This is a genomic window from Cellulomonas olei (assembly GCF_039548315.1).
Taxonomy (GTDB): domain Bacteria; phylum Actinomycetota; class Actinomycetes; order Actinomycetales; family Cellulomonadaceae; genus Cellulomonas.
Genome location: NZ_JBCLVN010000035.1, coordinates 1 through 41,834, shown reverse-complemented (window position 1 = coordinate 41,834; position 41,834 = coordinate 1). Strand labels below are relative to the sequence as shown.

At 76.5% G+C, this 41,834-nt stretch carries 49 protein-coding genes and 1 tRNA gene; 37 read left to right on the top strand and 13 right to left on the bottom strand.

Going from position 1 to position 41,834, the window contains the following annotated elements; all coding sequences use genetic code 11:
* Positions 1-507: 507 nt before the first annotated feature.
* The 3 genes from AAHH18_RS11890 (at position 508) to AAHH18_RS11880 (ending at position 2,005) form a co-directional block, all read left to right on the top strand.
* Positions 508-639: a hypothetical protein gene (locus AAHH18_RS11890; protein ID WP_283318514.1), complete on the top strand. Its 132-nt coding sequence runs from the start codon at positions 508-510 to the stop codon at positions 637-639.
* A gap of 85 nt (positions 640-724) precedes the next feature.
* Positions 725-1,324 carry a recombination mediator RecR gene (gene recR, locus AAHH18_RS11885; RefSeq protein ID WP_283318513.1) on the top strand — a complete coding sequence of 200 codons (600 nt, stop codon included), beginning with the start codon at positions 725-727 and terminating at the stop codon, positions 1,322-1,324.
* Between the two features lie 114 nt (positions 1,325-1,438).
* Positions 1,439-2,005, top strand: a complete 567-nt coding sequence (locus tag AAHH18_RS11880; RefSeq protein ID WP_283321914.1) for a DUF5063 domain-containing protein — start codon at positions 1,439-1,441, stop codon at positions 2,003-2,005.
* 65 nt (positions 2,006-2,070) lie between these two features.
* Here the strand turns inward: AAHH18_RS11880 and AAHH18_RS11875 are convergent, their stop codons facing one another.
* Positions 2,071-2,496 (bottom strand): organic hydroperoxide resistance protein, encoded by a 426-nt coding sequence (locus AAHH18_RS11875; RefSeq protein WP_343301774.1) that lies wholly within the window; start codon positions 2,494-2,496, stop codon positions 2,071-2,073.
* 133 nt (positions 2,497-2,629) lie between these two features.
* Between AAHH18_RS11875 and AAHH18_RS11870 the strand changes: the two genes are divergently transcribed.
* The 10 genes from AAHH18_RS11870 to AAHH18_RS11825 all read left to right on the top strand — a co-directional run bounded on the left by AAHH18_RS11870 (position 2,630) and on the right by AAHH18_RS11825 (position 11,865).
* Positions 2,630-3,247 carry a TetR/AcrR family transcriptional regulator gene (locus AAHH18_RS11870; RefSeq protein ID WP_343301773.1) on the top strand — a complete coding sequence of 206 codons (618 nt, stop codon included), beginning with the start codon at positions 2,630-2,632 and terminating at the stop codon, positions 3,245-3,247.
* Entirely contained in the window at positions 3,244-4,023 is a 780-nt protein-coding gene (locus AAHH18_RS11865; RefSeq protein ID WP_283318511.1) for a TSUP family transporter, read from the top strand. The genes AAHH18_RS11870 and AAHH18_RS11865 overlap by 4 nt, the downstream gene beginning before the upstream one ends.
* A gap of 126 nt (positions 4,024-4,149) precedes the next feature.
* Positions 4,150-5,424 carry an aspartate kinase gene (locus AAHH18_RS11860; RefSeq protein ID WP_283318510.1) on the top strand — a complete coding sequence of 425 codons (1,275 nt, stop codon included), beginning with the start codon at positions 4,150-4,152 and terminating at the stop codon, positions 5,422-5,424.
* A complete protein-coding gene (locus tag AAHH18_RS11855; protein WP_343301772.1) occupies positions 5,421-6,491 on the top strand; it encodes an aspartate-semialdehyde dehydrogenase in 1,071 nt (356 codons plus the stop codon). Before AAHH18_RS11860 ends, AAHH18_RS11855 begins: the two co-directional genes overlap by 4 nt.
* 150 nt (positions 6,492-6,641) lie before the next feature.
* Entirely contained in the window at positions 6,642-7,019 is a 378-nt protein-coding gene (locus AAHH18_RS11850) for a GntR family transcriptional regulator (RefSeq protein WP_283318508.1), read from the top strand.
* Positions 7,016-7,924, top strand: coding sequence for an ABC transporter ATP-binding protein (locus AAHH18_RS11845; RefSeq protein ID WP_343301771.1), 909 nt, complete (start codon positions 7,016-7,018; stop codon positions 7,922-7,924). Before AAHH18_RS11850 ends, AAHH18_RS11845 begins: the two co-directional genes overlap by 4 nt.
* On the top strand, positions 7,921-8,724 hold the full coding sequence (locus AAHH18_RS11840; protein ID WP_343301770.1) for a hypothetical protein: 804 nt from the start codon (positions 7,921-7,923) through the stop codon (positions 8,722-8,724). Before AAHH18_RS11845 ends, AAHH18_RS11840 begins: the two co-directional genes overlap by 4 nt.
* 83 nt (positions 8,725-8,807) lie before the next feature.
* Positions 8,808-9,755 (top strand): ABC transporter ATP-binding protein, encoded by a 948-nt coding sequence (locus AAHH18_RS11835; RefSeq protein WP_283318505.1) that lies wholly within the window; start codon positions 8,808-8,810, stop codon positions 9,753-9,755.
* A gap of 1 nt (position 9,756) precedes the next feature.
* Positions 9,757-10,527, top strand: coding sequence for an ABC transporter permease (locus AAHH18_RS11830; RefSeq protein ID WP_283318504.1), 771 nt, complete (start codon positions 9,757-9,759; stop codon positions 10,525-10,527).
* Between the two features lie 84 nt (positions 10,528-10,611).
* On the top strand, positions 10,612-11,865 hold the full coding sequence (locus tag AAHH18_RS11825) for a GGDEF domain-containing protein (RefSeq protein ID WP_343301769.1): 1,254 nt from the start codon (positions 10,612-10,614) through the stop codon (positions 11,863-11,865).
* A gap of 74 nt (positions 11,866-11,939) precedes the next feature.
* On the opposite strand, the gene AAHH18_RS11820 is transcribed toward AAHH18_RS11825, so the two are convergent.
* From AAHH18_RS11820 to AAHH18_RS11810, 3 genes are all read right to left on the bottom strand, one after another.
* A tRNA-Pro gene (locus AAHH18_RS11820) sits at positions 11,940-12,013 on the bottom strand.
* Positions 12,014-12,102: 89 nt separating this feature from the next.
* Positions 12,103-13,080, bottom strand: a complete 978-nt coding sequence (locus tag AAHH18_RS11815) for a metallophosphoesterase (protein WP_343301768.1) — start codon at positions 13,078-13,080, stop codon at positions 12,103-12,105.
* Complete coding sequence (locus AAHH18_RS11810; RefSeq protein ID WP_343301767.1) at positions 13,077-15,536, bottom strand: penicillin-binding protein; 2,460 nt, start codon at positions 15,534-15,536, stop codon at positions 13,077-13,079. The genes AAHH18_RS11815 and AAHH18_RS11810 overlap by 4 nt, the downstream gene beginning before the upstream one ends.
* 251 nt (positions 15,537-15,787) lie before the next feature.
* Here AAHH18_RS11810 and AAHH18_RS11805 point away from each other — a divergent pair, with 251 nt between their 5' ends.
* From AAHH18_RS11805 to AAHH18_RS11795, 3 genes are all read left to right on the top strand, one after another.
* Positions 15,788-16,096: a WhiB family transcriptional regulator gene (locus AAHH18_RS11805; protein WP_283321815.1), complete on the top strand. Its 309-nt coding sequence runs from the start codon at positions 15,788-15,790 to the stop codon at positions 16,094-16,096.
* Positions 16,097-16,180: 84 nt separating this feature from the next.
* On the top strand, positions 16,181-16,342 hold the full coding sequence (locus AAHH18_RS11800) for a DUF4177 domain-containing protein (protein WP_146837291.1): 162 nt from the start codon (positions 16,181-16,183) through the stop codon (positions 16,340-16,342).
* Complete coding sequence (locus tag AAHH18_RS11795; RefSeq protein WP_343301766.1) at positions 16,339-16,821, top strand: RidA family protein; 483 nt, start codon at positions 16,339-16,341, stop codon at positions 16,819-16,821. The genes AAHH18_RS11800 and AAHH18_RS11795 overlap by 4 nt, the downstream gene beginning before the upstream one ends.
* A 79-nt stretch (positions 16,822-16,900) precedes the next feature.
* Here AAHH18_RS11795 and AAHH18_RS11790 read toward each other — a convergent pair whose 3' ends face one another.
* On the bottom strand, positions 16,901-17,578 hold the full coding sequence (locus tag AAHH18_RS11790; protein ID WP_283321813.1) for a Crp/Fnr family transcriptional regulator: 678 nt from the start codon (positions 17,576-17,578) through the stop codon (positions 16,901-16,903).
* A gap of 51 nt (positions 17,579-17,629) precedes the next feature.
* Positions 17,630-18,049: a hypothetical protein gene (locus tag AAHH18_RS11785; protein ID WP_343301765.1), complete on the bottom strand. Its 420-nt coding sequence runs from the start codon at positions 18,047-18,049 to the stop codon at positions 17,630-17,632.
* A gap of 154 nt (positions 18,050-18,203) precedes the next feature.
* Between AAHH18_RS11785 and nth the strand changes: the two genes are divergently transcribed.
* On the top strand, positions 18,204-18,977 hold the full coding sequence (gene nth / locus AAHH18_RS11780; protein ID WP_343301764.1) for an endonuclease III: 774 nt from the start codon (positions 18,204-18,206) through the stop codon (positions 18,975-18,977).
* 19 nt (positions 18,978-18,996) lie between these two features.
* Here nth and AAHH18_RS11775 read toward each other — a convergent pair whose 3' ends face one another.
* The 3 genes from AAHH18_RS11775 to AAHH18_RS11765 form a co-directional block, all read right to left on the bottom strand.
* Entirely contained in the window at positions 18,997-19,920 is a 924-nt protein-coding gene (locus AAHH18_RS11775) for an alpha/beta fold hydrolase (protein ID WP_283321810.1), read from the bottom strand.
* 11 nt (positions 19,921-19,931) lie between these two features.
* Positions 19,932-21,224 (bottom strand): Na+/H+ antiporter NhaA, encoded by a 1,293-nt coding sequence (nhaA, locus tag AAHH18_RS11770; protein WP_283321809.1) that lies wholly within the window; start codon positions 21,222-21,224, stop codon positions 19,932-19,934.
* 91 nt (positions 21,225-21,315) lie between these two features.
* Positions 21,316-22,047 carry a winged helix-turn-helix transcriptional regulator gene (locus tag AAHH18_RS11765; RefSeq protein ID WP_343301763.1) on the bottom strand — a complete coding sequence of 244 codons (732 nt, stop codon included), beginning with the start codon at positions 22,045-22,047 and terminating at the stop codon, positions 21,316-21,318.
* A 206-nt stretch (positions 22,048-22,253) separates the two neighbouring features.
* On the opposite strand from AAHH18_RS11765, the gene AAHH18_RS11760 reads away from it, so the two are divergent.
* The 9 genes from AAHH18_RS11760 to dtd all read left to right on the top strand — a co-directional run bounded on the left by AAHH18_RS11760 (position 22,254) and on the right by dtd (position 29,013).
* Positions 22,254-22,991: a hypothetical protein gene (locus AAHH18_RS11760; protein ID WP_343301762.1), complete on the top strand. Its 738-nt coding sequence runs from the start codon at positions 22,254-22,256 to the stop codon at positions 22,989-22,991.
* A gap of 1 nt (position 22,992) precedes the next feature.
* Entirely contained in the window at positions 22,993-23,439 is a 447-nt protein-coding gene (locus tag AAHH18_RS11755) for a thioredoxin family protein (RefSeq protein ID WP_343301761.1), read from the top strand.
* Positions 23,440-23,469: 30 nt separating this feature from the next.
* A complete protein-coding gene (locus tag AAHH18_RS11750) occupies positions 23,470-23,937 on the top strand; it encodes a DUF4395 domain-containing protein (protein ID WP_343301760.1) in 468 nt (155 codons plus the stop codon).
* 166 nt (positions 23,938-24,103) lie between these two features.
* Positions 24,104-24,682 carry a heme-binding beta-barrel domain-containing protein gene (locus tag AAHH18_RS11745; RefSeq protein ID WP_343301759.1) on the top strand — a complete coding sequence of 193 codons (579 nt, stop codon included), beginning with the start codon at positions 24,104-24,106 and terminating at the stop codon, positions 24,680-24,682.
* Between the two features lies 1 nt (position 24,683).
* Positions 24,684-25,910: a CAF17-like 4Fe-4S cluster assembly/insertion protein YgfZ gene (ygfZ, locus tag AAHH18_RS11740; RefSeq protein ID WP_459349125.1), complete on the top strand. Its 1,227-nt coding sequence runs from the start codon at positions 24,684-24,686 to the stop codon at positions 25,908-25,910.
* Between the two features lie 79 nt (positions 25,911-25,989).
* Positions 25,990-27,027, top strand: a complete 1,038-nt coding sequence (locus AAHH18_RS11735) for an FUSC family protein (RefSeq protein WP_343301758.1) — start codon at positions 25,990-25,992, stop codon at positions 27,025-27,027.
* A 38-nt stretch (positions 27,028-27,065) separates the two neighbouring features.
* Entirely contained in the window at positions 27,066-27,404 is a 339-nt protein-coding gene (locus tag AAHH18_RS11730; protein WP_343301757.1) for a DUF2516 family protein, read from the top strand.
* Positions 27,405-27,475: 71 nt separating this feature from the next.
* Positions 27,476-28,573, top strand: a complete 1,098-nt coding sequence (locus AAHH18_RS11725; RefSeq protein WP_343301775.1) for an asparaginase — start codon at positions 27,476-27,478, stop codon at positions 28,571-28,573.
* On the top strand, positions 28,570-29,013 hold the full coding sequence (dtd, locus tag AAHH18_RS11720; RefSeq protein WP_343301756.1) for a D-aminoacyl-tRNA deacylase: 444 nt from the start codon (positions 28,570-28,572) through the stop codon (positions 29,011-29,013). Before AAHH18_RS11725 ends, dtd begins: the two co-directional genes overlap by 4 nt.
* Positions 29,014-29,034: 21 nt before the next feature.
* Here the strand turns inward: dtd and AAHH18_RS11715 are convergent, their stop codons facing one another.
* Complete coding sequence (locus tag AAHH18_RS11715; protein ID WP_283321801.1) at positions 29,035-29,511, bottom strand: GNAT family N-acetyltransferase; 477 nt, start codon at positions 29,509-29,511, stop codon at positions 29,035-29,037.
* 77 nt (positions 29,512-29,588) lie between these two features.
* Positions 29,589-29,771 carry a hypothetical protein gene (locus AAHH18_RS11710; RefSeq protein WP_343301755.1) on the bottom strand — a complete coding sequence of 61 codons (183 nt, stop codon included), beginning with the start codon at positions 29,769-29,771 and terminating at the stop codon, positions 29,589-29,591.
* A 65-nt stretch (positions 29,772-29,836) separates the two neighbouring features.
* On the opposite strand from AAHH18_RS11710, the gene AAHH18_RS11705 reads away from it, so the two are divergent.
* Positions 29,837-30,361 (top strand): O-acetyl-ADP-ribose deacetylase, encoded by a 525-nt coding sequence (locus tag AAHH18_RS11705; protein WP_343301754.1) that lies wholly within the window; start codon positions 29,837-29,839, stop codon positions 30,359-30,361.
* 65 nt (positions 30,362-30,426) lie between these two features.
* Here the strand turns inward: AAHH18_RS11705 and AAHH18_RS11700 are convergent, their stop codons facing one another.
* Positions 30,427-31,569 (bottom strand): pyridoxal phosphate-dependent aminotransferase, encoded by a 1,143-nt coding sequence (locus AAHH18_RS11700; RefSeq protein WP_343301753.1) that lies wholly within the window; start codon positions 31,567-31,569, stop codon positions 30,427-30,429.
* Positions 31,570-31,643: 74 nt separating this feature from the next.
* Here AAHH18_RS11700 and AAHH18_RS11695 point away from each other — a divergent pair, with 74 nt between their 5' ends.
* From AAHH18_RS11695 to AAHH18_RS11655, 9 genes are all read left to right on the top strand, one after another.
* The gene (locus tag AAHH18_RS11695; protein WP_343301752.1) at positions 31,644-32,744 is read left to right on the top strand and encodes a hypothetical protein; all 1,101 of its coding nucleotides are present in this window, start codon (positions 31,644-31,646) and stop codon (positions 32,742-32,744) included.
* Between the two features lie 64 nt (positions 32,745-32,808).
* Positions 32,809-33,165, top strand: coding sequence for a TraR/DksA family transcriptional regulator (locus tag AAHH18_RS11690; RefSeq protein WP_343301751.1), 357 nt, complete (start codon positions 32,809-32,811; stop codon positions 33,163-33,165).
* 292 nt (positions 33,166-33,457) lie between these two features.
* Complete coding sequence (locus AAHH18_RS11685) at positions 33,458-34,303, top strand: SDR family NAD(P)-dependent oxidoreductase (protein WP_343301750.1); 846 nt, start codon at positions 33,458-33,460, stop codon at positions 34,301-34,303.
* 10 nt (positions 34,304-34,313) lie between these two features.
* Positions 34,314-34,985 (top strand): TetR/AcrR family transcriptional regulator, encoded by a 672-nt coding sequence (locus AAHH18_RS11680; RefSeq protein WP_343301749.1) that lies wholly within the window; start codon positions 34,314-34,316, stop codon positions 34,983-34,985.
* Positions 34,975-35,748: a hypothetical protein gene (locus tag AAHH18_RS11675; protein WP_283321793.1), complete on the top strand. Its 774-nt coding sequence runs from the start codon at positions 34,975-34,977 to the stop codon at positions 35,746-35,748. The genes AAHH18_RS11680 and AAHH18_RS11675 overlap by 11 nt, the downstream gene beginning before the upstream one ends.
* Positions 35,749-35,755: 7 nt before the next feature.
* Positions 35,756-37,033 carry an aminotransferase class III-fold pyridoxal phosphate-dependent enzyme gene (locus AAHH18_RS11670; RefSeq protein WP_283321792.1) on the top strand — a complete coding sequence of 426 codons (1,278 nt, stop codon included), beginning with the start codon at positions 35,756-35,758 and terminating at the stop codon, positions 37,031-37,033.
* Positions 37,034-37,140: 107 nt separating this feature from the next.
* Positions 37,141-38,520: an MFS transporter gene (locus AAHH18_RS11665; protein ID WP_343301748.1), complete on the top strand. Its 1,380-nt coding sequence runs from the start codon at positions 37,141-37,143 to the stop codon at positions 38,518-38,520.
* A gap of 113 nt (positions 38,521-38,633) precedes the next feature.
* Positions 38,634-39,131: a VOC family protein gene (locus AAHH18_RS11660; RefSeq protein ID WP_343301747.1), complete on the top strand. Its 498-nt coding sequence runs from the start codon at positions 38,634-38,636 to the stop codon at positions 39,129-39,131.
* Complete coding sequence (locus tag AAHH18_RS11655; protein WP_283321789.1) at positions 39,128-39,601, top strand: acyl-CoA thioesterase; 474 nt, start codon at positions 39,128-39,130, stop codon at positions 39,599-39,601. The genes AAHH18_RS11660 and AAHH18_RS11655 overlap by 4 nt, the downstream gene beginning before the upstream one ends.
* 43 nt (positions 39,602-39,644) lie before the next feature.
* Here AAHH18_RS11655 and AAHH18_RS11650 read toward each other — a convergent pair whose 3' ends face one another.
* Positions 39,645-40,511, bottom strand: a complete 867-nt coding sequence (locus AAHH18_RS11650; protein ID WP_343301746.1) for a Cof-type HAD-IIB family hydrolase — start codon at positions 40,509-40,511, stop codon at positions 39,645-39,647.
* 177 nt (positions 40,512-40,688) lie between these two features.
* On the opposite strand from AAHH18_RS11650, the gene AAHH18_RS11645 reads away from it, so the two are divergent.
* On the top strand, positions 40,689-41,834 hold a 1,146-nt coding region (locus AAHH18_RS11645; protein ID WP_343301745.1), incomplete at its 3' end, for a methyl-accepting chemotaxis protein.

Here is a 41,834-nt window from a genome sequence, read left to right as displayed (position 1 = left end):
GCGCCCGAGCCCGGCGCGCGTGCGCCGCACGACGGGCCGGCCCCCGACGTGAGTGCGGACGGTGCGGCCGACGACGACCCCGACGGGGCCACCCGGCCCGCGCCGGACGGCCGGCGCGCGGCCGGGGAGCCGGGCGCGGCCACGCGTCCGTCCGCCGGGCCGTCGGCACCGCCCGCCGTGGGGGACCCCGGGGACGATCGCCCGGCGGGAGCCCCCGCCCCGTCCACGTCCGGCGGTGCGGCCCGGCCCGCCACCGGTACCGGCGGTGCGGGTCGCCCCGGAGCGCCCGGGGACGACGCGACGCCGCGGCCCGGGACCGCCCGCGACCGGGCACCCTCCGCCCCGCCGCCGTGGGACACCGACCCGGACGACCCCGGTGCTGCCGAGCCGCCGCCCGAGGACGACTGGGCCCCCGCCCCGCCGAGCGGTGCCGACCGTGTGCGGGCGGCGGCGCGCGCCGCGGCCGCGGGCGGCGGCGCGGGTGGTGCGGCACCGGGTGCTCCCCGCGTGACGTGGGCGGACGACGAGCCGTCGATGGACGACCCCGACATCGGGTCCTCCGGGCTGTCGGGCGTGCCGCTGCTGGCCCAGATGCTCGGCGCCACCGTGGTCGAGGAGCCGGAGGACCGCCCGTTCTGATCCGGACGACCACCCGCGCCGGGCGGGTGCGCCCGGCCGGAGCGGCGCGGGGGCCGGTGTGGGTGCCGGGCCGTAGGCTGTGCGCGTGTACGAGGGCGCGGTCCAGGACCTGATCGACGAGCTCGGGCGACTGCCCGGGGTCGGGCCGAAGAGCGCCCAGCGCATCGCGTTCCACATCCTCGCGGCCGACCCCACGGACGTGCGCCGTCTGGTCGACGCCCTGACGGAGGTCAAGGCCCGCGTCCGGTTCTGCGTGCAGTGCGGCAACGTGGCGGAGGAGGACCTCTGCCGCATCTGCCGCGACCCGCGGCGTTCCGCGGCGGTGCTGTGCGTCGTCGAGGAGCCGAAGGACGTCGTGGCGATCGAGCGCACGCGCGAGTTCCGCGGGCGGTACCACGTGCTCGGCGGGGCCATCAACCCGATCGCGGGCGTCGGCCCGGACGACCTGCGGATCAAGGACCTCATGACCCGCCTGGCCGACGGGACGGTCACCGAGGTGATCCTGGCCACCGACCCGAACGTCGAGGGCGAGGCCACGGCCACGTACCTGGCGCGCCTCCTGGTGCCGATGGGCCTGACGATCAGCCGGCTGGCCTCGGGCCTGCCGGTGGGCGGCGACCTCGAGTACGCCGACGAGGTGACGCTGGGCCGGGCGTTCGAGGGGCGCCGGCGCATCAGCGCCTGACCTGGGTGCCTGCCATCGCGCGGGCCGGCCGTTGGGCGTGTCGCCCGCAGGAGGGGCACGATGGCCCGCGTGACCCGATCTGACGACGCACCCGTCACCGCGGACGCCGCCCCGGTGCCCGACGGCGAGGCCGCGGACCTGCGCGCCGTCGCCGAGTCGGTCGCGCGGGAGTCCCGGGCCTTCCTCTCGACGGTCACGGAGGTCGGTGCCGGCGCGAACCCGGACGCCGCGATCCCGCTGCTGCTGCTCGCGGTGTCGGACGTGCTGGGTGTCGGCGCGCGGCTCGGGGCGATCGTCGACGTGGTGCCGAGCGAGCGCTACGAGCCGGACGTCGGCCCGGACCCGGACGTCGACCCGCTGCGGTCGGCGCTGGCGAACGTCCTGGACGGCGTGGACGAGTACGCCGAGGTGGTCGACCCGGTGCTCGGCACGGAGGTCGGCGCGGCGACGCTGTCGGGCGACCTCGTGGCGATCGCCGGTGCGCTGGTCCAGGGCCTGCGGCACTACGACCGCGGGCACGTGCTCGAGGCGCTGTGGTGGTGGCAGTTCTCGTACCTGTCCACGTGGGGCGAGCGCGCGTCGAGCGTGCTGCGCACCCTGCAGACGCTGCTCGCCCACCTGCGGCTGGACGTCGAGGACGACGTCGCCGCCGAGGCGGAGTACGACGCCCTGCAGCGCTGAGACCGCCCCGGGCACCCCGCGCGCGGTGCCGACCCCGCGCCGCGCGAGGCGGCGCGGGGACCGGGTCAGCCGACGGTGGTCTCGAGCGTGACCTCGATGTTGCCGCGGGTCGCGTTGGAGTAGGGGCACACCTGGTGCGCCTGCGCGACGAGCCGCTCGGCGGTCTCCTGGTCGACGCCGCCCAGCTCGACGTGCAGCGCCGCCTCGAGCGTGTAGCCGCCGGAGCCGTTGGGCAGGATGCCGACCTCGGCGACGACGGCGGAGTCCTGGATCGGCGTCCTGGCCGCGGCCGCCACACCCTTGAGGGCGGAGTGGAAGCACGCCGCCCACCCGGCCGCGAAGAGCTGCTCGGGGTTCGTGCCGCCGCCGGGGCCGCCCATGGCCGGCGGCACGGAGAGCGTCAGGTCCAGCACGGCGTCGTCGGAGGCGACCCGGCCCCCGGCGCGGCCCTCGCCGGTCGACGTGGCGATGGCGGTGTAGACGGCGCTCATGCGGTGCTCCTCGTGCTCGATGCATGTAGACGAACTAGTACGTCTACAGTGAACCACGCCCCGCGCCGCCATGCCAGACTGGATCGGCGCGAGGGGCCACGCCCGCGCCGCACCGACCCGAGGGGAGACCGCCGTGCCGACGTCCGCGCCGACGCCCGCCCCCGCCCGGCCCGCGTCGCCCGTGGCCGCCCGCATCCTCGACGCCGCCTCCCGGCGCTTCGCGGCGGACGGCATCCGCACCGTCAGCGCCGACCGGGTCATCGCCGAGGCCGGGGTCTCGAAGGTCACGTTCTACCGGCACTTCCCCACCAAGGACGCCCTCGTCGTGGCGTACCTGACGTCGGTCGCCGACGCCGAGCGCGCCGCGGTGGACGGCTACCGGGCCGCGCACCCCGCGGACCCCCGCACGGTGCTCGACGCCTACGCGGACGTGCTCGGGGGTGCGGCGTGCCTCCCGGGGTTCCGGGGCTGCCCGTTCATCAACGCCGCGGCCGAGTACGCCGACCCGTCGCACCCGGTGCGCGCGGTGGTCGCCGAGCACCGGCGCTGGATGGTCGCGACGGCCGCGGAGCTGCTCACGGAGCTGGGCGTCCCCGACGCGACGGCCGCTGCCGAGGAGCTCGTCATGCTCCGTGACGGCGCGATGGTCGCGGGCTACGTCGGCGGTCCCGAGGCCGGCGCGACGGTCGCGGAGCACCTGCGTCGCGCCGCCGCCGCGATCGTGGCCGCGCACCGCGCGACCGCCTCGTGACGGTCTCCGGGCTGGAGCTCACCCTCGGCACCGTCCTGCTGCTCGTCCTGGCCGGCTTCGCCGCGGGCTGGGTCGACGCCGTGGTCGGCGGGGGCGGTCTGGTGCAGCTGCCGGCGCTGCTGCTCGTGCCCGGCATCAGCCCGGTGCAGGCGCTCGCCACGAACAAGCTCGCCGGCATCCTCGGGACGTCCGTCAGCGCGGCGACCTACTACCGCCGGGTGCAGCCCGGCCTGGCGACGGCGGGCCCGATGGCGCTCGCGGCGCTGACCGGCGCCGCCGGCGGGGCGGGGCTCGCGTCGCTGCTCCCCGAGGACGTGTTCGTGCCCGTGATCCTCGTGGCGCTGGTGGCGGTCGCCGCGTACACGGTCGCCCGGCCGCAGGTCGGGCGGGCCACCGCCCTGCGCTGGCAGGGGCGCACGCACCTGCTCGTGGCGCTCGGCCTGGGGGCCGGCATCGGGTTCTACGACGGCCTGCTCGGACCGGGCACGGGGTCGTTCCTGGTCATCGCCCTGGTCGGCGTGCTCGGGTACGCGTTCCTCGAGGCGTCCGCGCAGGCGAAGATCGTGAACGCCGCCACCAACCTCGGGGCGCTCGTCGTCTTCGCCGCGCAGGGGGCCCCGCTGTGGCGGCTCGGGCTGCTGGTCGGCGCGGCCAACGTCCTGGGGTCGTACCTCGGCGCGCGCACCGCGGTCGCCCGGGGCAGCGGGTTCGTGCGGGTGGTGTTCCTGGTGGTCGTGGCGGTGCTGATCGTGCGGCTGGCCGCCTCGCTGCTGTAGCCGCGACCGCGCGGTCCCGCGATGCGGGCGGCCCGGGGGGACGGGCGCCGGCGCGTCCTAGACTGCGCCCGACCCCTGCCGGTCGCCCCCCGCGGCCGGACCCCGCCACCCGGAAAGTCCCCACTCGTGGCCCTCATCGTGCAGAAGTACGGCGGTTCGTCGGTCGCCGACGCCGACAGCATCAAGCGCGTCGCGAAGCGGATCGCGGAGGCCAAGCGCGCGGGCGACGACGTGGTGGTGGTCGTGTCCGCGATGGGCGACACGACGGACGAGCTCATCGACCTCGCGCAGCAGATGACCCCGCTGCCGCCGTCGCGCGAGATGGACATCCTGCTGACCGCCGGCGAGCGGATCTCCATGTCGCTGCTCGCGATGGCGATCAGCAGCCTGGGCGTGGAGGCGCAGTCGTTCACCGGCCAGCAGGCGGGCGTCATCACCGACGAGGTGCACGGCAAGGCGCGGATCATCGACGTCTCGCCGAGCCGCATCGCCGCCGCCCTGGACTCCGGCGCCGTGGCGATCGTCGCGGGCTTCCAGGGCGTCACCCAGCACACCAACGACGTCACGACGCTCGGCCGCGGCGGCTCCGACACCACCGCGGTGGCGCTCGCGGCCGCCCTGCACGCCGACGTCTGCGAGATCTACACCGACGTGGACGGCGTGTTCACCGCGGACCCGCGCATCGTGCCGTCGGCCCGCAAGATCGACCGGATCAGCTACGACGAGATGCTCGAGATGGCGGCCAGCGGCGCGAAGGTGCTGATGCTGCGCTGCGTCGAGTACGCCCGCCGCTACGCGGTGCCCGTGCACGTGCGGTCGTCGTTCTCCACGCACACGGGCACGCTCGTCACCGACGCGCCGAACGAAGAAGGAGCACCGATGGAGCAGCCGATCATCGCCGGCGTCGCGCACGACCGCAGCGAGGCCAAGATCACGATCGTCGACGTCCCGGACGTGCCCGGCAAGGCCGCGCGCATCTTCGAGGTCGTCGCGGCCGCGGGCGTGAACCTCGACATGATCGTGCAGAACGTCTCGGCCGCGGCGACCGGCCGCACGGACATCTCCTTCACGCTGCCGGCCAGCGACGGCGCCGCCGCGACCACGGCGCTCACCGAGCACCAGCCGGACATCGGCTTCACCTCGCTGCAGTACGACGACACCATCGGCAAGCTGTCGCTGATCGGTGCCGGCATGAAGTCCCACCCGGGGGTGTCCGCGCGGCTGTTCGCGGCGCTGTCGGAGGCGGGGATCAACATCGAGATGATCTCGACGTCGGAGATCCGGATCTCGGTGGTGACGCGCTCCGACCAGCTCGACGACGCGGTGCGCGCCGTGCACACCGCGTTCGACCTGGACAGCGCCGACGAGCAGGCCGTGGTGTACGGAGGGACGGGACGATGAGCGAGCAGGTGGGCGCCGGGCTGCGGGTCGGCGTCGTCGGGGCGACCGGTCAGGTCGGCGCCGTCATGCGGCGGCTGCTGGACGAGCGCGACTTCCCGGTGGCGGAGATCCGCTACTTCGCGTCCGCGCGCTCGGCCGGGTCGACGCTGCCGTGGCGCGGGCGCGACGTCGTCGTGGAGGACGCCGCGACGGCGGACCCGAGCGGGCTCGACGTCGCGCTGTTCTCCGCGGGCGGCGCCACCTCGAAGGCCCAGGCGCCGCGGTTCGCGGCGGCGGGCGTCACGGTGGTCGACAACTCGTCGGCCTGGCGCATGGACCCCGACGTGCCGCTGGTCGTCTCCGAGGTGAACCCCGGTGCGCTCGACGACATCCCGAAGGGCATCGTCGCGAACCCGAACTGCACCACGATGGCGGCCATGCCGGTGCTGCGGGTGCTGCACGAGGAGGCCGGGCTCCGCCGGCTGATCGTGTCGACGTACCAGGCGGTGTCCGGCAGCGGGCTCGCCGGCGCGCGGGAGCTGGACGGCCAGGTGCGCGCGGCGGTCGGGCAGGACACGCTCGCCCTCGTGCACGACGGGTCGGCCGTGACGTTCCCGGAGCCGGTGACGTACGTCGCCCCGATCGCGTTCAACGTCATCCCGCTCGCGGGGTCGATCGTCGACGACGGCCTGCTGGAGACCGACGAGGAGCAGAAGCTCCGCAACGAGTCCCGCAAGATCCTGGGCATCCCGGACCTGCTGGTGTCCGGGACCTGCGTGCGGGTGCCGGTGTACACGGGCCACTCGCTGTCCGTGAACGCGGAGTTCGAGCGGCCGATCACGCCGCAGCGCGCGTACGAGCTGCTCGCCGGCGCGCCGGGGGTGCAGCTCGCGGACGTCCCGACGCCGCAGGCCGCCGCGGGCGCGGACCCGTCCCTGGTGGGGCGGATCCGGCAGGACCCGGGCGCGCCGGACGGTCGGGGCCTCGCGCTGTTCATCTCGAACGACAACCTCCGCAAGGGCGCGGCCCTCAACGCCGTGCAGGTCGCGGAGCTGCTGGCCGCGCGCCTGGGCGCCGCCCGGGCCTGACGCCTCCCCGAGCCCGCCCGGCGGGCGTGACGGCCGCACCGTCACGCCCGCCGCGGCGGGCTCCGTGCTGCCCGGGCTTGTGCGGGAGCGAGGTGCTGTGGTTCATTAGTGGAGTAATGAACCGCAGGACCGGCGAGGAGGTGGGTGCGCGTGTTCGACGGGCGTGACCCCATCTACGTGCAGATCGCCGACCAGATCCGCCAGGACGTCCTGCGGGGCGACCTCCAGCCCGAGGAGCAGGTGATGAGCACGACGCAGTACGCCACCACCTTCCGCATCAACCCGGCCACGGCGGCCAAGGCGTTCGCGCAGCTCGTCGACGACGGGATCCTGTACAAGCGCCGCGGCGTCGGCATGTTCGTGGCGCCCGGTGCGCCCGACCGGCTGCGCGCCGAGGGGCGGGAGTCGTTCTTCGCGGAGGTCGTCGACCCGGTCGCGGAGAGGGCCCGCGCGCTCGGCATCCCGCTCGAGGACGTCGTGGCCCGGCTGCGGGACCGCGCGGCCCTCGAGGACGGGGCGGCGTCGTGACCGCCCTCGACGTCGAGGTCCAGGACCTCACCGTGCGCTACGGGCGGACCGTCGCCCTCGACGGCGTGACGCTCAGCGTCCCCGCCGGCTCCGTCACCGGGCTGCTCGGTCGCAACGGGTCCGGCAAGACGACGCTCGCGTCCGTGGTCGCGGCGTTCCGGCGGCCGACGGCCGGGCGGGTGCTCGTCGGGGGCCGCGAGCCCTGGGAGGACGAGGACGTCGTGCCGCGCATCCTGCTGGTCCGCGAGTCCGGCGACGTGCTCGACTCCGAGACGCTGCGCACCAACCTGCGCTACACGGCGGACAGCCGCCCCGCGTTCAGCCGGGAGGTCGCCGAGCGCCTCATGGACCGGTTCGCGCTCGACCCCGGCGCCAAGCCGCAGAAGCTGTCCCGCGGCCAGAGGTCCGCGTTCGGGATCGTCCTGGCCGTCGCGGCGCGCGCCGACCTGACGATCCTCGACGAGGTGCACCTGGGGCTCGACGCCCCGGCCCGGTACGCCTTCTACGACGCGCTGCTGGAGGACTACGTCGAGCACCCGCGCACCGTCCTGCTGTCGAGCCACCTCATCGCGGAGGTCGAGCGCCTGCTGGAGCACGTCGTCGTGATCGACCACGGGCGGGTGCTGCTCGCGCAGGAGGCCGACGCGCTCACCGCGCGCGGGGTCTCCGTCACCGGGCCCGTCCGGGAGGTCGAGCGCTTCGTCGTCGGGCGCACCGTGCTCGGGCGCCAGCAGCTCGGCGGGACCGCGCAGGCCACCGTGCTCGCGTCGCCGTCGGACGCCGAGCGGGCGGACGCCCGCGCCGCGGGGCTCGAGCTGGGCCCGGTGCCCCTGCAGGACCTCTTCGTCCACCTGACCGCGGAGGGCGCCGGCGAGGCCGTCCAGGAGCTGGGGAGGGTCCGATGACCACCGCGCACGCACCGTCACCCGCGCCCGGCGCCGCCCGCGGCAGGCCGCTGTGGCCGGCCGGCACCGGCCGCCGGCGCGGTCCCGCGCTCCGCACCGCGCGGAACCTGCTGCGCTGGTTCGCGCCCATCGCCGGCATCTACGCCGCGATCGTCGTCGTGGTGGTCGTCGCGGTGCCGCTGGTGGTCGCCTCCGTCGGCCACGTCGAGATGTCCGTGGTCTGGTTCGCCCGCCAGAGCGGCATCTGGTTCCCCTTCTCGGTGCTCATCGGCGTGGCGGCGGCGTACCCGCCCGTGCACGTCGCGAACGGGATGACGCGCCGCAGCTACGTGCGCGGCGCCCTGGGAGCGGTGGTCGTGATCGCCGCCGTGCTCTCGGCCGGCATGACGGCCGCGCTGCTCGCCGAGCGCACCTGGTACCGGGCGATGGGGTGGGACTGGGGACTGGTCGACGGCTGGTTCGCGCCGTCCGAGGGCCTGGTCGCCGTCTTCATCAGCTACCTGGCGACCTACCTCGTGGCCCACCTCTCCGGGCTGCTGGTCGGCACCGTCTACGCGGTCGGCGGCGGGTGGTGGGGCACCCTGACGCTCCCGCTCACCGTCGGCCCGGTCCTGCTCGTCGCGACGCTCGTGGGCGACGGCGGGGACTGGCGGCCGTTCGCGGACGTCGTCGGCGGGGAGCCGGGCACCGGCACCCCACCGCTCGCGGTCCTGGCCGTGGCGACCGTCCTGGCCGTGGCGCTCGCGGCCGCCTTCTCCGTCCTGACCCGCCGTCGCGCGATCGCACCCCGCAGGGGCTGACCCGCGCACCGCGCGCGGCGGCCCGGGAGCGGCCGCGCACCCCCGCACCTCCCGCACGTCCGAGCCGAGGAGGAACGACCCGCATGACCCGCACCGAACCCGTGATCCACGCGGAGCACCTGCACAAGCGCTACGGCAGCACCGTGGCCGTCGCCGACGTCGGCCTCACCGTCCAGCAGGGGGAGATCGTCGGCATCCTGGGGCGCAACGGCGCCGGCAAGACCACGACCGTCGAGATCATCGGCGGCCTGCGCGACCGGGACGGCGGCGACGTCCGGGTCCTCGGGCTCGACCCGGGCGGGCCGGCGCGCGACCGGGCGGCCCTGCGCGAGCGCGTCGGCCTGCAGCTCCAGGAGTCGGCCCTGCCGGCCCGCCTGACCGTGCGGGAGGCGGTCGAGGAGTACGCCTGCTTCTACGACGACCCGGCCGACCCGGAGACGCTGCTGCGCGACCTCGACCTGCTCGACAAGGCCGGCACCCGGTTCGCCGCGCTGTCCGGCGGGCAGAAGCAGCGCCTGTCGATCGCGCTCGCGCTGGTCGGCAACCCGGAGATCGCGGTCCTCGACGAGCTGACCACGGGACTGGACCCGCAGGCGCGCCGGGACACGTGGTCCGTGGTGGAGCGCGTGCGGGAGCGCGGCGTGACGATCCTGCTGGTCACGCACATCATGGAGGAGGCCGAGCGGCTGTGCGACCGGGTGGTCCTGGTCGACTCCGGCCGGGTGGTCGCCGAGGGGTCGCCCGCCGAGGTCGCGGCCCGTGTCGGCGCCGACCAGTCGCTGGTGTTCCGCCCGTCGTCGGCGCCCGACCTCGCCGTGCTGCGCGCGCTGCCCGCGGTGTCCGGCGTGGAGGAGCGCCCGGGCGGCACCGTCGAGGTCCGCGGCACCGGCAACGTGGTCCAGGACGTCATGGTCGCCCTCGCGGCCGACGGCATCCGCCCGGACGACCTGCGCGTCGGCCGGGCCACCCTCGAGGATGCGTTCGTCCGGCTCACCGGCGCGGACGCCCGGCCCGCCGTCCAGGAGGTCTGACATGTCCGCGACCAGCCCCCGGGTGCTCGCCCGGGTGACGTCCGTCGAGGCACGCCTGGCGCTGCGCGACCCCGCCACCGTGTTCTTCGCCCTGCTCTTCCCGGCCGTGCTGCTGACGGTGCTCGGGCTCGCGACGCCGTGGGGGTCCGCGCCGTACGACCCGTCCGACCCGCTGCTCGCCACCATCTCGGGGATCACCGGCTACACGCCGATCGTGCTCACCCTGGCGGTGGGCACCGTCGCCCTCTCGTCCTACCCGACGGTCATCGCCACGTACCGGGGGCAGGGCGTGCTGCGCAGGCTGTCGACCACGCCGCTGCCGCCGTCGCGGCTCCTGGTCGCGCAGATCGTCGTGAACGTCGCGGCGCTGCTCCTCGCGGCCGTCCTCACGCTGACCGTCGGCATGCTGGTCGTCGACGTGACCGCGCCCGAGCGGCCGGGCGTGGTGCTGGCGGCGTTCCTGCTCACCGCCGCGTCGACCTTCGGGCTGGGCTCGCTGGTCGCGGCGCGGGCGCCCACCGCCGGCGCCGCGAACGGCATCGGCATGACGCTGTACTTCGTCTCGCTGTTCTTCGCGGGCGTGTGGCTGCCGCTGCCGATCATGCCGGAGGCGATCCAGCGGATCGCCGTCTGGACGCCGCTCGGCGCCGGGTCGCAGGCGATGCTGGCCGGGTGGGTGGGTGACGGCGTCCCGGTGCGGGAGCTGCTCGTGATGGCCGGGTGGACCGTCGTGCTGGTGCCGGTCGCCGCGCGCGTGTTCCGCTGGCGCTGAGCGGACCGCAGCATCTCGCGCAGATCTTGTGGACGGGTCAACCACTTCCTGAAGGTGGCGCCCGGGTCGGCCGATGGGTCACCTGTGACCCCCTCCGCGACCGACGACCTCCGCGAGCGCCCCGACGCGCCCGTGGTCGTCCGTCTGCTCGCCCACGTGCCGGCGCCGTTCCGCGTCGGCGGCAACGCGGCCACCGCCGGGCGGGTCATGCTGCTGTTCGCCGGCGCGGTCGTGGTGCTCGGCGCGGCGTTCCTCGGCGTCGACCAGCACGAGCTCGCCGTCCTCGCCTCCACGTCCGCCGCCATGCTGCTGCTGGTCCTCGCGAGCCTGCGCCTGCCGTGGCGCCGCGGCTCCCGCGCGACGCTCGCGTTCCCCGCCGCGCTGCTCCTCGCGCTGGGCGGGCTGGGCCTGACCACCTCCGGGGTCGCGGAGGCGTTCGTCGGCCTCGTCCCGCTCTGCTTCGTCTACGTCGGGCTGTTCCACCGCGGCCGGGACGCGCTCGCGCTGCTGCCCGTGGCGTGGTGCGCGTACGCCGTGATGGTGACGGAGCTCGGAGGCCACGTCCTGGTGCGGCTCGCCGTCTACGGGGTCACCTGGTGGGCGATCGCGCAGGTGCTGGCGCTCACCATCGCCTACCAGCGCGCCATCCTCCGCAGGCTGCGCGCCGACGCCCGCACGGACGCGCTCACGTCGCTCGGCAACCGCCGGGGGCTCGACGACCGGCTGGCGGCCGCGCGCCCGGGCGACTGCGTCGTCATCTGCGACCTCGACCACTTCAAGGACGTCAACGACACGCAGGGCCACGTGATGGGGGACCACGTGCTCGAGCGCTTCGGTCACGCGGTCGACCAGCACCTGCGCCGCCGCGACTACGCCGCCCGGTACGGCGGTGAGGAGTTCGTGCTGGTCCTGCCGCGCACCGAGCCCGTCCAGGCCGTCAACATGCTCCGCGCGCTGCGCGCCGAGTGGGCGGAGGAGGGCACCGGCGTCACGTTCTCCGCCGGCATCGCGCGCGTCACCGCGGCGACCCCGCCGGGCAGCGCCCTGGCGGCCGCGGACATCGCGCTGTACCGGGCGAAGCAGGCGGGACGCGACCGCTTCCGCATCGCGACGGCCGCACTCGGGGCGCCACAGACCGCGCCGGGGTCGTCCGGTGCGGAGGTGCCCGGCGCGGAGGTGCCCGGTGCGGAGGTGCCCGGTGCCGAGGTGCCCGGTGCGGAGGTGCCCGGTGCCGAGGTGCCCGGTGCGGAGGTGCCCGGTCGGGAGCGGCCGGCCGGGACCGACGTCGGCCACCCGGGCGTCGAGCCCGGCAGGCAGGAGACCCGGTCGGGCTGCTGAGCGGGTCGACGGACCACGAAGGCCCGGACCGTCCGGTCCGGGCCTTCGTCGATGTCCTGCCGCGACATCACCGGTCGGGGTGGCGGGATTCGAACCCACGACCTCCTCGTCCCGAACGAGGCGCGCTACCAAGCTGCGCCACACCCCGGTGAAGCCCGCCCAGCATAGCCGAGGTCCGGGGGTGGTCGTTAACCGGGACGGGCAGGCCGTCGCGGGGTGTGACCGACGTCGCGTCGGTCAGGCGGGGACCAGCGTCAGGAGGGTCGCCTCCGGGCGGCACGCGAAGCGCACCGGCGCGTACGGGGAGGTGCCGAGGCCGCCGCTGACGTGCAGCCACGTGGAGTCGGCGCCGCCGCGCTCGTCGGGACGCGGGCCGGGCCAGCCGTGCAGGCCCTTGGCGCGGCCGCGGTCCAGGTCGCAGTTGGTGACGAGGGCGCCGTAGCCGGGCACCGCGAGCTGGCCGCCGTGCGTGTGGCCGGCCAGCACCAGGTCGGCGTCGTCGGCCAGCATGGCGTCCAGGACGCGCCGGTACGGGGCGTGCGTGACGCCGAGGTGCAGGTCGACGTCGCCGCCCCCCGCGCGGGTCACGCCGGCGTCGTCCCGCACGGGGGCCGGGCGGACGTCGTCCGGGCCGCCGGCCGCGGGGAACCGGTCGCGGTCCAGGTGGGCGTCGTCGGTGCCGACCAGCGAGATCCGGCGGCCGGCGGTCTCCACCACGCCGCGGCGGTTCGTGAGGTCGACCCAGCCCGCGGACGACAGGCGGCGTCCGAGCTCGCGCCACGGCAGCTCGACCGGCGGCTCCCGGCGGGTCGTCCGGGCGTCGGGCAGCAGGTACCGCGCGGGGTTCTTGGGCGTCGGCGCGACGAAGTCGTTCGAGCCCCAGACGAACGCCCCGGGGGTGCCGAGGTGCGGCTCGAGCGCCTCCAGGAGGGTGGGCATCGCGTCGAGGTGCGCCCAGTTGTCGCCGGTGTCCACCACCAGGTCGGGGCGCAGCGACGCGAGGTCGCGCACCCAGTCGACCTTGCGGCGCTGCCCGGGCGTCAGGTGCAGGTCCGACAGGTGCAGGACCCGCAGCGGGTCCTGCCCGGCGGGCAGCACCGGGACGGTGACCTCACGCAGGGTGTACCAGCGGACCTCGACGAGAGACGCCCAGGCCAGCGCGCCGGCACCCGCGAGCGCGAGTCCGCCGAGGGTCCGGGCGGCGGGGTGCGTCACGGGTTGTTCGGCCCGGGCTGGCCCGTGTTGTCGCCGCCACCGCCACCGCCGCCACCGCCGCGACCGCCGCGGCCTCCGCCCTCGCCGTTCTGCTGCCCGTCCTCCTGCTCGTCGGGAGCCTGGGGGGCGGGACCGCTCGAGACGGTCAGGGTGATGGCCGATCCGAGCGTGGCCTCCCCGGCCGGGTCCTGGCTGATGACCGAGCCCGCCGGGACGCTGTCGGAGTTGGCGGGCGTCCCGATCGTGACCGCGAACCCGGCGCCCTCGAGCGTGCTCGTCGCGGTCGCCTGGTCCTGGCCGACGACGGACGGGACGGGCACCGGCCGCCCGTACACGTACTCACTGGTCGGCTCGCCGAAACCGGGGTTCGGGTCGCCGTCGAGCAGAGCGGTGTCCATGAACCGCTTCCACGTCGGGCCGGCGATCGTCGCGCCGTACATGTAGTTGACCCACTGGCCGCCGACGGTGATGTGCTGCATCGGGGTGAAGCGGTCCGGGTAGCCGACCCACACGGCCGTCGACAGGCGCGGGGTGTAGCCGACGAACCAGGTGTACTCGTTCTCCGACGTCGTGCCGGTCTTGCCGGACGCGGTGTACTGCGGCGTCCCGATCGTCCTGCCCGTGCCGTTCCAGACCTGGCTGAGACCGAAGTTCATGGCGTTCGCGAGCTCGGGGCTGAGCGCGGGCGTGCAGTTCGCGGACGGGATGTCCAACTCCTCGCCGCTCGCGTTCTTGACGCTGGTGATCGCGATCGGCTGGCAGTAGGTGCCGCCGGAGGCGAACGTCGCGTACGCCGCGGCGAGCGCGAGCGGCGTCGTCGACTGCGAGCCGAGCACGTTGGCGGGGAACGGGTCGAACGTGCCGGTGCCGGACTTGCCGCCGGCCTTGACGACGCCGAGCTGCGCGGCCCCGTCCATGATGTTGCAGAGGTCGAGCTGCATGGCCATCGACAGGTAGGCCAGGTTGACCGAGCCCTTGGTCGCGTCGGCGACCGTCATGACGCCTCGGCCGCCCTCGGCGTTGCCGGGCGTCCAGGTCTTGTTGATGCCCGGCTGCCCGCACGCGGTGAACTGGTTCTCGTTGAGCGGGCGGACCGAGCCGTTCACGCGCTCGTTGAGGCTGTGGCCCTGCTTCAGCCACTCCAGCAGGGTGAACGGCTTGAACGTCGAGCCGGGGGCGAAGCCGGTCGAGCCGCCGTAGTCGTACGAGGTGTTGTAGTTGACCGACGTGTCGCGCCCGGTGGCGTCCGCGGAGTTGTTGAAGTTCCGGTTCTCGGCCATGGCCTTGATCTGGCCGGTGCCCGGCTGCACGACGGAGATCGCGGAGCCGATGCCGGTCGGGTCGTCCACCGGCACGCCGGCCTTCACCTCGGCGTCGGCGGAGGTCTGCAGCCGCGGGTCGAGCGTGGTCGTGATGGTCAGGCCGCCGCGCAGCAGCAGCTCCCGGCGCTCCTCGGGCGTCTCGCCGAAGGCCGGGTCGTTCTCGATGACGCGGGTCACGTAGTCGCAGAAGAACCCGGAGCCGGCGACGACGCTGCCGGCGGACATGCACCCGCTGCGGGGCTCGCTCACGTGGAGGGTGTCGGCGATCGGCGTCTTCACGCCCTCGTCGTACTCCTTCTTCGTGATGTAGTCCTGGTCCCTCATCAGGCCGAGCACCACGTTGCGGCGGCCCTGGGCGTCCTCCGGGTAGTCCACCGGGTCGAAGGCGCTGGGGCTCTTGGTGATGCCGGCGATCGTCGCGGCCTCGAGGTACGTCAGGTCCTTCGCGGACTTGCTGAAGTACCGCTGTGCGGCGGACTCCACGCCGTAGGTCGCGACGCCGAACTGCGCGATGTTGAGGTAGTTCTCGAGGATCTCGTCCTTGGTCATCCGCTTCTCGAGGGCGATGGCCAGCTTCGCCTCGCGGAGCTTGCGCGAGTACCCCTCGGTGCCCTCGGCCTCGCGGGCGGCGGCCGCGGCGGCGAGGTCGTTCTCGCGGACCGCGGTCTCGATGAGGACGTTCTTCACGTACTGCTGGGTCAGCGTCGAGGCGCCCTCGCGCGAGTCCCCGAGCAGGTTGCGGGCCGCGGCGCGCATCATGCCGGCCGGGTCGATGCCGCCGTGCAGGTAGAACCGCTTGTCCTCCGTGGCGATGACGGCCTGCTGCATGGCCTCCGACACGTCCTCCAGCGGGACCACGACGCGGTTCTCGGAGTAGAAGGTCGCCAGCACGGTGCCGTCGGCGGCGAGCATCGTGGACTTCTCCGACAGCGGGCCCGGCTCTAGCTCGCTCGGCAGGTCCTCGAACGCCTCGATGCTGAGGTCGGTCGCGGTGTCGGCGACCGCCACGGTGGGCAGCACCAGTCCGGCGGTCAGGAGCCCGCCGACGCCCGCCGTCAGCACGAAGGCGAGCAGCAGCGCGAGCGCCTGCACGACGGTGACCTGCCGCCCGCGCGGCGAGGGGGAGGGAGCCATGCCTGCCAGGGTACGGGAGGAGGCGGCGCGTGATCGTGCGGTCCACAGGGCGCACGGGGACCTGCACGGTACCTGCACACGGCCCGCCGCGTGCGGGAACGCGGGTGGTTCCACCGAACGGTGGATGCCCCGGGACGACACGACCGGGTACGGTCGCCGTGCAGGGGGGACTGCCGCAGCGTCCGTCGTCGCACCTCGGTGCGGGCGGACGCCCCGGCGCGTCCCGGTGTCACAGGGACGAGGGAGTGCCGATGTCGATCGCGGGGCCGGACGGCCACTGGACGGCGCGGGCGGCGTGCGGGTCGGGCAAGGTGCCCCCGGACGAGCTGTTCGTCGAGGGTGCGGCGCAGCGCGACGCGCGCTCCGTGTGCACGGCCTGCGTCGTGCGCCTGGAGTGCCTGGCCGACGCGCTCGACTCGCGGGCGGACTTCGGGGTGTGGGGCGGCATGACCGAGCGCGAGCGCCGGGCGCTGCGCCGCCGGCGCCCGGAGGTGGAGTGCTGGCGCGACGAGCTCGTCGGCGAGGCCGACGTGAGCCGGGCGCAGGCCCTGGCCACCTGACGGCCCCGGCCGTCCGACGCCCGCCGGCCCGCCGTCCCCCGCGACGCCGGCCGACCCACCGGGCTCCCGGGCTAGGGTGGCGTCATGGCCACCACCACGTGGGAGTACGCGACCGTCCCGCTCATCGTGCACGCGACCAAGGCGATCCTCGACCAGTGGGGTCAGGACGGCTGGGAGCTCGTCCAGGTCCTCCAGTCCGAGACCGGTCTGGTCGCCTACCTCAAGCGCCCGACGGGCGAGAAGTGACCGGGCGGGTCCTCGAGCGCCTCGCGGCGCTCGGCATCGAGCTGCCCGAGGTCGCCGCGCCCGTCGCCGCCTACGTCCCGGCCGTCCGCACCGGCGCCCACGTCCACACGTCCGGCCAGCTGCCGTTCGTCGGCGGCGCGCTGCCCGTCGCGGGCAAGGTCGGCACGGGACCCGGGCAGGTGTCGCCGGAGACCGCGCAGGAGCTCGCGCGGACGGCGGCGCTCAACGCGGTCGCCGCGGTCGCCTCGGTCGTGGGCGACCTCGACCGGGTCGTCCGGGTCGTCAAGGTCGTGGGCTTCGTCGCGAGCGACCCCGCGTTCACCGGCCAGCCCGGCGTGATCAACGGCGCGAGCACCCTGCTGCAGGAGGTGTTCGGCGACGCCGGCGTGCACGCGCGCTCCGCCGTGGGCGTCGCGGTGCTGCCGCTCGACTCGCCCGTCGAGGTCGAGATCGTCGTCGAGCTCGCCCCGCAGGACTGACCCCGCGCCGGTCGCGGGACCACGACGGCCCGGTCACCCCACGAGGGGCGACCGGGCCGTCGACGTCCGGGGGGCGGTCTCAGCGCGCGCGACGCTCCAGCCGCTCGAGGTCCAGCAGCACGATCGCGCGGCCCTCGCGCCGCACCCAGCCGCGCGCGGCGAAGTCCGCCAGCGCCTTGTTGACGGTCTCGCGGCTGGCGCCGACGAGCTGCGCGAGCTCCTCCTGCGTCAGGTCGTGCGCGACGCGCACCCCCTCGTCGGTCTGCTGCCCGAACCGGTGCGACAGGTCCAGCAGCGCCTTCGCGACGCGGCCCGGGACGTCCGAGAACACGAGGTCGGCGAGCGCGTCGTTCGTGCGCCGCAGCCGGCGCCCCAGGGCACCGAGCAGGTGCTTGGCGACGGTCGGGTTCTGCTCGAGCCACGGCATGAGGGCGCCGTGGTCGAGCTCCAGCACCACGGCGTCCGCGAGGCCGGTGGCGGTGGCGGTGCGCGGGCCGGGGTCGAACAGCGACAGCTCGCCGAACATCTCGCCGGGGCCGAGCACGGCGAGCAGGTTCTCCCGCCCGTCCGAGGAGCGGCGGCCGAGCTTGATCTTGCCGGAGCGGATCACGTACAGCCGGTCACCCGGCTCGCCCTCGTGGAACAGCACCTCTCCGCGCGCGACGTGCACCGGCGCCATCGACGCGAGCAGCGTCCGGGACGCCTCGGGGTCCATGTTCGCGAACAGGGGCGCCGTGAGCACGACGTCGTCCTCCACGGGAGGAACCTCACCTTCTGACCGGGATGTGACGACCCTCAGTCTGCCTCATCAGGCGCGTGCGACCCCGTCGAGCGCGCGGGTGCCGCCGTCCGTGACGTCGCGGGCGAGGTGCTCGATGTACCGGTCGGTCAGGTCGCGCAGGGCGTCGGCGAGCCGGCGCTCGTACCGCGCGAGCCGGCCCTCGAGCTCGCGGAGCCGCGGCAGCTCCTGCACCTCGGCGATCGGGAGCGCCCCGCGCACCGCCGCCGCGAGCTCGGCCGCGGGCGGGACGTCGCCGGCGGGGCCGAGCAGGTCGCGCACGTCGGGGTCCGCCCCGGGGGCCTGCGGTGGTGCGGCCGCGGCGACGGCCAGCTCCAGGCGGTCCCGCACGAGGCGGCGCCACCGCACCACGTGCTGGTGCTCCAGGCGCAGAGCGCTCCGCTGCCGCCGCAGCTCGACGAGCTCCGCGGCCGTCCCCGCCAGGGTCATGCGCTCCGCCGTCCTCCTCGGGACCGCGGGTCGCGGGCCGTCTCCCAGTCGTTCGACGTGCACCGGCGCGGACTTGAGCGGTCGGGGGTGTGAACCGTGCCTCGGTCACCCGGGGGAAGCAGCCCGTTCCCCCGGGGGGACCTACGCTGGCCCGATGACGTCGCCCGCGCCGTCCGCCGACCGGCCCCCGCTCGCGCTGGTCCGGCGCGCCCGCCGGGTGAACCGGGCGCTCGCGGTCCGCTGGCCGGACGCGCGCTGCGAGCTCGACTTCCGGACTCCGCTGGAGCTGCTCGTGGCCACGGTGCTGTCCGCGCAGACGACGGACGTCCGGGTCAACCAGGTCACCCCCGCGCTGTTCGCGCGCTACCCCGACGCCGCGGCGTACGCGGGCGCCGACCCGGCGGAGCTCGAGGAGCTGATCCGTCCGACCGGGTTCTTCCGGGCGAAGGCCCGCTCGCTGCAGGGGCTCGGGCGCGCCCTCGTCGAGCGGTTCGACGGCGAGGTGCCCCCGCGCCTGGCGGACCTGGTGACGCTGCCCGGCGTCGGGCGCAAGACCGCGAACGTGGTGCTGGGCGACGCGTTCGGGATCCCCGGCATCACGGTCGACACGCACGTCGGGCGCCTCGCGCGGCGGCTGGGCTGGACCACCGAGGACGACCCGGTGAAGGTCGAGCAGGACATCGCGGCCCTGATCCCGCGCGCCGAGTGGACGCTGCTGAGCCACCGGCTGATCTTCCACGGCCGGCGGACCTGCCACGCGCGCCGACCGGACTGCGCGACGTGCCCGCTGACGCGCGACTGCCCCTCGGCGCTGGTCCGCGCCGCGGTGCCGCCGGTCCCGGCCGCGCCCGTCCCGCCCGAGCCCGTCCCGCCCGAGCCCGTCCCGCCGGCGCCCGTCCCGCCCGCGCCCGGGAGCGCCTCGGCCTGACGCCCGCGCCCGGCGCGGGTCAGCGCAGGTCGCGCAGCCAGTCCCGCAGGACCGCGGTGACCCGGTCGGGCTCCTCCTCGGGCAGGTAGTGCCCCGCCCCGGAGAGCATCTCGAACCGGTACTGCGAGCCCAGCGCCCGCCCGACGGGGCCGTCGGCCATGGCGCGGGCCACGGGGTAGCACCCGTCGGACCCGCCGTGCACCTGGAGGGTCGGCACCGGGGCGGCGGCCCGCAGGGCCTGGGCGTGGCGGCGGCCGTCGGCGCGCGCGCCGGACCGGTAGAGCCAGCGCACCTGCTCCAGGGCGGAGTGGGCCGCGAACGGCACCTGCGCGGCGCGGCGGTACACCGCGAGCGCTGCGGGGTCCGGCCAGCGCGGCCCGCCCCACTCGCGCAGCAGGCGCGCCACCAGGTCGCCCCGCGTCATCGAGCGCTCCGGCAGGTAGGGGAGCTGGATCGCCGCCATCCGGCGCGCGGCCCGGGCGCGCAGGCCGGAGCGCGGGTCCGCCCGGCGCAGCAGCGGGTGCGGGGAGGACACGGCGACGACGCCCCGGGTGAGGTCCGGGTGGTACGCGGGCATGGCCCAGGCGACGTCACCGCCCCCCACGCCGTGCCCGACGACGACGGCCCGGTCGCACCCGAGCGACCGCACGACGCCCGCCACGTCCCGCGTCAGGGTGGGGACGTCGTAGCCGATCGGCGGCTTGTCCGAGCCCCCGGTGCCCCGCAGGTCCATCGCGACGACGCGGTACCCGTCCTCGGCGAGCGCCGGGAGCTGGTGGCGCCACGCCCACCACAGCTCCGGCAGGCCGTGCAGCAGCACGACGAGGGGCACGTCACGGTCGTCCGGTCCCGCGACGGCGACGTGGAACCGCGCGCCGTTCGCGGGGACGAAGTGGTGCCGCCACGGGCCCTCGAGCAGCAGGGCGGAGGAGTCGACGGTCATCGGAGCCGAACCTACCGCGTCGGGGCGGTCTCCCGGGCCTGCCGGTGGTGCCGGTCCCGCCACGCGAGCGCGCTGCCGCCGAGCACCGCCGCCGTCGCGGACGCGACCAGGATGGCGACCTTGAGGTGCTCGTCGTGCGGGCTGCCGGCGCCGAACGCGAGCTCGCCGATGAGCAGGGACACCGTGAACCCGATGCCGGCCAGCAGGCCGACGGCGCCGATGTCGCGCCAGTGCAGCTCCGGGGCGAGCTCCGCCCGCGTGAAGCGCGCCACGAGCCAGGTCGCGGCCACGATGCCGACGGGCTTGCCGACGACCAGCCCGAGCGCGACGCCCTGGGCCACCGGGTCGCCCAGCGCGGCGCCGAGTGCGCCGTCCGCCAGCGGCACGCCCGCCGCGAACAGCGCGAAGACCGGCACGGCGAAGCCGGCGGACACCGGCCGCCACCGGTGCTCGAGCCGCTCCGCGACGCTCTCGCGCTCGCCGGTCCGGGCCAGGGCCGGCGCCGTGAGGCCGAGCGCGACGCCGGCGATCGTCGCGTGCACGCCCGAGGCGTGCATGAGCGCCCACGCGGCGACCGCGAGCACCAGCAGCGCCACCGTGACCAGGACGCCCGTCGCCCCGCGGCGGCGGACCCGCACGAGCACCGCGAAGGCCGCGACGGCGAGCAGCGAGGCCCCGAGCCACACCAGGTGCAGCGCGTCGGTGTAGACCACCGCGATGATGACGATGCCGAGCAGGTCGTCGACGACCGCGAGCGTCAGCAGGAAGGCCCGCAGCGAGGAGGGCAGGCTGCGCCCCACGACGGACAGCACCGCGACCGCGAACGCGATGTCCGTGGCGGTGGGCACCGCCCACCCGCGCAGCGTGTCGCCCCCGGCCCCCGCGTTCACGGCCACGTAGAGCAGCGCGGGCGCCGCCATGCCGCCCACGGCGGCCACGACCGGGACCACGGCGGTCCGGAGCCGGCGCAGCTCGCCGTCCACGATCTCGCGCTTGAGCTCGACGCCGACGACGAAGAAGAAGACCGCCAGCAGGCCGTCGGTGGCCCACCCGGAGAGCGAGAGGTCGAGGTGCAGCGCGGACGGCCCCACGACGGTCCCCGAGACGGTGGCGTACGCCGCGGACCACGGCGAGTTCGCCCACACCAGGGCCACGACCGCGCCGGCCAGCAGCAGCAGGCCGCCGGTGCGCTCCGCGCGCAGCGTGTCGAGCAGGTTGCGCTCGCCGCCCGGCGTCAGCGCGGAGAAGAGCCGGGGGCGCTCGGCGCGCGGGGACCGGGGCGAGCTGGCGGGCGGGTGCGGCACGGGTGCTCCTGGGGTCGGCGAACGGGCGCCGACCAGACTTCCCGGCACACCCCGCCGCGGATCGTACGCGCCCGGGTCGACGCGCGCCGCGTCAGACCTCCGCGGACACCTCGGCGGGCGAGGCCGACCCGGGGTCGCCGGTGCGGCGGTCCTTCGGCGGGTCGAACCGGTAGCCGACGTTGCGGACGGTGCCGATCAGCTGCTCGTGCTCGGGGCCGAGCTTCGCGCGCAGGCGCCGCACGTGCACGTCGACCGTGCGCGTGCCGCCGTAGTAGTCGTAGCCCCAGACCTCCTGCAGCAGCTGCGCGCGGGTGAACACGCGCCCCGGGTGCTGCACGAGGTACTTGAGGAGCTCGAACTCCTTGTACGTGAGGTCCAGCGGGCGTCCGCGCAGGCGGGCGGTGTAGCCGCCGGCGTCGATCATCAGCTCGCCGGACGAGATCTCCTGCGGCTGGTCGTCGTAGGACGAGGACGCCGCGCGCTCGATCACGAGCCGGAACCGGGTCTCGACCTCGGCGGGCGTGGCGTTCTCCAGCACGATGTCGTCCGCGCCCCACTCGGCGGTGACGACCGTCAGGCCGCCCTCCGTCAGCACGAGCACGAGCGGGACGGTGAGCCCGGTCGCGCGCAGCAGGCGGCACGTGGTGCGGGCGGTCACGAGGTCCCGGCGCGCGTCGAGCACGACGATGTCCGCGTCGGGGGCGTCGACCAGCGCCGAGGGCTCGACCGGCAGGACGCGTACCCGGTGCGACAGCAGACCGAGGGCGGGCAGCACCTGGGACGAACCGCCGGACGCGGGTGTGAGCAGCAGCAGGTCGGCCACGTTCCCCTCCTCCGGCGTCCGAATTGGGGGACACGGTACCGCGTGCGTGTCACGTCACCGTGTCCTGGTCCGTCACATTCCGTCCCGTGGGCGAACGCCGGGCGGTGTCCGGGACCCCCGGGCGGACCCGTCCTGCGGGTCCCGCGATGCCGGGTCGGGCGCCGGTGTCTGCGAGGATGGCCGGCGTGCAGGCGTCGAATCGTGCCGTGACCACGGCGGTCCTGGCGACGCTCGTCGCCGTCGCCGGCGTCCTCGGGGACGTCTCCCTCGCCGGGCGGGACGGAGTCGTCCTGGCCGGCCTCGTCGTCGTCCTCGTGCTGGCGCTGGCCGCCGGGCTGCCGCACCTCGCCGGGCTGCCCGCGCGGGTCGGGAGCTCCGTCGTCATCGGCCTCGCGGGCGTCGGGGCGGTGGTCGCCGTGCACCTCACGCGGACCGAGCCGCTGCTCGGCGACCTGCCGGCCGTGTTCGCCGGCGCGGTGCTCGCCGCGTTCGTCGCCGAGCTCGCGCGCCGCGACGGGCGCGAGCGGCTGGTGGAGTCGGTCGCCGGGACCGTGACGGGCGCCCTCGTCGCCGTGTGCGCCGCGGGCTGGCTCGCCGCCGAGCGCACCGCCGCGGGCGACGCGGTGGTCGTGACCGGCGCCGTCGCGCTCGCCGTGGGCTCGGCGCTCACCGCGCTCCCGCTGCGCGGGTGGACCGGAGCCGGGGTCTCGCTCGGCGGGGCGGTCGCCGGGGCGCTGGTCGCCGGCGCCGCGCTGCCCGCCGTCGGCCTGCTGCCGGGCGCGCTGGTCGGTGTGGCCGTCGGCGTGCTGGTGTCCGCCGCCGACGCGCTGCTCGACCGGCTGCCCGCCCTGGAACATCGTCTCGCGGGCTGGGCGGCCGCTGTCCTCCCGGTCGCCGTCACCGGCATCCTCGTCTACGTCGTCGGACGCGTGCTGGTGGGGTGACATGGAGCTGCGGGTGCTGCTGGTGCTGGCCGTGCTCGCGCTCACCGCGACCGCCGGCCTCGTCTGGCGCTCGCGCAACGGGCGGTTCGTGGCCACCCGCGCCGTCCCCGACACGACCGCCGCCGCCCCGGTGCTGACCGCGGCCGACCTCGGCGCGCCGCTCGGGACCGCAGCCACGTTCCTGCAGCTGTCCTCCGAGGCGTGCGCGCCGTGCCGCAGCACCGCCGCGGTGCTGCGGGCACTCGCCGCCGAGCGGAGCGGCGTGGCCCACGTGGAGGTGCGCGCCGAGGAGCGGCTCGACCTCGTGCGCCGGTTCTCGGTGCTGCGGACGCCGACCGTGCTGGTGCTCGACGGCTCCGGTGCGGTCCGGGGACGCATGTCCGGCGCGACGACGCGGGCGCAGGCGGTCGACGCCCTCGACCGCTGTCCGGCGACCGCCGACGTCTGAGCCCCGCCCGTCCCCCTGAGAGGACCTCCCGTGCCCGCACCGCTCTCCGCCGGCAGCACGACCGCCGCCCCGCAGGGGATCGACCCCCGCGGCCCGCGCGTCGGCGCCGCCGTCACCGCCGTCCTGCTCGTCGTCGTCCTGCTGCTGCCCGGTGCCGCGGCCACGACCGCGCTCGCGGTCGTCGCCGCGCTGTTCGCCGTGGGCACCGTGCGGGGCGCCCAGGGCTCGCTCCAGGGCGTGCTGTTCCGGCGTCTCGTGCGCCCCCGGCTCGCCCCGCCCACCGAGCTGGAGGACCCGCGCCCGCCCCGGTTCGCGCAGGGCGTGGGGCTGGTCATCACCGGTGCCGGCGTCGCGCTGGCGCTGCTCGGGGTCACCGCGGCGGTGCCGGTCGCGGCGGCGCTGGCCCTCGCGGCCGCGGTGCTGAACGCGGTCTTCGGCCTGTGCCTCGGGTGCGAGCTGTACCTGCTGGGCGTCCGGCTGCGCGCCGCGCGGGCCTGAGCCGCCGGGAAGGCGCGCGGCGGTTCCGTCGTTAGGATCGGTGCATGCAGGCACTCGAGATCGTGTTCATCGGTCTGCTCGTCGCTGCGACGATCGCGATCGGCTGGTTCGCCGGCTTCGTCGTCTACCGGCTGTTCAAGGGACAGCGCTGACCGGAAGGGCTCCCATGGCGTTCACCCTCCCCGAGGGCCTCGCGCCCGAGATGTACCCGCTGGCCTGGCTGGTCGGCCGGTGGCACGGCGAGGGGGTCGTCGGGTACCCGGGCATCGAGGAGACGGCGTTCACGCAGGACCTCGTGGTCGACCACGACGGCGGGCCGTACCTGTCGTACACGTCGACGATCCGGCTCGTCGTGGCGCCGGACGACGCCTCGGCGCTCGAGGGGGACCCCGCCGCGGCCGCCGGCCCCGACGAGGCCGGGCCCGTCTGGCAGACCGAGCAGGGGTACTGGCGCATCCCGCCGGAGCGGCCGGAGGGCCTCGGCTCGGAGCTGTTCCCGGTCGAGCTGCTGCTCGCCGACCCGTCCGGGCACGTCGCCGTGTTCGTCGGGGCGACGGGCAACGGCCGCATCGACCTGGTCAGCGACGTCATCGCGCGCACCGCGACCGGCGCCGAGGTGACCGCGGGCAAGCGGTTGTACGGCCTGGTGCAGGGCGAGCTGATGTGGGCGCACGACCTGGCCGCGTTCGGGCACGACCTGCAGTCGTACGCGTCGGCGCGGCTCAGCCGCGTGCAGGTCGGCTGACGTGGCCGCCGACGGCGTCGCCGCGGGGCCTGCCGCGCCGACCGGACCGGCCGGACCGGCCGGAACGAGCACCGAGCCGCAGGCGGCCCCGCGCCACCGCAGCCCGCTGCTCGACCGGCACGGGGCGGTCGCCGCGTCGGGCCCGGACGCCGGCGTCGCGTGGCACTACGGCGACCCGACCGCCGAGCAGCGCGCCCTGACGCGCGGCGGCGCGGTGGTCGACCAGTCCCACCTGGGCGTCGTGCGGGTGACCGGCCCGGACCGGCTGTCGTGGCTGCACTCGATCACCTCCCAGCAGCTCGAGGGGCTGGCGCCGCGCACCTCGACGGAGACGCTGGTGCTCAGCCCGCAGGGGCACGTCGAGCACGCGGCGGCGGTCGTCGACGACGGCGAGGCCACCTGGCTGATCTCCGAGACGGCCCCCGGCCTGGCGGCGTGGCTCGACCGGATGCGGTTCATGCTGCGCGTCGAGGTCCAGGACGTCACCGACGAGTGGGCCGCGATCGGCGAGCCGCTGGCCGCCGAGGGTGGTCCCGACGAGCCGGTCACGTGGGCGGACCCGTGGCCGCGGACGCTGCCCGGCGGGACGCGCTACGGCCTGCCGGACGACCGGCACCCCGGCGCCGACCGCGCGTGGCGGCTGGTGCTGGTGCCCCGCGCCGGGCTGGTCGACGCCGTGCGCGCCCGGGAGGCCGCGGGCTGGCCGCTCGCCGGCACGTGGGCGAGCGAGGCGGTGCGCGTCGAGGCGTGGCGGCCGCGCGCGGGCCGCGAGGTGGACCACCGCACCATCCCGCACGAGCTGGACTGGCTGCGCACCGCGGTGCACCTGCACAAGGGCTGCTACCGGGGGCAGGAGACCGTCGCCCGGGTGCACAACCTCGGCCGCCCGCCCCGCCGGCTGGTCATGCTGCACCTCGACGGGTCCGGGCACCTGCTGCCCGAGGCCGGTGCGGTGGTGCGCGACCTCGGCGACCTGCTGTCCTCGGGCGAACCCGGCCGGGAGATCGGGCGCGTCACGACGGTGGCACGCCACCACGAGCTGGGTCCCGTGGCGCTCGCGGTGGTGAAGCGCTCCGCGCCGGTCGACGCCGACGTCGTCGTCGAGTGCGACGGCGGGCTGGTCACGGCGGGACAGGAGGTCGTGGTCCCCGGGGAGGGCGTCACCGCGGACCGCCCCGAGCCGCACGGGCCGCTCACGCGCGGCCTGGGCGGCCACCCGATGCTGTGACCGCCCGGTGAGCGGGGGCAGGGGGCCGTCCTCGGTCCGCGTGCAGGTCGCCGCGCGCGCCCGGCAGGGGTGGTCGCGCGTGCGCAGCGCCTTCGTCCCCGTCCTGCAGGCGGTGGTCGCGGCCGGCGTGGCCTACGCCATCGGCTACCACGTGCTGGGGCACAGCGCGCCGTTCTTCGCGCCGGTGAGCGCGTGGATCGCGCTCGGGTTCACCGCGGACCGGGACCTGCGCCGGGTGGCGGAGCTCGCGGTCGGCGTCGCGCTCGGGGTGGCCCTGGGCGACCTCGTGGTGCACGGCATCGGCACGGGGCCGTGGCAGGTGGCGCTGGTGCTCGGCGTCGCGGCGCTGGTCGCCCGGTTCCTCGACCGCGGGCCGATGCTCACCACGCAGGCCGGCGTCCAGGCGATCGTCATCGTGGGCCTGCCGGCGGTGGGCGCGTCGGGCGGTCCCGTCGGCCGCTGGACCGACGCCCTGGTCGGCGGCGCGGTCGCCCTCGCCGTCGCCGCGCTGACCCCGAGCGACCCCCGCCGGCGCCCCCGCGCGCAGGGCCGGGCGGCGGTCGAGGAGCTGGCGGCCATGCTCCGCGTGCTCGCCCGGGGGATGCGCGACCGCTCGCCGGCCGATGTCGAGGACGCCCTCATCCGCGGTCGCGCCAGCCAGCCCGCGCTCGACGAGTGGCAGGACGCGGCGACGGCGGCCCGGGACCTCGCGCGGGTGTCCCCGGCGGGACGGCGGCACCGGGCCGAGCTCGTGTGGGTGGGCCGGTCCGCCGTGCGGGTGGACCGGGCCGTGCGCAACGCCCGCGTGCTGGCGCGCCGCACGCTCGCGACCGTCGAGGCCGAGCCGCCGCACGACCTGGCCGCCGTGGCGGACGCCGTCGACCGCGTCGCGCTGGCCGCGGACGCGCTCGCCGCCGCGCTCGGCACCGGGTCCGAGCCGCTGCGCACGCGCGAGGAGCTGCTGCGCCTGGCGGCCGGGCTCGACCCGTTCACGCTCACGCCCGGCGACTGGCAGGCCCAGAGCCTCGTCCTGCTGCTGCGGTCGCTCGTCGTGGACCTGCTGGAGGCCGCCGGGGTGGACGCCCGCACCGCCCGGGAGACGCTGCCGGAGATCTGACCTCGTCGTCGTCCGGCTCCGCCCCGTAGGCTCGGCGCGTGATCTTCGCCTCCGCGCAGGTTCTGCTGCTGCTCGCGTTCAGCCTCGTCATCCTCGTGCTGGCGGTCTGGGCGCTCGTCGACGCCCTGCGCCGGCCGGCGTCGGCGTTCGCCGCGGCGGGCAAGCAGACCAAGCAGATCTGGTCCATCATCCTGGGCGTCGCCACGGTCGTGGCGTTCATCGCCGTGCCGCCGCCGCTCGGCATCGGGGCGTTCCCGCTGTTCCTGGCCCTGCTCAGCGCGGTCGCCGCGATCGTCTACCTCGTCGACGTGCGCCCGGCGGTCGGCCCGCACTCCGGCCGGCGCGGGGGCGGCGGTCCGTCGCGCGGCGGGTGGTGAGCGTGCCGGGGGCCCGCCCCGGGGGGCCGCAGCTCGCGGCCCGGCTGCACGACGTCGGCGCCGCCGCGGCCGTGACGGCGGCGCACGCGGCGGCGACCGGTGACGTCGGCACGGCGGCCGTGCCGCTGGCGCGCGTGGTCCGCGGCGACGTCGTCGAGTCGGTGCACACCGGGCACCTCGTGGTGCTGGGTCCCGGCGGCGACGTCCGTCTGGCGCTCGGCGACCCCGACGTCACGGTGCTCGCGCGCTCGTCGCTCAAGCCGCTGCAGGCGGTCGGCATGCTGCGCGCCGGCCTCGACCTGGACGGCCCGCACCTGGCGCTCGCGTGCGCGAGCCACGACGGCACCCCGGAGCACCTGCGGGTGGTGCGGGAGACGCTGCTCGGCGCGGGGCTGGACGAGTCCGCCCTGGACAACACGCCCGACGTGCCGCTGGACCCCGACGCCGCGTTCGCCTGGCGCCGGGACGGCCACGGACCCGAGCCCGTCGCGCAGAACTGCTCCGGCAAGCACGCCGCGATGCTCGCGACCTGCGTGGCGCACGCCGGCGAGCCCGGGTGGGAGCCGGAGCGCTACCGCGAGGCCGACCACCCCGTGCAGGTCGCGTGCCGCGCCGCGGTCGAGGAGCTGACGGGCGTCCAGGCGTGGCACCTGACGGTCGACGGCTGCGGCGCCGCGCTGTTCTCCACGACGCTCACGGGTCTCGCGCGGGCGTTCGCGCGGATCGCGACCGCCCCGGCGGCCGAGCCCGGGTCGCCGCTCGCGCGCGTCGCGACCGCGATGGCCGGGCACCCCGGGCTGGTCGGGGGCGAGCGGCGCGACGTCACGTGGGCGATGCGTGCCGTCCCCGGACTGGTCGCGAAGGACGGCGCGGACGGGGTCTACGCCGCGGCGCTGCCGGACGGCGGGGCGCTCGCGTTCAAGGTCGCCGACGGCAGCGCCCGCCCGCGACCGGCCGTGCTCGCGGCCGCGCTGCGGGTCGCCGGAGCCGAGGCCGTGCCCGGGGTGGACCTCGAGGCGCTCGCCGCCCTGGGCGACGTGCCGGTGCTCGGGCACGGGGAGCCGGTCGGGGTGGTGGTGCCGGCCTTCGGGGCCGCGCCGGCGCCGGCCGTGCCCGCGGTGCCCGCCGACCTCGCCGACCCCGCCGAGTCCGCGGAGGGGACCGCGTGAGGGCGGTCGTCCAGAGGGCGACCCGCGCGTCGGTGACGGTCGCCGGGCAGGTCGTCGGGGCGTTCGACGGTCCCGGCCTGGTGGTGCTGCTCGGCGTCACCCCCGGGGACGGCCCCGCGCAGGTCGCGCACGTCGCGCGCAAGATCGCCGAGCTGCGGATCCTGCGCGACGAGCGCTCCGCCACGGAGGTCGGGGCCCCGGTGCTCGTGGTCAGCCAGTTCACGCTCTACGGCGACACCCGCAAGGGCCGCCGCCCCACGTGGAACGCCGCGGCGCCCGGTCCGGTCGCCGAGCCGCTCGTGGACGCCGTCGTCGCGGACCTGCGGTCGCGGGGGCTGACGGTCGCGACCGGGGTGTTCGGTGCCGACATGGCGGTCGAGCTCGTGAACGACGGACCCGTGACGCTGCTGGTGGAGTCCGCCCCGGACGCGGTGGGCTGAGCGCGGGCCCCGACGGGCGCCTCAGGCCAGGTGGAGCACCAGGCGCTCCTCCGAGCGGCCCGGCGCCTGCGCGTGCCGCTCGCCCGTCCGGACGAAGCCCGCGCGCACCACGAGGTCACCGGCGGCGTGGTTGCCGTCGACGACCCACAGCGACACCGTCGCCGCGCCCTCCGCCCGGGCCGCCTCCCGGACCGCGTCAAGCAGCGCCCAGCCCAGACCCCGCCGCCGGACCTCGGGCGCCACCCACAGCTGCACCACGTGCCGGTCGGACGTCGGCGAGCCGGGCTCCTGGATCATGCCCACGAGGCCGCGCGGCGTGCCGTCGTCGTCGACCACCCATGTCGCCGCACCGCGCAGGCGCATGCGCCAGTGGGTCTCGGCGAACATCTCCTCGCGCGCCAGCGACGACCCGAACACGCCCGGGTCCTCGCGCAGGGCGCGCAGGCGGACGTCGCGGACGACCTCCCAGTCGTCCTCGTCCACCCGCCGCAGCTGCACCCCGCCAGCATGCCGCACGGCCGCGGGGGCGTCACGGCGGGCGCACCGGACGGCCGGGGGCGTGCCCGCGGACGACGTCAGGGGCGGACGGGATCCGTGTCGTCGGGCCCCGGGACCGGCCCGCCGTGGCCCGCCGGGTCGGGGACCGCGCGCGCGACGTCGGCGACCTCCTCCTCCGGGCGGGGCGGAACCGTCTCGTCGACCTCGAGCTCGGGGACGTCGTCCCGGCTGTCGTGGACCGGGTGGCTGGACTCCGTCATCGTGACCTCCTCGCTGTGCCGCTCACGGTAGGCGCACCCGCGGCGGTCCGCGCGACGATGGGGCCATGCGCATCGAGGCCGTGGCCGGGGACATCACCACCGAGGACGTCGACGTCGTCGTCAACGCGGCGAACTCGTCGCTGCTGGGCGGCGGGGGCGTCGACGGGGCGCTGCACGCCGCCGCCGGGCCGGAGCTGCTCGCCGCCTGCCGGGAGCTGCGGCGCACGACGCTTCCGGACGGCCTGCCGACGGGGGACGCCGTCGCGACCGGCGCGGGGCGGCTGCCGGCGCGCTGGGTGGTGCACACCGTCGGGCCGGACGCCCGCGCGGGGCAGCGGGACCCGGCGCTGCTCCGGTCGTGCTTCACGCGGTCGCTCGACGTCGCCGCCGGGCTGGGCGCGCGCTCGGTGGCGTTCCCGGCGGTGAGCGCCGGCGTGTACGGCTGGCCGGCGGACGCGGTGGCGCGGGAGGCGACCCGCGCGGTGCGGGAGTGGGCGGCCGGGCACGACGGCGTGGTCGACCTCGTGCGGTTCGTGCTGTTCTCGCCCGCGGTGCTGGCGGCGTTCGAGGACGCGCTCGCGGAGGCCTGAGCGGGGGTGGCGGGCGGCGCGGAGCGCGGGCGGCGCGGGGCGCGGCCGGGGCCGGGCGCCGCGCGTCAGCCGCGGGCGGGCAGCCGGGACAGCCCGCGGCGCAGGTCGTCCGCCCCGGCCGTGAGCGAGATCCGCACCCAGCCCTCGCCCGCGGCGCCGAACGCCGAACCGGGCGCGACCGCGACGCCCTCGCGCCGCACCAGGTCCTCCGTCCACGCCGCGACGTCGCCGCCGGTCGCGTGGGAGACGTCCGCCCACAGGTACAGCCCGCCGGTCGCGTCCAGCCACGGGATGCCCTGCCCGTCCAGCACGGCGGTCGCCAGCGCGCGGTGCTCCCGGTACGTGCGCCGGGCGTGGTCGACGGCGTCCTGCGGGCCGGTGAGCGCCGCGAGCGCCGCGTACTGCGCGGGGGTGTTCACGCAGGACACCACCGCCTCCTGCACGTGCGGCAGCAGCGGCGCCAGCAGGTCGGGGACCACGAGCGCGCCGACCCGGAACCCGGTCATCGCGTGCGTCTTCGAGAACGTGTGGACGGTCAGCACCCTCCCGTCGGTGTCGAACCGCGCGGCCGGCACGTGCGGGGCGTCCCCGGGGAACGCGGCGTAGCACTCGTCGGACAGCACCCACAGGTCGTGCCGCCGGGCGACGTCCACGAGCTCGGCCAGCAGACCCGCCGGCAGGGTGGTGCCCAGGGGGTTGGACGGCGAGTTGAGCAGCAGCACCCGGGTCCGGTCGGTGACGGCGGCCTCGACGGCCGCCGGGTCCGGCAGGAACCCGTCCTCGGCGCGCAGCACGTACGGCTGCGGCTCGGCCTGGAGCAGCCGGGTCGCCATCGTGAACGGCGGGTAGCCCGGGTCCGGCACCAGGACGCCGTCGCCGGCGCCGACCGTCAGGCTCAGCCCCAGGTGCAGCGCCTGGGCGCCGCCGGCGGTGACCCACACGCTGTCCCGCCGCACCGGGGGGGCGTGCTGGGGGTCCAGCCACGCGGCGAGGGCGTCGCGCAGCGCCGGGACGCCGCCGTTCGGCGTGTACCGGGTGTCGTCGCGGTCCAGGGCGTCGCGCGCGGCGGCGAGCACGTGCGGTGCGGTCGGCAGGTCCGGCTCGCCGACGCAGAGCACGATCGCGTCCGGCACCGTCCACGCCAGCTCCAGGACGCGGCGGATCCCGGAGGCGGGGACGGTGCGGACGTGCGGGGCGGCGACGGGCATGACCGCAGGCTAGGACGCGCGTGTGTCCGGCCGGTGACGCCGCGGGGCCGGACGCCGGCGGGCAGGATGGTCGCGTGAGCAGCCCCGTCACCGCACCGCCCGCCGCGTCCGCACCGCCCGCCGCGTCCGCACCGCCCGCCCCGGGCCGCGGCGCGCTCGTCCTGCTGCTGGTCGCCCTGGGTGCCGGTGCGCTGACGTGGTGGCTGCTGTGGCTCGGCGCCCACGACGCGACGCTCGTGCGGTGGGAGTGCGCCGCCGCGCAGTGCGCCACCGACGACCTCGCCGGGGCGGCGTTCCCGCTGGCGGTCTTCCCGGCCGGCGTCCTCGTGACCACCCTCGCGCCGCTGGCACGCCGGGCGACCCCCGGCCTGGTCGTCGCCCTCGCAGCCGGCGCCCTGGTCGCCGGCTGGACGGGCGCGGTCCGTGACGGCCTGTCCCCGCTGGAGCGTGTGCGCGTCCCCCTGGTCGTGGCCGGCGCCCTGCTGGTCGCGGGCCTCGTGGCGGCCGTGGTCGGCGGGGTGCGCAGCGCGCGCACCTCCGGGGTGGGCCCGCGGCTGCTCGGCCTGACCGGCACGTGGGCGCGGGTGCGTGACTACGAGGACGTGGACCGGACGCGGTGCCGGGCGACGGTGCACTACGCGGACGCCCGGGGGACGCGGTACGCGGTCCGCACGGAGGTGCCGCGGGAGGCGTTCCGGCACGCGCCGCGGGCGTACTACGACCCGCTGCGGCCCGGCGACCCGTCGCGCCTCCGGGTGGCCGTGCCCCCGCAGCCACTCGGCGCGGCCGGGCGCCGGGCCCGGGACGAGGCGGTGCGCGCGCTGCTGCCCCTGCCCGACGACGACCTGCCGGGCGGGGCGCCGGCGACGGCGTCGACGCGGCGGGGCGCGCGGCCGGGTGCGCCGGGCCTGTCCGGGTCGTCCGCTGCGGGCACCGGTCCGGCGTCCGGGGCCGAGATGTCGGGCCCGTCCGGGTCGTCCGGTGCGGGCACCGGCTCGGCGTCCGGCGACGGGATGTCGGGCACGTCCGGGGCGTCCGACGCGTCCCCGGGGGGCGCCGCGGCGCTCGTCGACGAGCTCGAGCGCCTGCACGCGCTCCACGCGTCCGGCGCCCTCACCGATGGGGAGTACGCCGCCGGGAAGGCGCGCGTGCTCGGGGACCGCGGCGGGGCGTGAGGCCCTCACCGGCGGTGCCGTCCGCCCCTGTGGCGGGACGCCGTGGGCGGCGGATACTGGCTGGATGGCGGAGACGCTCGACCGGGACGAGGTCGCGGCGGTGCTGCGGGAGCGCCGGCGCGAGGCGGTCGCGCGCCTGGCGGGGACGGGCGCCGAGCGGGACGCCGTCGTGGCGGCGGCCCGCGAGTCCGTCACCGACGACGAGCACGACCCGGAGGGCTCGACCATCGCGTACGAGCGCCGGATGCTCGACGCGCTGACGCACGACATGCGGGAGCGGATCGCCGACGTGGACGCCGCGCTCGACCGGCTGGAGCGCGGGACGTACGGCACGTGCGAGCGGTGCGGGCAGCCGATCCCGGTCGAGCGGCTGCGCGCCCTCCCGACCGCGCGCACCTGCGTCGCCTGCGCCTCCCGCTGACCTGACCCACCCCACCTCGCCCCCGGCCGCGCCCCGACCCCCCACCCCACCCCGCCCCGACCCGCCCTGCGCTCACCCACCCGCGCGCACCCGCATGGGTGGTCGAGATACCAGGACACGCCGAGCCGGAGGCCCGACCCACGCGCGTGTCCTGGCATCTCGCTGGTGCGCGGGCCTCCTGGTGGGTGCGGGCCCGGTGCTGTCGGCGGGCGCGCCGGCGGGCGTGTTACCAGGACGTAAAGCCTGGTCGGGAGGGCTTCCGCGCGGTCGGGAGCGGGTGCGACAGTCGGCTGTGGGTCGATCGACCCACTTCGTCCCGCCGGTCCGCCGGCACCTCGCCCGGGAGCCCGTCATCGCCACCGCACCCCGCCCCGTCGCCGTCGTCACCGGCGCGTCCTCCGGCATCGGCGAGGAGTTCGCCCGCCGGTTCGCCGCCCGCGGTCACGACGTGGTGCTGGTCGCCCGCCGCGCGGACAGGCTGACCGCGCTCGCGGACCGGCTCGCCGCGGAGCACGGGGCCGCGGCCACGGTGCTGCCGGTCGACCTCGCGGACCCGGGCGGTCCCGCGGAGCTGGTGGCGGGGATGCGCGAGCGCGGCCTGCGCGCCGACGCGCTCGTCAACAGCGCCGGGTTCGGCACCTACGGGCCGTTCGCCGGGGAGGACCCCGCGCGGATCGCCGCGGAGGTCCAGCTCAACGTCGCCGCGCTCACCGTGCTGTCCCGGCTGCTGCTGCCGGACCTCGTCGCGGCGCCGGCCGGCGTCCTCGTGAACGTCGCCAGCACCGCCGCCTACCAGCCCGGTCCGTCCTTCGCGGTGTACGCCGCGACCAAGGCGTACGTGCGGTCGCTGACGGAGGCGATCTGGCAGGAGCACCGCGGCACGCCGCTGCGGGTGCTGTCGCTGGCGCCCGGGCCCACGGAGACCGAGTTCTTCGAGGTCGCCGGCTCCGACCGGTTCCGCATCGGCCAGGTGCTGACCGTCCCGCAGGTGGTCGACGTCGCGTTCCGGGCGCTCGACCGCCGGGACCCGCCGCCGTCCGTCGTCGCCGGCCGCCGCAACGCCGTCACCGCCGCGCTGGCGGGGGCGCTGCCGCGGCGGCTGGTGCTGCGGGTCGCGGGCCGGCTGACGGGGGCGTGACGTGGCGCGGATGGCCGTGGGGGACCGCCGGCGGGCGCTCGTCGACGCCACCGTGCGCGTGATCGCCCGCGACGGCGTGGCGGGCGCCACCACGCGGGCGGTCGTCGCGGAGGCGGGGATGTCCCTGGCGAGCCTGCACTACGCCTTCCCCTCCCGGGACCACCTCCTGGAGGCGGTGGTCGCGGACGTCACCGCCCAGGAGCGCCGCACCGCGGAGGCCGGCCTGCTGCCGCTCGACGACGACGCGGCCGGCACCGGCGCGGGCACGCTGGAGGAGGTCGTCCGCGACGGCCTCGAGCGCTACGTCGGGCTGCTCGTGGCCGACCCGGACCGCGAGCGCGCGCTCCTGGAGCTGGCGCTGTACGCGATGCGCGCCCCCGGGCAGCGCGCCGCCCTGGTCGCGCAGTACGACGTCTACCGGAGCGCCGCCCGGGCCAGCCTCACGGCCGCCGCGCGCGCCACCGGCAGCCGGTGGACCGTGCCGCTCGACGACGCCGCGCGGGCGCTCGTGATGGTGACGGACGGGATCACGACCGCGTGGCTCGCCGACCACGACACCCCCGCCGCGCTGCGGAGCGCGGCGTTCGCCGCCCGGTCGCTGGCGGCGCTGGCCGAGCCCGTCGCCGGCCGCGCCGACCCCGACAGCCCCGACCCCGACCTGGAGGACGCCCGTGCTCACTGAGACCGATCCCCGCGCCGCCGCGTTCGTGAACCTGCACGCGGTCCTGGGCGCGCTGCCCGAGCTGGTCCGCCGGGTGCCCGCCGCGCGCGAGCTGCTGACCGTCGATCCGCGCCCCGTCTCGGTCGTGTTCGCCGTCCGGGGCGGGCCGCGCGCCGCGCTGGCGTTCCGCGACGGCGCCGTCCAGGTGGTGCCGGACCGCACCGTCGGCACGATCCTGCTGCCGTTCGCGTCGCCCGAGGCGTTCAACCGGGTGGTCGCCGGCGAGGCGCAGCCCGTCCCGGTCACCGGCCTGCACCGCATCGGGTTCCTGCTGCGGGTGTTCACCCCGCTGACGGAGCTGCTGGGCCGCTACCTGCGTCCCGCGCCCGAGGACCTCGCGGACCCGGCGTTCCGGGAGACGAGCACCGCCCTCACGCTGCACGTGGCCGTCGCCGCCGCGGCCCAGCTCGCCAACGAGGACCGCGCGGGCCGGTTCAGCGCGCACCACACGGTGGACGGCGACGTGGCCCTCGAGGTCACGGGGTCGCTCGCCTACACCCTGCGGGTCCGCGACCACCGCATGACGTTCGTGCCCGAGCCGTCGCCCCGGCCGCGGGCCGCCCTCACGTTCGCCGACCTCGACACCGCGGGCGCGCTGCTCGCGGGGAAGGTCAGCGCGCTGGCGTGCCTCGGCGACGGGCGGATGGCCATGCGCGGGCACGTCGCGATGGTCGACAACGTCAACCGCATCCTCGACCGCGTCGGTCAGTACCTCGGAGAGTGAGCCCGCGATGACCACCACCACCCCGACCGTCCCGTACACCCACGCCCGCAGCCGCGAGCTGTTCGAGCGGGCCCTGAAGGTCGTGCCGTCCGGCGTCTACGGCCACCAGGGCCCCGCGGAGGGCTGCGCGATCCCGGTGTCCGCCTACCCGCTGTTCTCGCAGCGCGCGGAGGGCACCCGGTTCTGGGACGTCGACGGCAACGAGTACATCGACTACATGTGCGGCTACGGCCCGAACGTGCTCGGCTACGGCGACCCGGACGTCACCGCCGCGGCCGCCGCGCAGCAGCGCCTGGAGGACGTCGTCACCGTCCCGTCGACGGTGATGATCGACTTCGCGGAGCTGCTGGTCGACACGGTGGCCAGCGCGGACTGGGCGTTCTTCGCGAAGAACGGCGGCGACGTCACGACGCTCGCCGTCATGACCGCCCGCGCGGCCACCCGGCGCAAGAAGATCGTGTTCTTCGAGGGCTTCTACCACGGGGTCGCGCCCTGGACGCAGAAGCTCGACTACCCCGGGGTGCTGGAGGAGGACGTCGCGCACAACCTCTACGCGCCGTGGGACGACCTGCCGGCGCTCGAGCGGCTGTTCTCGGAGCACCGCGGGCAGATCGCCGGGCTGATCGCCCAGCCGTACCTGCACGGCAACTTCGCGGACAACCGGCTGCCGTCGCCCGGTTACTGGCAGGCGGTGCGGCGGCTGTGCGACGAGCACGGCGTGGTGCTGATCGTCGACGACGTGCGGGCCGGGTTCCGCCTCGACCTGGCCGGGTCGGACCACCACTTCGGGTTCCGGGCGGACCTCATCTGCTTCTGCAAGGCGCTCGCCAACGGGTACAACGTGTCGGCGCTGTGCGGGACGGACGCGCTCAAGGACGTCGTGAGCTCGCTCACCTACACCGGGTCCTACTGGATGAGCGCCGTCCCGTTCGCCGCGGGCATCGCGACGATCACCAAGCTGCGCGAGCTCGACGCGCCGGCGCTGTTCGACCGGCTCGGCACGGAGCTGACGACCGGCCTCGTGTCCGCCGCCGCCGACCACGGGCTCACGCTGGTGGCCTCGGGCGCGCCGTCGCTGTTCTACCTGCGGCTGGCCGAGGACGACTCGCTGATGCTGCACCAGGAGTGGGTCGCCGAGTGCGTGCGGCGCGGGGTGTACCTCACGTCGCACCACAACCACTTCATCAACGCGGCGCTGACCTCCGCCGACATCGCGCGCACGGTCGAGGTCGCGCACGAGGCGTTCGGGGTGCTGCGGGACCGGCACCCCGGGCTCGGCGGGTAGGCGCGGGTCCCGGGGCGCCGACGGCGACCCGGGCACGCAGGACGGCACGACGGCACCACGACGCCGGCGCACCCGCGCCGGCGGGGCACGGGCGAGAGGTGCAGGCCATGACGACGGACGAGGGGACGGCCGCGGCGCGGACGGCGGCGGGAGCGACCGGGCCGGGCGCCGGGCCCGCGGGGAGCGGGGCGGACGCGGGCGGCGCGACGCCTCCGCCCGTCCCGGCCCGGGTGGCCGTCGGGGCGGCGTACGCGGCGCAGGGCTTCGGCTACGCGACCGTCGTCACCGCGCTGCCGGCGTTCAAGCAGCGGCAGGGGATCGACGACACCGCCGTGTCGCTCGTCGTGCTGCTGGTGTGCGTGGCGGCGGCCGCCGGGTCGGTCGTCGCCGAGAGGCTCGCGACCCGGCGGGGCAGCCGCCGCGCCCTGCTCGCCGGCCTGGGGGTGCAGGCGGTCGCCCTGCCGCTCGTCGCCGGGTCGACGCCGATGGTGCCGTTCGTCGCCGGGTTCGCGGTGTACGGCCTGGGGCTCGGGATGGTGGACGCCGCCGGCGGGATCCAGGGGGTCCTCGTGCAGCGCCGCTACGGCCGCCCGGTGATGTCCGGGTTCTTCGCCTGCTACACGGCCGCGGCCGTGCTGGGGGCGCTCGTCATGTCGGCGCTGGTCGGCGCGGCCGCCGTGCCCGGCGCCGCGGGGGCGCTGGTGGTCGCGGCGGTCGTGCTCGCCGGGGCGCTGCTGCTGGGCCGGCACAGGCTGGTCGGCACCGACCTGGCGCTCGCGGGGGCGCCCGGCGCGGCGGCGACCGCCGGTGCGGGGGACCCCGTCGCCGCGGTGTCCGCGCCCGCGGGCGGGGCCGCCCCCGGCTCGGCCGTGCCCGGCGTCGCCCCCGGCGTGCTGCTGCCGCCCGGCCCGCCCCGGCGCCCGCTCCCGACGCGCGGCATCTGGCTGGTCGGCAGCGTCGTGCTGGCCGCGTTCGTCGCCGACTCGGCGGTGAGCACCTGGAGCACCGTCTACCTGCACGACGTGCTGCTGGCGTCCGCCGCCGTGGCCCCGCTCGGGTACGCCGCGTACCAGGCCGCGATCCTCCTGACCCGCCTGGCGGGAGACCGGCTGGTGACCCGCACGGGCCGCGGGCCGCTGGTCGCGACGACGGCCGTGGCCGCCGCGGTGGGCCTCGTCCTCGTGGCGCTGGTGCCCAGCCCGGTCGCCGCCGTCGCGGGCTTCGCCGTCGTCGGGGTCGGGGTGGGAGCTCTCGTGCCGCTGGCGTTCTCCGCGGCGGGCGACCTCGACCCGGACCGCGTCGACGAGGTCGTCGCCCGCGTGAACGTCTTCAACTACGCCGGCGCGGTGCTCGGGGCGGTGGCGGTGGGGCTGCTCGCCGACGGTCCCGGGCTGGCGCTGGCGTTCCTGCTCCCCGCGGCCCTCGTCGCGCCGGTCGCGGCGACGGCGGGGCGGCTGGCGCCGGGGAGGCTCGCGGCGGCACGGTGACGGAGGGGCGGCGCGGTGACGGCGCGGCGGCGGGCGGTGACGCCGCGGCGGCGGGCGGTGACGCCGCGGGGCCGCCCGGCGCACACTGGGAGCCCGAGTCGAGGAGGCCTCCCGTGGCGACGACCGTGCACCCGTTCCTGTGGTTCGACCGCGAGGCCGAGCAGGCCGCCGCGCTGTACGTGTCGATGATCCCGCGCTCCCGGGTGCTGGGCACCCGCCGGTACCCCGAGGGGTCGCCGGGCGGCGTCGGCGGCTCGGTGATGTCGGTGTCGTTCGAGCTCGACGGCGTGCCCGTGGAGGCCCTCAACGCCGGGCCGCAGTTCCCGTTCACGGAGGCGTTCTCGTTCGTCGTGACGGTGGACGACCAGGCGGAGCTGGACCGCGTCTGGGACGGTCTGCTCGCGGGCGGCGGCGAGCCCTCGCAGTGCGGCTGGCTCAAGGACCGGTTCGGCCTGTCGTGGCAGGTCGTCCCGCGCGCGCTCGACGAGCTCCTGCAGGACCCCGACCCGGACCGCGCCGGCCGCGCGATGCAGGCGATGCTGGGCATGCAGAAGCTCGACGTCGCGGCGCTGAGGGCGGCCGCCGACGGCGGACCTACGCTGACCCGGTGACCGACACCCTCGCCCGCACCTCGCCCGACGGACGGCGCGGACGCGTCACCATGCAGGTCCGCTGGTCCGACGTCGACCTGTTCGCGCACGTCAACAACGCCGCCTACCTGCGGTTCCTCGACGACGCGCGGTTCGCGCTGTTCCCCTCGATGGGCGTCGACCCCGCCGGGCGGCCCACCGACTCGCTGCTGGTGGTGGTCAAGCACGAGATCGAGTACCTCGCGCCGCTGTCCTTCCGGCCGGCGCCCGTCGCGGTGGACGTCTGGGTGCCCCGGATCGGGCGGTCCTCGGTGGACTTCGCCTACGAGGTGCTCGACCCCGACGGCGACGACCCCGTCGTCTACCTGAGCGCCCGCTCCCGCATGGTCCAGCTCGACCGCGGGACCCACGAGCCGCGCGCGTTCACGGCCGGGGAGCGGGCCGTGTTCGAGCAGTACCCGGGCGAGGCGCCGCCGCTGCACCCCTGGTAGCGACCCCCGGTGGCGACCACTCGGTAGCGACCCCTGGTCGCGGTCAGGCCCCGGGCGTCGTGGCGAGCAGCGCCTCCAGCGTGCGGACCACGCCGTGGCGGGCGTTCGACGGCACGACGTACCGCGCCCGGGCCCGCACGTCCGGGTGCGCGTTGTCCATCGCGAACGACCACTGCGCGGCGTCCAGCAGACCCGCGTCGTTCAGGTAGTCCCCGAACGCCATCGTCTGCGCGGCCGTGACGCCGAGCCGTTCCTGGACGCGGCGCAGCGCGTGGCCCTTGTCGGCGTCGGGGTTCATCACGTCGAGCCAGTGCTGACCCGACACGAGCACCCGCAGCCGCGGCTCCAGGTCCGCGAACGCCGGCGCGGTGGCCTCCTCGACCGAGCCGAAGTCGAAGACCGCGATCTTCAGCACCTCGTCGTCGACCGCGGTCAGGTCGTCCACCTGCTCCAGCCACGCGTAGTGCCGCGCGGCGTGCTCGAAGAACGGGCCGTCGCCGCGCTCGACGTACCCGGCGCGCCGGCCGCACAGCACCATGCCGACGTCGCGGCCCGCCGCCGCGAGGTCCCGCACCCGCCCGACGACCCCCGGCACGTCGTGCGCGGGCAGCGGGTCGGTGGACAGCGCCACGTCGCCCTGGCCCACGTACGCCCCGTTCTCGGCGATGCACACCAGGTCACGGCCGTGCTGCCGGAACAGCTCGCGCAGGTTCGCGTACTGGCGTCCGCTGGCCGGGCAGAACGCGATGCCCCGGCGCTCCAGCTCCTCCAGCACCGGCCAGAACGCCTCCGGCACGCGGCCCTGCTCGTCGAGCAGCGACCCGTCCATGTCGGACACCACCAGCCGGATGTCGAGGTCCTGGGGGAGCGCGGGAGGGTCGGTCACGGGCACGGCGGTGGAGGTCGGCACGGGTCCAGTGTCCCAGGGTCGCCCGCGTCGGCCCGCGCCGGCGGCTGCGGGGGCCGGGCGGCGGGTGAGCGGCGGGTGGGCGGGTGTGGCGGACGCCGCTCGCCGGACCGCTCAGACGCCCGCCGCGCGAGCCGATCGGCCGCACGCGGGGGGACGACACGGTGGAGGGTGTGACACATGGCAGCAGCACCGGGGCAGCCGACGTCGGGAACGCGGCGGTGGACGGGGGTCCGGGCGAAGGTCCTGGGCGTCGCGGCGATCGGGGCGGCCACGGCCGTCGCCGCGGGCGTCGCCTCGCAGATGGCGCTCGGCGGCGTGTCCGAGGCGAACGAGCGTCTCGCGGACCTGCAGGAGGTCTCGACCCAGGTCGGCGAGGTCCGCACCATGAACTCGGACGTGTCCGGCTGGCAGGTGGCGTACGCGTGGGACACGCGGCGGATCGGCGGGCCCGAGGCCGTCGCCGACGCCAACCCGAACCGCGCCGGCTACCTGGACTCGGCGCAGAGCCTGCGCGACACGCTCGCGACGGTGGACACCGGCGCTCTCACCCCCGAGGAGCGGTCGACGTTCTCGGACATCGTGTCGCTCTGGGACGACTTCTTCGCGGCGGACGACCGCGTCGTGGAGGCGTACCGCGAGGGCACCCCCGAGTCGCTCGACGCCGGCGACGCGCTCGTCACCGGTGACGCCTACGACGTCTACTACGCGATCGGCGACGCGACCACGTCCCTGCTGGACTCGCTGCGTGACCGGACGGTCACGGCGACGCAGGACGCCGCGTCGACCGCCCGCACCGGGCGCGTCGCGACCGGGGTCGTCATCGCGCTGGGGGTCGCGCTCGCGCTGCTCCTGGGGCTGCGGACCTCCTCGTCGATGGCCCGCGCCGCCGGCCGCGTCCGCGCGACCGCCGAGGCGATGGCCACCGGGGACCTCACCCAGGTGCCCGACGTGCGCACCCGCGACGAGCTCGGCGAGATGGCGTCGGCGCTCGCCACCGCGCAGACCAGCCTGCGGGCGGCGATGGCCGGCGTGGTCGAGACGGCGCACACCGTGGCGTCAGCCGCCGAGGAGCTGTCCGCGGCGTCCGCCGAGGTCGCCGCCGGAACCGACGAGACGTCCGCGCAGGCGGGTGTGGTGGCGGCTGCCGCGGAGCAGGTGTCGCGCAACGTGCAGACGGTCGCGGCGGGTGCCGAGCAGATGGGGGCGAGCATCCGGGAGATCGCGCAGAACGCGTCGCAGGCGGCGCAGGTCGCGGGTCAGGCGACGTCGGCGGCGGCCATGACCAACGAGCAGGTCGCGCGTCTTGGGTCCTCGTCGCAGGAA

Excerpts from the sequence above, each read along its gene's own strand:
- AAHH18_RS11875 (WP_343301774.1), bottom strand. The coding sequence starts at position 2,496 with ATGAGCGCCGTCTACACCGCCATCGCCACGTCGACCGGCGAGGGCCGC.
- AAHH18_RS11855 (WP_343301772.1), top strand. The coding sequence starts at position 5,421 with ATGAGCGAGCAGGTGGGCGCCGGGCTGCGGGTCGGCGTCGTCGGGGCG.
- AAHH18_RS11840 (WP_343301770.1), top strand. The coding sequence starts at position 7,921 with ATGACCACCGCGCACGCACCGTCACCCGCGCCCGGCGCCGCCCGCGGC.
- AAHH18_RS11835 (WP_283318505.1), top strand. The coding sequence starts at position 8,808 with ATGACCCGCACCGAACCCGTGATCCACGCGGAGCACCTGCACAAGCGC.
- AAHH18_RS11830 (WP_283318504.1), top strand. The coding sequence starts at position 9,757 with ATGTCCGCGACCAGCCCCCGGGTGCTCGCCCGGGTGACGTCCGTCGAG.
- AAHH18_RS11810 (WP_343301767.1), bottom strand. The coding sequence starts at position 15,536 with ATGGCTCCCTCCCCCTCGCCGCGCGGGCGGCAGGTCACCGTCGTGCAG.
- AAHH18_RS11805 (WP_283321815.1), top strand. The coding sequence starts at position 15,788 with ATGTCGATCGCGGGGCCGGACGGCCACTGGACGGCGCGGGCGGCGTGC.
- AAHH18_RS11800 (WP_146837291.1), top strand. The coding sequence starts at position 16,181 with ATGGCCACCACCACGTGGGAGTACGCGACCGTCCCGCTCATCGTGCAC.
- AAHH18_RS11785 (WP_343301765.1), bottom strand. The coding sequence starts at position 18,049 with ATGACCCTGGCGGGGACGGCCGCGGAGCTCGTCGAGCTGCGGCGGCAG.
- nth (WP_343301764.1), top strand. The coding sequence starts at position 18,204 with ATGACGTCGCCCGCGCCGTCCGCCGACCGGCCCCCGCTCGCGCTGGTC.
- AAHH18_RS11775 (WP_283321810.1), bottom strand. The coding sequence starts at position 19,920 with ATGACCGTCGACTCCTCCGCCCTGCTGCTCGAGGGCCCGTGGCGGCAC.
- AAHH18_RS11755 (WP_343301761.1), top strand. The coding sequence starts at position 22,993 with ATGGAGCTGCGGGTGCTGCTGGTGCTGGCCGTGCTCGCGCTCACCGCG.
- AAHH18_RS11745 (WP_343301759.1), top strand. The coding sequence starts at position 24,104 with ATGGCGTTCACCCTCCCCGAGGGCCTCGCGCCCGAGATGTACCCGCTG.
- AAHH18_RS11710 (WP_343301755.1), bottom strand. The coding sequence starts at position 29,771 with ATGACGGAGTCCAGCCACCCGGTCCACGACAGCCGGGACGACGTCCCC.
- AAHH18_RS11705 (WP_343301754.1), top strand. The coding sequence starts at position 29,837 with ATGCGCATCGAGGCCGTGGCCGGGGACATCACCACCGAGGACGTCGAC.
- AAHH18_RS11700 (WP_343301753.1), bottom strand. The coding sequence starts at position 31,569 with ATGCCCGTCGCCGCCCCGCACGTCCGCACCGTCCCCGCCTCCGGGATC.
- AAHH18_RS11690 (WP_343301751.1), top strand. The coding sequence starts at position 32,809 with ATGGCGGAGACGCTCGACCGGGACGAGGTCGCGGCGGTGCTGCGGGAG.
- AAHH18_RS11680 (WP_343301749.1), top strand. The coding sequence starts at position 34,314 with ATGGCCGTGGGGGACCGCCGGCGGGCGCTCGTCGACGCCACCGTGCGC.
- AAHH18_RS11670 (WP_283321792.1), top strand. The coding sequence starts at position 35,756 with ATGACCACCACCACCCCGACCGTCCCGTACACCCACGCCCGCAGCCGC.
- AAHH18_RS11665 (WP_343301748.1), top strand. The coding sequence starts at position 37,141 with ATGACGACGGACGAGGGGACGGCCGCGGCGCGGACGGCGGCGGGAGCG.